This window comes from Massilia sp. ST3, from assembly GCF_018119405.1.
Classification (GTDB): domain Bacteria; phylum Pseudomonadota; class Gammaproteobacteria; order Burkholderiales; family Burkholderiaceae_D; genus Telluria.
In genome coordinates this window covers 1-57384 of sequence record NZ_JAGPWC010000021.1, presented here as the reverse complement: position 1 = coordinate 57384, position 57384 = coordinate 1, and the positions used below count along the sequence as shown (strand labels likewise).

At 67.4% G+C, this 57384-nt stretch carries 47 protein-coding genes (1 of these 47 only partly in view); 26 read left to right on the top strand and 21 right to left on the bottom strand.

Features of this window, described 5'->3' with window-relative positions:
• The 3 genes from KBW98_RS09630 to KBW98_RS09620 form a co-directional block, all read left to right on the top strand.
• A protein-coding gene (locus KBW98_RS09630) for an arginine/lysine/ornithine decarboxylase (RefSeq protein WP_211519909.1) crosses the window boundary here: on the top strand, positions 1-1729 show its 3' portion. The gene continues 530 nt to the left of window position 1, outside the view; only the last 1729 of its 2259 coding nucleotides appear in the window; the start codon falls outside the window, past its left edge; it ends in the stop codon at positions 1727-1729.
• 137 nt (positions 1730-1866) lie between these two features.
• On the top strand, positions 1867-3564 hold the full coding sequence (locus KBW98_RS09625) for a hypothetical protein (protein WP_211519908.1): 1698 nt from the start codon (positions 1867-1869) through the stop codon (positions 3562-3564).
• Between the two features lie 168 nt (positions 3565-3732).
• Entirely contained in the window at positions 3733-4602 is an 870-nt protein-coding gene (locus KBW98_RS09620; protein WP_211519907.1) for a sigma-70 family RNA polymerase sigma factor, read from the top strand.
• Here the strand turns inward: KBW98_RS09620 and KBW98_RS09615 are convergent.
• Together KBW98_RS09615 and dcd are read right to left on the bottom strand one after the other, a co-directional pair.
• Complete coding sequence (locus KBW98_RS09615; protein WP_211519906.1) at positions 4589-5233, bottom strand: cation transporter; 645 nt, start codon at positions 5231-5233, stop codon at positions 4589-4591. The genes KBW98_RS09620 and KBW98_RS09615 overlap by 14 nt on opposite strands.
• 54 nt (positions 5234-5287) lie before the next feature.
• The gene (dcd, locus tag KBW98_RS09610; RefSeq protein WP_211519905.1) at positions 5288-5854 is read right to left on the bottom strand and encodes a dCTP deaminase; all 567 of its coding nucleotides are present in this window, start codon (positions 5852-5854) and stop codon (positions 5288-5290) included.
• A gap of 136 nt (positions 5855-5990) precedes the next feature.
• Here dcd and KBW98_RS09605 point away from each other — a divergent pair, with 136 nt between their 5' ends.
• Complete coding sequence (locus tag KBW98_RS09605) at positions 5991-6245, top strand: hypothetical protein (protein WP_211519904.1); 255 nt, start codon at positions 5991-5993, stop codon at positions 6243-6245.
• A 14-nt stretch (positions 6246-6259) separates the two neighbouring features.
• Here KBW98_RS09605 and KBW98_RS09600 read toward each other — a convergent pair whose 3' ends face one another.
• The 3 genes from KBW98_RS09600 to KBW98_RS09590 all read right to left on the bottom strand — a co-directional run bounded on the left by KBW98_RS09600 (position 6260) and on the right by KBW98_RS09590 (position 8534).
• Positions 6260-7093: an alpha/beta fold hydrolase gene (locus tag KBW98_RS09600; protein WP_211519903.1), complete on the bottom strand. Its 834-nt coding sequence runs from the start codon at positions 7091-7093 to the stop codon at positions 6260-6262.
• A 77-nt stretch (positions 7094-7170) separates the two neighbouring features.
• Positions 7171-8034: an intradiol ring-cleavage dioxygenase gene (locus KBW98_RS09595; RefSeq protein ID WP_211519902.1), complete on the bottom strand. Its 864-nt coding sequence runs from the start codon at positions 8032-8034 to the stop codon at positions 7171-7173.
• Between the two features lie 23 nt (positions 8035-8057).
• Positions 8058-8534: a Spy/CpxP family protein refolding chaperone gene (locus KBW98_RS09590; protein ID WP_211519901.1), complete on the bottom strand. Its 477-nt coding sequence runs from the start codon at positions 8532-8534 to the stop codon at positions 8058-8060.
• Between the two features lie 133 nt (positions 8535-8667).
• Here KBW98_RS09590 and KBW98_RS09585 point away from each other — a divergent pair, with 133 nt between their 5' ends.
• Together KBW98_RS09585 and KBW98_RS09580 are read left to right on the top strand one after the other, a co-directional pair.
• Entirely contained in the window at positions 8668-9354 is a 687-nt protein-coding gene (locus KBW98_RS09585) for a response regulator transcription factor (protein ID WP_211519900.1), read from the top strand.
• Position 9355: 1 nt separating this feature from the next.
• A complete protein-coding gene (locus KBW98_RS09580; RefSeq protein ID WP_211519899.1) occupies positions 9356-10792 on the top strand; it encodes a cell wall metabolism sensor histidine kinase WalK in 1437 nt (478 codons plus the stop codon).
• A 21-nt stretch (positions 10793-10813) separates the two neighbouring features.
• Here the strand turns inward: KBW98_RS09580 and KBW98_RS09575 are convergent, their stop codons facing one another.
• The 8 genes from KBW98_RS09575 to KBW98_RS09540 form a co-directional block, all read right to left on the bottom strand.
• Complete coding sequence (locus KBW98_RS09575) at positions 10814-13165, bottom strand: DNA internalization-related competence protein ComEC/Rec2 (protein ID WP_211519898.1); 2352 nt, start codon at positions 13163-13165, stop codon at positions 10814-10816.
• Between the two features lie 115 nt (positions 13166-13280).
• Positions 13281-14981 (bottom strand): T6SS immunity protein Tli4 family protein, encoded by a 1701-nt coding sequence (locus KBW98_RS09570; RefSeq protein ID WP_211519897.1) that lies wholly within the window; start codon positions 14979-14981, stop codon positions 13281-13283.
• Positions 14982-15001: 20 nt separating this feature from the next.
• Positions 15002-16705, bottom strand: coding sequence for a triacylglycerol lipase (locus tag KBW98_RS09565; protein WP_211519896.1), 1704 nt, complete (start codon positions 16703-16705; stop codon positions 15002-15004).
• On the bottom strand, positions 16702-19581 hold the full coding sequence (locus KBW98_RS09560) for a type VI secretion system Vgr family protein (protein WP_211519895.1): 2880 nt from the start codon (positions 19579-19581) through the stop codon (positions 16702-16704). Before KBW98_RS09560 ends, KBW98_RS09565 begins: the two co-directional genes overlap by 4 nt.
• Before the next feature lie 133 nt (positions 19582-19714).
• Positions 19715-20530, bottom strand: a complete 816-nt coding sequence (locus KBW98_RS09555; RefSeq protein WP_211519894.1) for a TatD family hydrolase — start codon at positions 20528-20530, stop codon at positions 19715-19717.
• Position 20531: 1 nt separating this feature from the next.
• A complete protein-coding gene (gene lolD, locus KBW98_RS09550) occupies positions 20532-21227 on the bottom strand; it encodes a lipoprotein-releasing ABC transporter ATP-binding protein LolD (RefSeq protein WP_211519893.1) in 696 nt (231 codons plus the stop codon).
• Positions 21220-22485, bottom strand: coding sequence for a lipoprotein-releasing ABC transporter permease subunit (locus KBW98_RS09545; protein WP_211519892.1), 1266 nt, complete (start codon positions 22483-22485; stop codon positions 21220-21222). The genes lolD and KBW98_RS09545 overlap by 8 nt, the downstream gene beginning before the upstream one ends.
• A gap of 147 nt (positions 22486-22632) precedes the next feature.
• Positions 22633-23901, bottom strand: a complete 1269-nt coding sequence (locus KBW98_RS09540) for a lipoprotein-releasing ABC transporter permease subunit (RefSeq protein WP_211519891.1) — start codon at positions 23899-23901, stop codon at positions 22633-22635.
• A gap of 156 nt (positions 23902-24057) precedes the next feature.
• Between KBW98_RS09540 and KBW98_RS09535 the strand changes: the two genes are divergently transcribed.
• Genes KBW98_RS09535 through KBW98_RS09525 form a run of 3 tightly spaced genes read left to right on the top strand, consistent with a single transcriptional unit; the run spans position 24058 to position 27891 of the window.
• Positions 24058-25077 (top strand): hypothetical protein, encoded by a 1020-nt coding sequence (locus KBW98_RS09535; RefSeq protein ID WP_211519890.1) that lies wholly within the window; start codon positions 24058-24060, stop codon positions 25075-25077.
• A complete protein-coding gene (gene recJ / locus KBW98_RS09530; RefSeq protein ID WP_211519889.1) occupies positions 25074-26777 on the top strand; it encodes a single-stranded-DNA-specific exonuclease RecJ in 1704 nt (567 codons plus the stop codon). The genes KBW98_RS09535 and recJ overlap by 4 nt, the downstream gene beginning before the upstream one ends.
• Positions 26778-26781: 4 nt before the next feature.
• On the top strand, positions 26782-27891 hold the full coding sequence (locus tag KBW98_RS09525; RefSeq protein WP_211519888.1) for a metallophosphoesterase: 1110 nt from the start codon (positions 26782-26784) through the stop codon (positions 27889-27891).
• A gap of 241 nt (positions 27892-28132) precedes the next feature.
• Here KBW98_RS09525 and KBW98_RS09520 read toward each other — a convergent pair whose 3' ends face one another.
• A complete protein-coding gene (locus KBW98_RS09520; RefSeq protein ID WP_373888923.1) occupies positions 28133-29206 on the bottom strand; it encodes an MBL fold metallo-hydrolase in 1074 nt (357 codons plus the stop codon).
• Between the two features lie 297 nt (positions 29207-29503).
• Here KBW98_RS09520 and KBW98_RS09515 point away from each other — a divergent pair, with 297 nt between their 5' ends.
• The 4 genes from KBW98_RS09515 to KBW98_RS09500 are packed head-to-tail and all read left to right on the top strand — an operon-like array spanning position 29504 to position 34262.
• On the top strand, positions 29504-30667 hold the full coding sequence (locus KBW98_RS09515; RefSeq protein ID WP_211519886.1) for an exo-alpha-sialidase: 1164 nt from the start codon (positions 29504-29506) through the stop codon (positions 30665-30667).
• Entirely contained in the window at positions 30667-31410 is a 744-nt protein-coding gene (locus KBW98_RS09510) for a hypothetical protein (RefSeq protein ID WP_211519885.1), read from the top strand. Before KBW98_RS09515 ends, KBW98_RS09510 begins: the two co-directional genes overlap by 1 nt.
• 37 nt (positions 31411-31447) lie before the next feature.
• Positions 31448-32215 (top strand): hypothetical protein, encoded by a 768-nt coding sequence (locus tag KBW98_RS09505; protein ID WP_229429087.1) that lies wholly within the window; start codon positions 31448-31450, stop codon positions 32213-32215.
• Positions 32216-32243: 28 nt separating this feature from the next.
• A complete protein-coding gene (locus tag KBW98_RS09500; protein ID WP_229429086.1) occupies positions 32244-34262 on the top strand; it encodes an LTA synthase family protein in 2019 nt (672 codons plus the stop codon).
• A gap of 160 nt (positions 34263-34422) precedes the next feature.
• On the opposite strand, the gene KBW98_RS09495 is transcribed toward KBW98_RS09500, so the two are convergent.
• Positions 34423-34875, bottom strand: coding sequence for a DUF4440 domain-containing protein (locus tag KBW98_RS09495; protein ID WP_211519884.1), 453 nt, complete (start codon positions 34873-34875; stop codon positions 34423-34425).
• A 118-nt stretch (positions 34876-34993) separates the two neighbouring features.
• Between KBW98_RS09495 and KBW98_RS09490 the strand changes: the two genes are divergently transcribed.
• From KBW98_RS09490 to KBW98_RS09480, 3 genes are read left to right on the top strand one after another with little or no spacing between them, the layout of a single operon-like run.
• On the top strand, positions 34994-35431 hold the full coding sequence (locus KBW98_RS09490; RefSeq protein ID WP_211519883.1) for an MbcA/ParS/Xre antitoxin family protein: 438 nt from the start codon (positions 34994-34996) through the stop codon (positions 35429-35431).
• 1 nt (position 35432) lies between these two features.
• The gene (locus KBW98_RS09485) at positions 35433-36119 is read left to right on the top strand and encodes an RES family NAD+ phosphorylase (protein ID WP_211519882.1); all 687 of its coding nucleotides are present in this window, start codon (positions 35433-35435) and stop codon (positions 36117-36119) included.
• 5 nt (positions 36120-36124) lie between these two features.
• Positions 36125-36445, top strand: coding sequence for a DUF2288 domain-containing protein (locus KBW98_RS09480; protein WP_211519881.1), 321 nt, complete (start codon positions 36125-36127; stop codon positions 36443-36445).
• A gap of 134 nt (positions 36446-36579) precedes the next feature.
• On the opposite strand, the gene KBW98_RS09475 is transcribed toward KBW98_RS09480, so the two are convergent.
• Positions 36580-36969, bottom strand: a complete 390-nt coding sequence (locus tag KBW98_RS09475) for a tetratricopeptide repeat protein (protein ID WP_211519880.1) — start codon at positions 36967-36969, stop codon at positions 36580-36582.
• Positions 36966-38975 carry a bifunctional 2',3'-cyclic-nucleotide 2'-phosphodiesterase/3'-nucleotidase gene (locus KBW98_RS09470; protein ID WP_211519879.1) on the bottom strand — a complete coding sequence of 670 codons (2010 nt, stop codon included), beginning with the start codon at positions 38973-38975 and terminating at the stop codon, positions 36966-36968. The genes KBW98_RS09475 and KBW98_RS09470 overlap by 4 nt, the downstream gene beginning before the upstream one ends.
• 135 nt (positions 38976-39110) lie before the next feature.
• On the opposite strand from KBW98_RS09470, the gene prfB reads away from it, so the two are divergent.
• From prfB to lysS, 3 genes are all read left to right on the top strand, one after another.
• A protein-coding gene (gene prfB, locus KBW98_RS09465) for a peptide chain release factor 2 (RefSeq protein WP_211519878.1) occupies positions 39111-40215 on the top strand; the annotation gives its coding sequence in 2 pieces (ribosomal slippage) (positions 39111-39191 and positions 39193-40215; 1104 coding nt in all).
• Between the two features lies 1 nt (position 40216).
• Positions 40217-40879, top strand: a complete 663-nt coding sequence (locus tag KBW98_RS09460) for an HAD family phosphatase (protein WP_211519877.1) — start codon at positions 40217-40219, stop codon at positions 40877-40879.
• Between the two features lie 26 nt (positions 40880-40905).
• Complete coding sequence (gene lysS, locus KBW98_RS09455; protein WP_211519876.1) at positions 40906-42441, top strand: lysine--tRNA ligase; 1536 nt, start codon at positions 40906-40908, stop codon at positions 42439-42441.
• A 235-nt stretch (positions 42442-42676) separates the two neighbouring features.
• Here lysS and ppnN read toward each other — a convergent pair whose 3' ends face one another.
• The gene (gene ppnN / locus KBW98_RS09450) at positions 42677-44047 is read right to left on the bottom strand and encodes a nucleotide 5'-monophosphate nucleosidase PpnN (RefSeq protein ID WP_211519875.1); all 1371 of its coding nucleotides are present in this window, start codon (positions 44045-44047) and stop codon (positions 42677-42679) included.
• 256 nt (positions 44048-44303) lie between these two features.
• On the opposite strand from ppnN, the gene KBW98_RS09445 reads away from it, so the two are divergent.
• On the top strand, positions 44304-45809 hold the full coding sequence (locus tag KBW98_RS09445; RefSeq protein WP_211519874.1) for a peptide MFS transporter: 1506 nt from the start codon (positions 44304-44306) through the stop codon (positions 45807-45809).
• 124 nt (positions 45810-45933) lie between these two features.
• On the opposite strand, the gene KBW98_RS09440 is transcribed toward KBW98_RS09445, so the two are convergent.
• Positions 45934-46833: a LysR substrate-binding domain-containing protein gene (locus tag KBW98_RS09440; RefSeq protein WP_211519873.1), complete on the bottom strand. Its 900-nt coding sequence runs from the start codon at positions 46831-46833 to the stop codon at positions 45934-45936.
• Between the two features lie 106 nt (positions 46834-46939).
• On the opposite strand from KBW98_RS09440, the gene KBW98_RS09435 reads away from it, so the two are divergent.
• Positions 46940-47863, top strand: a complete 924-nt coding sequence (locus tag KBW98_RS09435) for an NAD-dependent epimerase/dehydratase family protein (RefSeq protein ID WP_211519872.1) — start codon at positions 46940-46942, stop codon at positions 47861-47863.
• Positions 47864-47967: 104 nt separating this feature from the next.
• On the opposite strand, the gene KBW98_RS09430 is transcribed toward KBW98_RS09435, so the two are convergent.
• The gene (locus KBW98_RS09430) at positions 47968-50226 is read right to left on the bottom strand and encodes an OPT family oligopeptide transporter (protein ID WP_211519871.1); all 2259 of its coding nucleotides are present in this window, start codon (positions 50224-50226) and stop codon (positions 47968-47970) included.
• A gap of 266 nt (positions 50227-50492) precedes the next feature.
• On the opposite strand from KBW98_RS09430, the gene KBW98_RS09425 reads away from it, so the two are divergent.
• Entirely contained in the window at positions 50493-52787 is a 2295-nt protein-coding gene (locus tag KBW98_RS09425; RefSeq protein WP_373888922.1) for a penicillin-binding protein 1A, read from the top strand.
• Positions 52788-52894: 107 nt separating this feature from the next.
• On the top strand, positions 52895-53254 hold the full coding sequence (locus KBW98_RS09420; RefSeq protein ID WP_211519870.1) for a DUF1428 domain-containing protein: 360 nt from the start codon (positions 52895-52897) through the stop codon (positions 53252-53254).
• 33 nt (positions 53255-53287) lie between these two features.
• Here the strand turns inward: KBW98_RS09420 and KBW98_RS09415 are convergent, their stop codons facing one another.
• Entirely contained in the window at positions 53288-54568 is a 1281-nt protein-coding gene (locus KBW98_RS09415; RefSeq protein WP_211519869.1) for an AMP-binding protein, read from the bottom strand.
• A gap of 199 nt (positions 54569-54767) precedes the next feature.
• Between KBW98_RS09415 and KBW98_RS09410 the strand changes: the two genes are divergently transcribed.
• The 3 genes from KBW98_RS09410 to KBW98_RS09400 all read left to right on the top strand — a co-directional run bounded on the left by KBW98_RS09410 (position 54768) and on the right by KBW98_RS09400 (position 57285).
• Positions 54768-55157: a phosphonate transporter gene (locus KBW98_RS09410; RefSeq protein WP_211519868.1), complete on the top strand. Its 390-nt coding sequence runs from the start codon at positions 54768-54770 to the stop codon at positions 55155-55157.
• Complete coding sequence (locus tag KBW98_RS09405; RefSeq protein ID WP_211519867.1) at positions 55154-56929, top strand: bifunctional diguanylate cyclase/phosphodiesterase; 1776 nt, start codon at positions 55154-55156, stop codon at positions 56927-56929. Before KBW98_RS09410 ends, KBW98_RS09405 begins: the two co-directional genes overlap by 4 nt.
• Before the next feature lie 107 nt (positions 56930-57036).
• A complete protein-coding gene (locus tag KBW98_RS09400; protein WP_211519866.1) occupies positions 57037-57285 on the top strand; it encodes a hypothetical protein in 249 nt (82 codons plus the stop codon).
• Positions 57286-57384: the final 99 nt, after the last annotated feature.

Sequence of the window (57384 nt, the reverse complement as noted above, 5' to 3'; positions counted from 1 at the left end):
CGCCTTTTTGAAGAGCCCGATCGGCCAGATGTTCCACCAGTTCTTCGGCGAGAACATGCTGCGCGCCGACGTCTGCAACGCGGTCGAGGAACTCGGCCAGCTGCTCGACCACACCGGCCCGGTGGCCAAGTCGGAGCGCAACGCGGCGCGCATCTACAATGCCGACCACTGCTACTTCGTGACCAACGGCACCTCGACCTCGAACAAGATGGTCTGGCACTCGACCGTCGCGCCGGGCGACATCGTCGTGGTCGACCGCAACTGCCACAAGTCGATCCTGCACTCGATCATCATGTGTGGCGCGATTCCCGTGTTCCTGATGCCGACGCGTAACAACCTCGGCATCATCGGCCCGATCCCGCTGGAAGAATTCACCCCCGAATCGATCGCCCGCAAGATCGAGGCGAATCCGTTCGCCCGCGAAGCCGTCAACAAGAAGCCGCGCATCCTGACCATCACGCAGTCGACCTACGACGGCGTGGTGTACAACGTCGAGACCCTGCGCGAAATGCTGGACGGCAAGATCGACACCCTGCACTTCGACGAAGCCTGGCTGCCGCACGCCGCCTTCCACGACTTCTACAAGAACATGCACGCGATCGGCAAGGACCGCCCGCGCGCCAAGGAGTCGATGATCTTCTCGACCCAGTCGACCCACAAGCTGCTGGCCGGCCTGTCGCAGGCCTCGCAGGTGCTGGTGCGCGAGTCGGAGTCGGTCAAGCTCGACCAGGACGCCTTCAACGAGGCCTACCTGATGCACACCTCGACCTCGCCGCAGTATTCCATCATCGCGTCCTGCGACGTGGCCGCGGCCATGATGGAAGCGCCGGGCGGCACCGCCCTGGTCGAGGAATCGATCCTGGAAGCCCTGGACTTCCGCCGCGCCATGAAGAAGGTGGACGAGGACTTCGGCCAGGACTGGTGGTTCAAGGTCTGGGGCCCGGACGTGATGTCGGAGGAAGGCATCGGCGAACAGAAGGACTGGATGATCCATGCCGACGACGACTGGCACGGCTTCGGCAAGCTGGCCGAGGGCTTCAACATGCTGGACCCGATCAAGTCCACCATCGTGACCCCGGGCCTGAGCCTGGACGGCAAGTTCGGCGAGACCGGCATCCCGGCCTCGATCGTGACCAAGTACCTGGCCGAGCACGGCGTGATCATCGAGAAGTGCGGCCTATACTCCTTCTTCATCATGTTCACCATCGGCATCACCAAGGGCCGCTGGAACACCCTGGTGACGGCGCTGCAGCAGTTCAAGGACGACTACGACAAGAACCAGCCGATGTGGCGCGTGATGCCGCAGTACGCGAGCGCCAACCCGCGCTACGAGAACCGCGGCCTGCGCGACCTGTGCACCGAGATCCACCAGTTCTATGCCCAGTACGACGTGGCGCGCCTGACCACCGAGATGTACCTGTCGGACATGGTCCCTGCCATGAAGCCTTCGGACGCCTTCGCCAAGATGGCGCACCGCCAGATCGAACGCGTGGCGATCGACGAACTGGAAGGCCGCATCACGGCCATCCTGCTGACGCCTTACCCGCCGGGCATTCCGCTCCTGATCCCGGGCGAGCGCTTCAACAAGACCATCGTCGACTACCTGCGCTTCGCGCGCGACTTCAACGAGCGCTTCCCGGGCTTCGAGACCGACGTGCACGGCCTGGTCAAGCGCGAGGTGGACGGCAAGCTGGGCTACTTCGTCGACTGCGTGATGCAGGAGGCCTGAGTTCTCTCGGCCGGCGCGCTGCCGTAGTCACAGCGCGCCGATACCGGATTCCGTATCTCGGCGGGGAAAAGTGTGATTGGACGGTCGGTGGGCAGCGCCCTACCATCGTCATTACATCCCTTTCCACGAGAACAAGAATGAAGAGACTCCTTTCCGCCGTGTGCCTGGCGGCCGCCGCGCCGCTCGGCCTCGCCGCTTCGCCCTCCGCCTCCCCTTCCTCCGCTTCCACCCCCGTCAGGCTGACCGTCGACGCCAGCCAGTCCAAGGGGCCGATGACCCCGATCTGGGCCTGGTTCGGCTACGACGAGCCCAACTACACCACCGCTCCCAACGGCAAGAAGCTGCTCGGCCAGATCGCGGCCATGAGTCCGGTCCCCGTGTACGTGCGCGCGCATAACCTGATGACCTCGGGCGACGGCAGCCATGCCCTCAAATGGGGCTCCACCGGCATGTACCGCGAAGACAAGGACGGCAAGCCCATCTACGACTGGACCATCGTGGACGCCATCTTCGACACCTATGTCGAGCGCGGCATGAAGCCACTGGCCCAGATCGGCTTCATGCCGGAAGCGCTGTCGCAGCGCCCCCAGCCCTACCAGCACAGCTGGAAGCCGGGCGTACCCTACGAGCAGATCATGACCGGCTGGGCCACGCCGCCCAAGGACTACGACAAGTGGGCCGAATTGATCTACCAGTGGGTCAAGCACAGCGTGGAACGCTACGGCCGGAAGGAAGTGGAAAGCTGGTACTGGGAAGTCTGGAACGAGCCGGACGGCCACTACCTGATCGCGCCCGACACCAAGCGCGAATACTTCAAGATGTACGACTACGCCGCCGACGCCGTCAAACGCGCACTGCCGACGGCGCGCATGGGCGGGCCGCATACCGCGGGCGCGGGCCGCTTCATGGACGACTTCCTCGAGCATGCGCTGCGCGGCAAGAACCACGCCACCGGCAAGACCGGCTCCCCGCTCGACTTCGTGGCCTTCCATGCCAAGGGCCAGCCGAAGGTCGTGGACGGCCGCGTGCAGATGGGCATGGGCATCCACTTCCAGCGCCTCGACCAGGGTTTCGCCCTGGTCGAGAAGTACCCGGAACTGAAGGGCATTCCGGTGATCATCGGCGAATCCGACCCGGAAGGCTGCGCCGCCTGCGGCATGCAGACCAATCCCGAGAACGCCTACCGCAACGGCACCCTGTACGCGAGCTATACCGCGGCCTCCATCGCGCGCGGGTACGACCTGGCCGCCCGCCGTGGCGTCAACCTGATCGGCGCCGTCAACTGGTCCTTCGAGTTCGAAGACCAGCCCTGGTTCGCGGGTTTCCGCGACCTGGCCACGAATGGCGTGGACAAGCCGGTCCTGAACGTGTTCCGCATGCTCGGCATGATGCGCGGCGAGCGCGTGGCCGTGGGCGGCGACCAGGCCTATGACGCGGCCGCCATCCAGGCCGGCGGCGTGCGCGGTGCGCGCACCGACATCAACGCACTGGCAAGCAAGGATGCGCGCAGCGTGGCCGTGATGGTCTGGAACTACCACGACGACGACATCGTCGATGCCGGCTCGCCGGTCGAACTGCATATCAGCGGGATTCCGGCCAAGCGCGTCCAGCTACGGCACTACCGGGTCGACCAGGACAACAGTAATTCCTACACGGCCTGGAAGCGCATGGGTTCGCCCGCCAATCCGACCCCGGCGCAGGTGGCCGCGCTGGAGAAGGCGGGCTCCCTGGCCCAGCTGGGCAAGCCGGCCAGCCTGAAGACGGCGGACGGGAAAGCCGTCGTCAGGATGCAGCTGCCGCGCCAGGCGGTGTCGCTGGTGACGCTGACCTACTGAGTCCGGCGGGATCGGACTGCGGCCGGTTTTTTCCCGGCCGCATGTCACACCGCGGCCCGCCTGCTCGTCCTTGCTGCATGATCAGCATCGACCAAGGACGACATGCCCGCCATCCCTCTTTCCTCATGCACTAGCGCCGCGACCGCACCGGGAGTAAGCTCCCAGCGCATGGACAGCATCGACCTCGATTTCGCCGCTTTCTTCGCCGCCCGCCGGCGCCGCCTGCAGCGCATCGCCTACCGCATGCTCGGCTCGGTGGCCGAGGCCGAGGACGTGGTGCAGGACGCCTACCTGCGCTGGCACAACGCCGACCGCGCCGCGGTGGTCGAGCCGGAAGCCTACCTGGTGCGCACCGTCACCCGCCTGTGCCTGGACGTCCTGAAATCGGCCCGCGTCCAGCGCGAGCAATACATTGGCGCCTGGCTGCCCGAACCCTGGATCGACGCCGATGACGAGGCGGACGACATCACCCTGCCCCTGATGCTGGCCATGGAGCGGCTGTCGCCGCTGGAGCGCGCGGCCTTCCTGCTGCACGACGTGTTCGAGATGGAGTTCGCCGAGGTGGCCGACGCCATCGGCCGCGACCCGGCCGCCGCGCGCCAGCTGGCCAGCCGCGCGCGCACCCATGTCCAGTCGGCGCGGCCGCGCTTCCCGGTCGCCGACGAACAGCGGCAGAAGATCGCCAGCGCCTTCTTCGCGGCCTCGCGCAGCGGCAACCTGGGCCAGCTCAAGCAGCTGCTGGCGGACGATGTGGTGTTCTACGCGGACGGCGGCGGCAAGCGCAATTCGTCGATCAACCCGATCCGTGGCATCGACAAGGTGGGCCGCTTCCTGGCGGCGCTGGCCGGCAAGGGATGGAGCGCGGGAGAAGTGCTGCGCGAGACCCTGATAGACGGCCTGCCGGGCCAGATCACGCGCGAAATCGATTCCCTGCCGCAAACCCTGGCCGTCGAGATCGACGGTGGCCGGATTACGGCGATCTACGTGACGCGCAATCCCGACAAGCTCGGGCGCCTGGGCCCGCTCAGCGGCGCCTGAGGCTGGCGCCGGCCGCGCCGATGCGCAGTTCCGCCAGCGCCTGGGTGATGACGCTGCGCGCCGCCGACAGGCCGAGCAGGCCCATCACGGCCGCCACCAGCAGGTCGGGCACGCCGCTGCCGGCCTGCCATACGCCCAGGGCGGCCGCCAGCACGGCCAGGTTGCCGATCGCGTCGTTGCGGGTGCAGAGCCAGACCGAACGCATGTTGGCGTCGCCCTTGCGGTAGGCGAACAGCAAGGCGCCGACCAGGCAGTTGGCCGCCAGCGCGGCCAGGCCGACGGCGCCCATGGTGTGGGCTTCGGGAAGCGTGCCGGAGCGCAGGTGCCAGAAGGTGGCCGCGAGCACGAACAGGCCGTAGCCGCCCATGGTCGCGCCCTTAACCAGGGCGGTGCGCGAGCGCCAGGCCGGCGCCAGCGCCAGGACAAACAGGGAAATGCCGTAGTTGGCGGCGTCGCCCAGGAAGTCGACGGCGTCGGCCAGCAGCGACACCGAGCCGGCCGTCCAGCCGCCCGCCAGTTCGACGCCGAACATCAGGGCGTTGACCCACAGCGCGACCCAGAGGACGCGCCGGTAGCGCGGATCGGCGGGCGGCTTGCCGGGGGCGCAGCCGCCGCTGCAACAGTCTGACATGCGCCTCCTCGTCAAATATGATTCACTTTTTCGAGAAAGCCATCGAAAAGTGAATCAGGTCTTCGGCAGGGTCACGCCGTGCTGGCCCTGGTACTTGCCGCCGCGGTCCTTGTACGAGGTTTCGCAGACTTCGTCGCTCTCGAAGAACAGCACCTGGGCGCAGCCTTCGCCGGCGTAGATCTTGGCGGGCAGCGGCGTGGTGTTCGAGAACTCCAGGGTCACATAGCCTTCCCACTCGGGCTCGAAGGGGGTGACGTTGACGATGATACCGCAGCGGGCGTAAGTCGACTTGCCGAGGCAGACGGTCAGCACGTTGCGCGGAATACGGAAGTATTCGATGGTGCGGGCCAGCGCGAAGGAGTTCGGCGGGATGATGCAGACATCGCTCTTGACGTCGACAAACGAGTTGGAATCGAAGTTCTTCGGGTCCACGATGGTGCTGTTGATGTTCGTGAACACCTTGAACTCGTCGGCGCAGCGGATGTCGTAGCCGTACGAAGACGTGCCCCACGAGATGATCTTGCGGCCTTCCGACTCGCGCACCTGGTTCGGCGAGAAGGGTTCGATCATGCCGTGCTGCTCCGCCATGCGGCGGATCCATTTGTCGCTCTTGATAGTCATCGTGGTGTTTCCAAAACAGGAAGAAAATCCTGCAATTTTAATCGAAATATCCGACACGGTCGCCTGTCATTACGGACGGGATTGCCGCAATGGCAATTTGTGCGTACGATGGGATTTTCTGACCATGGAGGTGGAGATGCAGATCGCAACGAAAGCCCTGCTGGCGGCAGGCGCACTGGCACTCGCGGGCTGCGCCCTGCCGCCGGCCAGCGAGGAACCGGTGGACGTGGCTGCAACTGCGGAAAGCAGCGGCACCAACCATAACCAGCTGACCGGCTCGCGCATTCCCAACCCCAAGACCACCGACCGCGTGGTCCGCTCGGTGGGCCAGCAAGCCTTCCGCAGCTCGATGGACAGCCAGGCCCGCCCGCTCAACGCGCCGGGCGAATAAGCGCCAAGGCCGGCTCAGCCGGCCTGCACCAGCCGCTCCGCCCTCGCCTGCGCCTGCTGCCCCAGCAGGCGGGCGATCATTTCCTGCGTCAGGCGCGCCGTCGCTTCCGGCTTTTCCATCGGATACAGGTGACTGCCCTGGATCATGACCAGGTTCTCGCCCACCAGCTTGCGCGTGGGCGCCAGGCTGGCCTGGCGCAGCTCCTCCGAATCGGTCCCCGCGATGAAGCCCACCGGCACCGGGAAAGGCTCGCGGATCATTTCGCCCATGTGGTGGGGCAGGCTGTTATAGATCGCCGACTCGACCTCGCGCTGGAAGCGCAGGGCCACGCCTTCCGGATGCGGCGCCAGGCCATGCTCGAGGTAGTCGTCCAGCGCCCCCGGCGCCCAGGCCTGGAACATCGGCTTCGAAGCGAAATGCTCGTAGGCCGCCTGCCGGTCCGGCCACAGGTGGCGGCGTTTTTCCGAGAACTGGGCCGGCGAGAAGCGCGAGCCGAGGCCGAGGCCCTTGACCATGCGCCACAGCAAGGCGCGCCAGCCCGCCACCACGGGCGAATCCAGCATCACCACGCAGCGCGCCAGCTCGGGCCGGCGCTTGGCCGCCATCGCGCACAGCATGCCGCCCAGCGAGTGGCCCACCAGCATCGCCGGCCGGCCATAGCTTTCCAGCTGGACGATCAGCTCGTCCACCAGGCGGGGCCAGCCGTCGCTGACCGGATAGCGCGGGTCGTGGCCGTGCATGTCGAGAGTGCGCACCTCGTAGTGCTGGCGCAGCGCTTCCAGCATGCGGTTATAGGAGCCGGCCGGGTAGCTGTTACCGTGGGCGAAATGTAGAAGCGGTTTGGACATGGTCGCGGGGGCGGTGGTGGAACAAGCCAGCCCATTCTAATAGCACACCCGTTCGACAGCGGCCCCGCGCAGCTTGTTTAGAGGGAAACGCCTACTGTCAGGCTCACCACATAGCCCTGCGTGGCGTTGCCGCTGACGCTCGCCATCTGCAGGCCGAAGCCGTCGCTGAACACCATGTCGCTCGCGTAGCTCACCCGCGCCAGGTTGGCGGCGCTGCTGGCGTAGCCGCTCGTGGCATAGGCCTCGGCCAGGGTCGCCATCGGGAAAGTGAACTGCGAGGTCCTGAGCTTGCCGGCCGCGCTCCCGGCGCTGGCCAGGCTCGGATAGACCTCGAAGTGCACGTGCGGCACGCGGCCGTCGTAGCAGCCCGGGAAGACCGTCGTGAACACCAGATTGCCCTGGCTGTCCGCCTCCTGCACGCCGCGCAGGTAGTTTTCGTTCACGATCCCGCTCGAGTACATCGAGTAGCCGCCCTCGCGGGTGCAATGCCACAGGTAGACCGCGGCGCCCGCGGCCGGCGCGCAGCCGGCGGCCACGTTGACGACCTGCAGGCGGATCGTCAGCGGAATGCCTTCGGCCACGCCGGTGGCGCCGGCCACGCTGGCGCGGATGTCGCTGCGCACGATGCCGGACAGGGCCAGCGCATTGGCCACGCCGTTGGCGTTGCGGTTGCTGCCGTCGCCGGGATACGGGCCGGCGGTTTCCTCGGGGATCACGGTGCAGGCCACTGGCGTGCCGCCCGCCGTGCTTCCGCTCCCCGTGCCGGTCGAGGTGGAGGTGGAGGTGGTGATGCCATAGTTGCCGTCGGCGCCGCCGCCGCAGCCGGCCAGCGGCAGGCCGGCTGCGCCGGCGAACAGCCAGCGCAGCGACTGGCGGCGGCTGGCGGGCTGGGACAGCATCTTCTCGAGGTCGGCGCTCAGGCCGTGGTCATGGTCGTGCATGGCGAATCCTTTCCGGGGCGAGTTTATTGGCGGTCCTGGCGCGGCGGGCGGCGCGTGTCCTGCCGGCGCGGAGCGCGCTGCATCTGGGCGCGCTGTTCCGGTGTCAGCACCGCCATCAGCTGGGCGTCGGTGCGCAGGCGCAGCAGCTCCTGGCCGGCGACCGCCTGGCCCAGGGCCTCGGCATGCCTGCCCGCCGTGGCGGCGTCGAACTGGGCCGCGCCGGCCATTTCGCGCAGCGCCCCGTGCGCCTTGCGCTCGGCCTTGTCCAGCTCGCGGCGCTGCGGCGCGGCATCGTGCAGGATGGCGAACACGCGGTCCTGCTGGGCCTCGCTCAAGTCCAGGCCCGCCAGGCGCTGATGCCCGCTGTGGCCGCCGTGGCGCGGCGGTTCCATGCGCCGCTCCATGGGCGGGCCGTCGCGGCCCGGCTGGGCCAGCGCGGCGGGTGCGGCGATCAGGCAGGCGGCCAGGGCTGCGGCCAACTGCAGGGACATCTTGTGCATGGTGGCTCCTCGTGTGGTTCGGTGCCGCCATTCTGTTGCGCCGCCACGTAAAGCGCGGACAAGCCGTGTAAAAGCGCGTAAATCTTCCCTTTGGACAACAGAACCAGGACGCCGTCTTTGCTATCCTTGCACCATGAATCACGTACTGCTCATCGACGACGACGTCGAACTGGTCGGCATGTTCGCGGAATACCTTGAACAGGAGGGTTTCGGCGTGTCCTGCGTCCACAACGGCGAAGACGGCGTGCGCGCAGCGCTGGCCGGCGCGCCCGCCATCGTCATCCTGGACGTCATGATGCCGGGCATGAGCGGCATCGAGGCCCTGCGCCGGATCCGCGCCGCCAGCCGCATCCCGGTCCTGATGCTGACCGCGCGCGGCGACGACGCCGACCGCATCCTCGGCCTGGAGCTGGGCGCGGACGACTACGTCGCCAAGCCCTGCACCCCGCGCGAGCTGACCGCGCGCGTGCGCGCCATCCTGCGCCGCACCCAAGCCCACGGCGACAACGGCCCCGGTGTCGTGATCAGCGTCGGCAAGCTCACCATGCTGCCCGAGCAGCGCCGCGCCACCTGGGACGGCGCGCCGCTCGACCTCACCAGCACCGAATTCAACCTGCTGGAAGTGTTGGCCCGCAACGCCGGGCGCCCGGTCAGCAAGAACGAACTGTCGGAACAGGGCCTGGGACGGCCGCTGGCGCGCTTCGACCGCAACATCGACGTCCACCTGAGCAGCCTGCGCCACAAGCTCGGGCCGCTGTCGGACGGCCGCTCCTGCCTGCAGACGATCTACCGGCAGGGTTACCAGCTGATCCGGGAGTAGCATGGGCAGGCTGTTCTGGAAGTTCTTCCTCTCGATCCTGCTGGCCCAGGTCGCGGCCACCATCGGCATCGGCGGCGCCTTCTGGCTGCGCGACCAGGCGCGCCAGCGCCAGGCGCCGGTGCTCGACACCGGCCCGCCGGCCGCCATCGCCCTCGACGCCGCTGCCGCCACCCTCAAGCATGGCGGCATGAGCGCCCTGCAGGGCATGCTGGCGGAGATGCGCAGGCCGCAGGTGTTCGTGCTGGACACCCGCCACAAGGACATCCTGGGACGGCCCGTGCCGGACGAGCTGGTCCGGGAAGCGGAACGCAGCCTGCGCGAGGACGGCGCGGTGCGCGGCGCGCGCCAGCTGGTGGCCAGCGACGGCAGCCGCTATTTGGCCCTGGTCTCGCGCCGCTTCGGCCCGCCGCAGCAAGGCGTCCGCGGGCGCGGCGGCCCCGTGCCCGGCATGGACCCGGGCTGGGGGCGGCGCGTGGGCCAGGCGGCCGGCATCATCGCCGCGGTGCTGGCCAGCCTGCTGTTCGCCGCCCTCCTCGCCTGGTATTTTTCGCGCCGCATCCGGGCGCTGCGCAGCGCCTTCGACGCGGCGGCGGCGGGCGACCTGGCGCCGCGCTTCACGGCCAGGCCGGCCGGCGGCGACGAACTGAGCGACCTGGGGCGCGACTTCGACCGCATGAGCGGCCAGCTGCGCATGCTGATGGACGGCCAGCGCCGCCTGCTGCACGACGTCTCGCACGAGCTGCGCTCGCCCCTGGCGCGCCTGCAGGCCGCGGTGGGGCTGGCACACCAGCAGCCCGAGAAGATCGCTTCCTCGCTGGACCGGATCGAACGCGAAAGCATCCGCATGGACAAGCTGGTCGGCGAGCTGCTGACCCTGTCGCGCCTGGAAGCCGCGAGCGGCATCGCCCGCCGCGAAGCGGTCGACCTGGCCGAGCTGGTGGACGCCATCGCCGCGGACGCGCGCTTCGAAGCCGGCGAGACCGATCCGGACGCGACGCCGCGCATCATCGTGGAGGCCGAAGGCTGCGTCAGCGTGAGCGGCGACCCGGACCTGCTGTGGAGCGCGCTGGAGAACGTCATCCGCAACGCGGTCAAGCATGGCGCGGGCGGCGGCGCGGTGCGCATCACGGTGGCCGCCGTCCGCGGCGGCGCACGCATCGACGTGCTCGACCGCGGCCCCGGCATCGCGCCGGCGGAGCTGCCCCATATCTTCGAGCCCTTTTATCGTGCCAATCATCGTGCCGATCCGGCCGGCGCCAGCGTCGACGGCCACGGCCTCGGCCTGGCGATCGCCCAGCGCGTGGTGCTCGCGCACGGTGGCGCCATCACGGCGGCGAACCGCGCCGATGGCGGGCTGCAGGTAAGGATCAGCCTGCCCGCGGCCGAACCGGGACCGGCGGGCGCGCCGCAGGCGCTCATGATTGCGCAGAAATGGTAGCGCGGGCAGCCTGGCCGGCGCCTAGCGGCCGTGCCAGTAGCGCGCAGCCGTCCGGCGCTGTTCGCTGACCTCCAGCCTCCGGCCGAAATGCAGGCTCACCGCGCCCGATTCGTCGGTGCGCAGGCGGCGGATGCCCAGTTCGCCATAGCGGGCATAGACCTCTTTCTTGGGATGCCGGTAGCGGTTGCGGTAGCCGACCTGGAACAGGCCCACGCTCGGCCCGACCGCTTCCAGGAAGGCGGTGGTCGACGAGGTGCCGCTGCCGTGGTGCGGCGCGAGCAGGACGTCGGCGTGCAGGCCCTGCGGAACGCGGCGCAGCAGCTCGCTTTCCTGGGCCGCTTCGATATCGGCCGCCAGCAGGATCGCCCTGTCCCCCGCACTGATGCGCAGCACGCAGCTGCACGCATTGGCCTTGAGCGCGGGATCGGCGTAGCTGGCGGGGTCGGGCCCCAGCATCTCGAACAGGACGCCATCCCAGCGCCACCCCTGGCCGGCGCCGCAGCGCGCATGGCGGGCTGCTGCGCGCAGCGCCGGATGCGAAGGCGGCAGCGAGGACAGGACCTCTGCTACCGGCAGCGTGGACAGCAGGTCGGCGGCGCCGCCCGAGTGATCGAGGTCGCCGTGCGAGACCACCAGCGCATCGAGCCGTGCGATCCCGCGCGCGCGCAGGTAGGGCAGGATCACCCGTGTGGCGCCGTTGGCGCCGGGCGCGTACTGGGGGCCGGTATCGTAGAGCAGCCGATGGCGCTGCGTCTCGACCAGCAGCGCCATGCCCTGGCCGACGTCGAAGGCGGTGACGCTGAACTCGTTCGGCGGCGGCGCCGAGGGCAGCTGGGCCAGCAGCGGGCTCCATGCGGCCAGGCCCGCCCAGCGATGCGGCCAGCCGCGCGGCGCCAGCAGCCACGCGGTGCCAAGGAGCGCCAGCGCCAGGATCCAGGGCGCGGGAGCGGGTGCGCTCCATACCGCCAGCTGCGGCGCGGCCAGCCAGCCCAGGATGGCGGCCAGCAGCTCGACGGCGGCGTGCGCGGCGCTCAGTACCGCGCCCGCCAGCGGCGCCGGCAGCACGCTGCCGAGCAGCGCGAGCGGGGTCACGAACAGGCTGATCACCGGGATCGCCAGGGCATTGGCGAGCGGGCTGACCAGCGACACCTGCCCGAACAGCAGCAGGGTGAGCGGCACCAGGCCCACCGTGACTGCCCATTGGGTGCGCGCGGCCGCCAGCAGGCTGCCGCGCCACCCCTGCTGGGGCCGCCCGACGCGGCCGACACTGGCGTACAGGATGGCCGCCACCGCGCCGTACGAGAGCCAGAAGCCGGGCCACAGCATCGCCCAGGGGTCGAACATCAGCACCACCCCGAGCGCCAGGCACAGGACATGGGAGGCCGAGGTGATCCGCCCCAGCCAGAGTGCGAGGGCGACGACGGCCAGCATGGTGAAGGTGCGCTGCGCGGGGACCCCGAAACCGGCCAGCAGCACATAGAGCAGCGCCACCGCGGCGCCGGCCAGGGCGGCGACTTTCTGGGCGGGCAAGACCAGCGGCAACTGGGCGGTGGTGAAGAAGGAGCGCCGCCACAGGAAGGACGCCGTCCATGCCGCCAGGCCGGCCAGCATCGTGATGTGCAGGCCGGAGATCGAGACCAGGTGGCTGATGCCGGTGCGGTTGAACACGTCCCAGTCGGACTGGGCGATGCCGCGCTGGTCGCCGATCACCAGGGCGACGATCACGCCGGCGTAGGGCTTGTCCGCCAGGGCGCCGGTAATCCGGTCGCGCAGCCGGGCCCGGGTACGCTCCACCAGGCTGCGCGCGCTCGGAACCCACGCGTCGACGCGGCGGTTGCCCCGTCCCGCCGGACGGACGTAGCCGGTGGCGCGTATGCCCTGCTCCAGCAGCCACGCTTCGTGGTCGAAGCCATGCGGGTTTGCGTTGCCGTGGGGGCGCTGGAGGCGTACGAGCAGGCGCCAGCGCTCGCCGGGTTGCACCAGGCGCGGGTCGGCTGCCTGCTGGCCGTACCAGGACAGGGCCACGCGCCAGGGCAGCGGCACCCCGTGCGTCTCGACCTGCTCGATCCGGAACTGGAAACGCACGCCGCCGTCGAAGCGGTGCGGGAGGCTGTCGATGGTGCCGACGATGGCCAGGTCGCGGCCCTCGTCGGATGTGTTCAGGCCCTCGGACAGCGCGAGCTGCGCCATCGATGCCGCCCACAGGAAACCCAGCAGGCTGCCGACAAGGACGTGCCGATATACGCCGCGCAGGGCGACGGTCGCGGCTGCGGCGACCAGCAGGCAGATCAGGAGGCCGACTGTGTCCGGCAAGGCCGGCCTGGTCTGCAGGAACCAGGCTCCCCCCAGGAATGCAAGAATGGCAGTGCGCATCAGCTGGTACTCGCACAACGTCCTCGTTACAGGTACCCCGGCCCGGGTACATCAGCAGCGATCGGGCCGACTCCTTGCTGCTTTCCCGGTGCTGCCCATGGAACCACATTCCTGCCTAGGATGATCCTGATGCACGCAAGCCCGGCGACCCGGATCCTGCGCTGGAGCCATGCGCTTCGCTACCTGATTCCGCAAGACGGACCAGTTGCCAGGCGCTACGGCGATGGATCAGCTCAGGATGACCCGCCCCGCGGCCATGCACCTGGGCGCGGAATGTCGCCGCCGGCAGCACGCTGCCCGCGGCGAACCAGCGGGTCCCATCGAGTGCATGACTGTCTTGGCAGCGCCACCAGCCGCTTGCCGGACACGCTGCGCCGGTCTTCGCGACGCTGCCGATGGGCGCCTCGATGCTGGCGCCAGGTGTCGCTGCGGCCGGCACGACGCCCCCATCCATGCCAGGCAATGCGTTCGCAAGCCCGGCTGGAGGCGGGATGCGAGCGCTGCTTCGCTTGTCTGCGAGTGTCCACAATGTGGGATTGCGGGTTTCGTAGCTGGGCTGCATGCCGCGCAGCCGCTGCCACAAGGTCGCCGGCGGAAGCAGCAGTGCCTGCGGCATGCGCTGTCCCTTTTTAAGGAACTGACGTTCACCGCCAAGTACGCCGACCCCATCGCCCCCGTCGCCACACTGCCACCACCCTGTCTCCGGACAAATCTCGCCTGCGAGCGTACTTGTGCCAAGCGCGACCGGCGAAGGCGCCGACTGGGCAAGCTTGGCGGACGCGCTAGGGCGTATCCGAATGCTGCTCGACATACGCTCCCACAGTTCCAGCAAGACCTCCTCGGACAGCGACGACTGGACAGGTTTGCCTCCGCTGACCGGGTTGGTTCCCGCTCCCAGTTCCAGTGTCAGCAAAGGCGCAAGGAAGTCGTCCTCCTTTCCCGCCATTTCCCATTGGAAGTCATACCCCGTCGTGAAGTTAGTCTCGCGTATCCGTAACAGCAATTCTTCACCCGGCAGGCCATTGATCGTACGCGGGCGCTCCCGAAGGTTCGTAAAGGCCAGGCGCATGAAAAGCGGTTCCCGCTCCGCCGCAGCCGCATTGCGCGCCAACAGGCCGGGCGCGGGCGCGGTACCGGCCATCGTGGAGAGGACGATATTGACGTCGGGATGGTCCGGGAAGCCAGCGAACATGACGACACTCTCGCCTTCAGGGTCCGGATAGGGATCGCGGACGATCGCGTGATCGAGGCAAAAGCCGGATTCCGCAGGAATTTCCTCCGTCGCCAGCGGCCGGATACGTCCGAGCAACCGGGCCAGTTCGGCGCCGCTAGCGAAGTCCATTCCCTCGGCGCTGGCTGTGATGCTCAAACCCGGGAAACGGAGCATGCCACGCACGCTCACATCCTCGATCGACACAATGCGATCGTCTTTCACCGTTCTTGCACGGCGCCGGTTAAATACGAAGACCTTACCGCGCCCTGCTTCAAGCGAAAGCACCTTGCTTGATTCGAGACTGGGTCGGCCATTCTCGTTACGGGCGGTGGACACTTCCGCCTCAAACTGGCGGAGACGCGCTGAAAATTCCTCGTCGGTTTCATGGACGGAGGTCGATATGTCGTAGCCGCTCACGAATCCGCGACCGATATTGAATGGAGCGTGCGCCGGGATATCGATTAGGAAGCGTCCTACGCAAACTGTCTTCATCTTACTCATCATGTTCGCCGCCTTCCGCTGGTCTTGCACGGTCTGTACTGAATTGGCCAGGAACGAGACCAGCGTGAGTCCCAACGCCACCAGTGCCCCTACGACTTTCATCCGTCGGCTCCCCAGCCGCATCATTTGACTTCCTGCACGATCTTCACGATGAGATGCCGCGTCAACAGCAGCATGTCGTCGTGCTGATAGCTTTCCTGATGCCGGAAACCTCCTGGAGCGAAGATCTGACGCACATGCGGCTGCGGTCCTGCCCCCGACTGGACAGGCACCGTTTCATCTCCATGTGCATCCTGTGGCCAGACCGAAAAGCTGAGACGGAGACCATTCGCGATTTCAACCTCGCGCGTTCCGTCTGGATCGGACTTGACATGCTGCGCCAATCGGATGTTCGCCGGTGTGAGTGCAGTGCTAACGCTGACGGGTTCGCGCGCTACCCACCTGATGTGTCCATAGGTACGTAGCGTACTGTCGGCGCCATAGAATGCATACGTGTGAGGATGGTAGTACGGCTGACTCTTTTCCTCAGTGGCGGCGTCGACCAGAAGTTCCGTGTGAAAGCGCTCCGCGGCATCAATCGCAGCGGTGATGTTCTTTTCGAGACCGCCTTTTTGTTGCCGGTAGCGCCGAGCAGGATCAGCCAACGCCGGATCAATCATCCGGTACCACGACTTCATATCGCGATAGAAGTCATAGGGGTTGCCGTCCGGGAGCGCGAGCAAATCGCGTACTTCGTCCTTCCGGTTGACGGTACGAACGGTCTTGATCTGTAACCAGGGTCTAGGGTAGAGCTGATTTGGCAACAACTGCAGTATGCCGGGTGAAAATGCCATGACCGGCGTTGTTTCCGCCGCTGATTTCCCCGCGATGATTGCGAAAGCATCCGCCTTGATGTTGTCCCCCAAGGTGTTCGTGAAGTGACCGCCCTCGGTGCCGCAAGCTATCCGCCGATACGCAACCGGCGCCCCCAGCGCTGGCATGACGCCGTGGATAATGCCAGCAATATCGGAAGCGGATCCTTGCTTTGTCTGGCTCAGTCGGGCGCAGGCGCGCGCTACCAGTCCACCCATCGAATGGGTCACGATAATCACGTGGCGGCATTCGTGCTTCCGCTCTGTCCAGAACTTCTTGATCTGGTCAATCCTGTCACGCAAACGCCGGCCCGACACCTCGCAGGATTCGAGCCAGTTATAGCCGAAGGCATATACGGGATACTGATAGGCCGAATACTTCTCCAGCTCCGCCTCCGTCACTCTTTGAATATTGCGGACGCCCCAGCGTTGCGGTTCAACTTGCATGACGCGTTTCCAGTACGGACGGACCTCCCGTTCACCGCTCGGTCCTCGCCGGTAGGTCTTGTCCAGGCGCCGTTGCAGATCGATCAGGACGCCGCCGTAGGAGGCGGCGTGCACCTCGCCCCAGCCACGCTCGCGCATCTCGGACTCGTCCAGCATCGAGGCCGAATAAGCGAGTTCACCATCAGGGTCGACCTCGAGGATGGAGGGATCGAGGATCCGCTGCCGCTGGGCTGGCGGTCGCTTGGACCATTTGCGAACCTCGCTCGCGGAATCGACCAGCCCGCTCGGCGGCCGCCATGCGGATTCCCCCGGCTTGAGTACGGCGCCAGGCTCAGGTTTCAAATCCTTCCGCGCCCGCAGGTTCGACCCCATGATCCCCGGCACGAAAATCACGGGCATCACCTTGCGCGACCCCACTGTCACGCGCGCCCTTACCTTGAAGGCGGTGGGCGTGGCAACGGTATGCGCCACCAGGCTGCCGTCGGCTTCGACTCTCGGCTGGTGGATGGGGCGGGTCGGTTCGTTCATGCCCGGTCCGCTGCTGGAGGGTTGGGGTCGGCATCCGGGTCGTCATCGGGCAGCAGGCGTAGTTCGATGTCGCCCATGGCATAGGTGTGCAGGATGCTGGTGCGCCCCTCGTCGTCGGTGACGCCTTCGATGGTGGTGCCGTCCTCGTGGCGGGCGATGTAGCGCCGGCCCTTGGCGGGCATGCTGGTCTGGCGGTCGATCACGACCACCCGCTCGTCGGTCTCGAGCGCCGTCTCCGGCAGCTTCAGCCCGACCGGGGCGCCGCCGCCTCCGGTCAGGTAGTCGACGCCGCCGGACTTGACCACGTGCTTGCCGCTGCTCTGGTGGGTGATGGCGCCGCCGTCCCAGTCGGTCTGGGCGCCCTGCGACACCACCTTGACCGCCGGCGCCTCGAGCTCGATGCCCTTGGCGGCGATCAGGCGCAGGTGGCCTGAGGACTTGATCTCGATGTCGCCCTTGTCGGTCTGGACCACGATATTGCCCCGCCCCGCGATCAGCCGCAGGCCGAGTTCGTAGGCGAAAAGGTTAAGCGCGCGCGCGGCGCGCAGGAACAGGCTGCGCCCGGCCGCGACTTCGGTGTCGCCGGCCGACACCAGGTCGATCTTGTTCTGGGCCCCGAGGGCGATGTTGTCCTCGCTGGCCAGCATGACGCCGGCCGGCGCGGTCACGGCGGCCACCGGCTGCCCCCCCTTGGCGGTCGCCGGCGCGACGTTGGAGCCCTCGTGCCAGCGGCGCAGCTTGTCGACCAGCTCGGCCAGGCGCGGCTTGGCCTGTTCGTATTCGCCGTGTTCCGCCGCCAGCTTGCCGAGCTCCTCCAGCACACCCTGCATCACCTCGCCGATCCCGACCAGGCCGCCGCGCTCGAGCTGGCCGCCGCCATCGTCGTGCTTGCCGCCGGCGCTGATGAGGACGCCTTCGCCGCCGCGCACCGCCACCGCCTTGTCGCTGCGCAGCTCGGCGCCCTCGCCGCGCGGCGCGCCCCGGCCGTTGGCGCGCGGCGCGCCCAGCCAGCCGAGATTGAGTTCGGATGCGCCATGCTCGCTGGCCAGCTGCACCGCGATCTCGCCCGGCGTGTCGTCGAACAGCAGCTGGCCGCCGCGCGTCCCGCCCACTTCGTGGCTGCGCATGCCGGACAGGTAGCGGTTGCCCGGCAGTTCGCCCAGGCGGCTCAATGCCGGCGGCCGGGACCGTCCGTTGAACAGCTGGGACAGGATGACCGGGCGGTCCGGGTCGCCGCCGAGGAAGGCAACCAGCACCTCGCTGCCCACCCGTGGCAGGCCGAGCGTACCCGCCTGCTGCTTGCTGCCCGGGCCGCCGCCCGCCCAGTTCGAAGCGACCCGTACCCAGGCCGAATCGGCCGGGGTGTCCGAGGCGCCGGCGCCGTGCGCATGGCGGTGGTCTTGCGGGCGCATGCCGGGGAAGCGGATCTTGACCCGCCCCAGGGCGTCGCAATGCACTTCCTCGCCCGGCGGACCGGTCACGATCGCGCTTTGCAGTTGCGGATGCGGCAGGTCGGCGCGCGGGTCGAAGGCCGGCACCAGCGGAATGCCGCGCCGCACCGCATCGAAGCTGACGCGCACCCGCGCGCCCGCCATCAGGCTGGCCAGGGTGTTGCCGCGCTGGCCGGCGAAGGTGGCGCCGCCATCGTCGAGGTAGGGGCCCATCAGGCGGCGCACCCGCGCCGCCACGTCGGCCGGAAGGTTGCTCTCGGCCTCGATGCGCAGCGACGTCACGACGAAGTCGCGTTCGGCGGCCGGGTGGGTGTCGATCTCGGGGTGATCGAGCAAGGTGAAGTATTCGCCGGCGCGCAGGTCGCGCACCGAGCCCTCGCCGTGGAAGCACTTGGTCTCGAATTCGTGGCGGTTCATGCGCACCTGGCCCAGGCGCCAGTGGTCCTCGACGTCGTTGCCGGCGTGCGGGATCTCGACCACGTAGTCGTCCAGGCTGGCCGCCAGCTCGTTGCCGCTGCGTCCCTGGTCGGCCATGCTGCGCGCCGAGGTGGTCATCAATTGCGTGCCGATCGGGTTGCGGTAGTCCCAGCTGTGGCGCGTCGTGCTGCCCGGCTGCAGGCGGCGTGCGGCGCACCAGGAATCGATGCTGTCGCGCTCCTCGGTGGCGTCGTTGCGGTGGTAGCGCACGCTGCCCGCGCTGCTGCGCGGCAGCGAGTTGGGATTGGCGAACAGCACCAGGGTGTGGGACGGCACGGCGTCGCGCTCGGCGTCCAGGCCATCTTCCTGATCCCGGCCCTGGCGCATCCTGCCCGAGCGGCCCGGCCGGAAGGTCCACGCGACCCCGCGCCGTTTCAGCAGGCGCCGCACGAAGGCGGCGTCGGATTCGTTGTGCTGCATGGTCTGCTCGCGCGGCGGAAACTGGCGCAGGTCGAACAGCGGATCGAGCTCGTAGTCGAAGGCGCTGGCCATCACCCCATTCGACTGGCTCCATTCCTCGAACAGCAGCTGGACGATGTCGAGTTCGCTCTGGTAGCGGAACACGCGGCTGTTGATGCGCTTTTCCATGATGGCCAGCGCGTCGCGGATGACCAGCTGGTAGACCGCGAGGCCGCCGTCGTAGTCGCCGGCGCGCGCTTCCGCCACGATGCCGCACACGCCGCGCAGCTGGCCGCGGTCCGTGACCAGCTGCACCTCGGCGGGCAGCGCGATGAGTTCCTTGAGTGGCAGTCGCGGCGTGCTCGCCACGCAGGTCACCACATACTCCAGACCGCCGCACACGGATTCGCTGCCGCTGACGCGCTGCGGCAGCAGGACTTCGTCGGCAAGGTGGTCGGCATGTCCGAGCCGCAGGCGGATAGGCCGGTGGGCAGTCGTCAGCGACTTCTCGTGCTGCAGCATGCGCAGGAATTCGCTCGCGCTGTCCAAGTGTGTCTCCTGTCGGGGATGGCCGCTGTCGCAGCGAAGACATCATCTTGACAGAGGGGCACCTGGCGGAGCTTGCTCGCGATCATGCGTAACAGGCTGAACTTCCCTGTATTGACCTGGTCGGCGGATGGTATCAGAGAGCAGCAATAAGCGACTGCAGCGACTCCAGGCGGGGGATCGCCGCCAGGGCGTTGCGGTGGGTTGCCAGCCGGATTTCCTCCTCTTCCAGGCCGCGCAATGCGGCCAGGGTAGCGCCGATGCGCGGCAGCTCTCCGGGGCTGTTGCGGCCCGGGTGGATCCAGGCCGGCGCGATGTCGGGCGCGTCGGTTTCGAGCACGATCGCGTCGAGCGGCAGCTCGGCCGCGAGGCGCCGGATCTGGAGCGCGCGGGTGAAGGTCATGGCGCCGCCAAAGCCCAGGTGGAAACCCAGGTCGATGAAGTTCTGCGCCTGCTGGAAGCTGCCGTTGAAGGCGTGCGCGATGCCGCCCGGCGGGATAATCTGGCGCAGGTGCTTGAGCACCTGGTCCTGCGAGCGGCGCACGTGCATCAGGGCCGGCAGGCCGAAGTCGCGCGCGATGCGCAGCTGCTCGCGGAAGAAACGCTCCTGCTTGGCGCGCATGTCCGGTTCGCACAGCATCGGAATGAAGAAATCCAGGCCGATCTCGCCCACCCCCACGAAGCGCGGATCCCCCAGCGACGCTTCCACCGCCGCGCGCAGCGCGGCCAGGTCCTCGTCCGCCGCCTGGGGCACGAAGATCGGATGGATGCCCAGCGCATAGCAGGCATTCGGGATACTTGCCGCGAGCCCGGCGACAGTGGCGAAATTGCCGCGGTCGACGGCCACCAGCACGATCATCGACACCCCTGCCTCCCCCGCCTGGCGCGCGATGTCCACGGCGGCGCCGCCGAATTCATGTGCATCCAGGTGGCAGTGGGTGTCGATCCACATATCAAGCTTCCAGCGGCTGCAGGCCGTGCTCGGTCAGGCGCAGCATGCGGTCGCAGCGGCGCGCCAGTTCCATGTCGTGGGTGACGATCACGAAGGCGGTGCCAAGGGTGCGCGAGAGTTCCAGCATCAGGTCGAAGATGTTCTGGGCCGTGCTGTGGTCCAGGTTGCCGGTCGGTTCGTCGGCCAGCACGCAGGCCGGCTGGGTGACGAGGGCGCGCGCCAGGGCCACCCGCTGGCGTTCGCCGCCGGACAGCTCGCCCGGACGGTGGATCACGCGCTTGCCCAGGCCCACGCGTTCGAGGATCGCCTGGGCCTTGGCCATGGCGCCGTCGCGCTTCTCGCGCCGGATCAGGAGCGGCATCATGACGTTGTCGAGCGCCGAGAATTCCGGCAGCAGGTGGTGGAACTGGTAGACGAAGCCGAGCGAGGTGTTGCGCAGTTCGCCGCGGCGCGCTTCCGACAGCGTGGCGAAGTCCTCGCCCAGCAGGGTCACGGCGCCGGTGCTGGGCGTATCGAGCCCGCCCAGCAGGTGCAGCAGGGTCGACTTGCCCGAGCCCGAGGCGCCAACGATGGCCACGCGCTCGCCGCGATGGACGGCGAAGTCGATGGCGTCGAGCACCTGCACGGTGTAGTCGCCCTGCTTGAAGGTCTTGCCCAAGGCCCGGCAAGCCAGGACCGGTGCTCCGTGATTATTCATAGCGTAGCGCCTCCGCAGGTTTCACGCGCGCGGCGGAGCGGCTCGGGTAGAGGGTGGCGGCGAAGGCCAGCAGCACCGAGACCACGCCGATGCGGGCCACGTCCGGCCAGCGCATATCGGACGGCACGGTACTGATCAGGTAGATATCTTTCGGCAAGAACTGCACTCCCAGCAGGTTTTCAATAAAGGGGACGATGACGTCGATGTTCAGGGCCACCAGCACGCCCAGCAGCACGCCGGCGGCGGTGCCGAGCAGGCCGATCACGGCGCCCTGGATCATGAAGATCTTCTGGATCGAGGCCGGCGAGGCGCCCAAGGTGCGCAGGATCGCGATGTCGGCCTGCTTGTCGGTTACCGTCATTACCAGGCTCGAGACCAGGTTGAAGGCGGCCACCGCGATGATCAGGGTCAGCACGATGAACATCATCTTCTTTTCGGTCTGGACCGCCGCAAACCAGTTGGCATTGAGCTTGGACCAGTCGCGCATCACGACGCCGGCCGGCAAATACGCCTTGAGCTCCTCGGCCACCTGGGGCGCATCGCGCACCTGGGCTATGCGAAGGCGCAGGCCGGCGGGCGCGCCGAGGCGCTCCATGCGCTGGGCGTCCTCGATGTGCACGAAGGAGAACGAGGCGTCGAAATCCGGGTGGCCCGACTTGAAAATGCCGACGACGGTGAACGAACGGGTGCGCGGCAACATGCCGGCCGGGGTGGTCTGGGCCTGGGCCAGCAGCATGGTCAGCTTGTCGCCCACGCCCACGTTCAGCGAGCGGGCCAGCAGGTCGCCCAGCACGATGTTGAACCGGCCCGGCTGGAGGTCTTCGAAGCGGCCCTGCACGATCTGGCGGGCCACGTCCGACACCTTTTCCTCTTCGCCCGGCAGCACCCCGCGGATGGCCGAGGGGCGCATGGCGCCGTCGCGCAGCAGCATGGCCTGGGTCTCGACGAAGGGCGCGGCGCCGCGCACCGCCGGGTGCTTGCCGGCCTGCAGGGCGGCTTCGCGCCAGTTGGGCATGCCGCCGTCCTGGCCGAACACCTCGACGTGGGCCAGCACCGACAGCATGCGGTCGGTGACGTCCTTCTGGAAGCCGTTCATCACCGACAGCACGATGATCAGGGCCGCCACGCCGAGCGCGATGCCGGTCACGGAGATCAGCGAGATGAAGGAGATGAAGCTGTCGCGGCCGCTGCGCTTGCCGGCGCGGGTGTAGCGCAGGCCGACCAGCCATTCGTAGGGCAGTGTCTGGATGATGCTCATGTGTTCCTGATGCTTCCTCGGATCGTAGGGTGGACGGCTCCGCCGTCCACGCGGTGATAGGCGGACGTCGAGCTGCCGCGAGCATGCCGGATGCCGTTGAACGCGTGGACGGGAGACCCGTCCACCCTACGGCAGACTTCCCTGGTCTCACTCATAGCGCAGCGCCTCGGCCGGCTTCACCCGCGATGCCGACCAGCTCGGGTAAATGGTGGCCAGGAAGGACAGCAGCACCGCCACGCCCGCGATCCAGCTCACGTCCTCCCAGCGCAGGTCGGACGGGATCTCGTCGATCAGATAAACCTCCTGCGACAGGAAGCGCACCTTGAACAGGTGCTCGATCCCGGACACGATCACGTCCACGTTGGCCGCCACCAGCACGCCGGCGGCCACGCCCAGCGCGGCGCCCAGCAGGCCCACCAGGGTGCCCTGCACCATGAAGATCTTCATGACCGAGCCGGGCGAGGCGCCCAGGGTGCGCAGGATGGCGATGTCGGCCTGCTTGTCGCGCACCGTCATCACCAGGGTCGACACCAGGTTGAAGGCGGCCACCGCGACGATCATGGTCAGGATGATGAACATCATGCGCTTTTGCGACTCGACGGCGGCGAACCAGATCGCGTTGACCTTGGTCCAGTCGCGCATGATCAGCTGGCCCGACATCGACTGGCGCAGTTCCTCGGCCACGCGCGGGGCCTGGTGCAGGTCGGCCAGGCGCAGGCGGATGCCGCTCGGCGCCGGCGCGTTCAGCGCGCCGGCCGCGTCTTCCAGGCGCATGAAGCCGAGCGCCGAATCGAACTCGAAATGACCGGCCTCGAAGATCCCGCCCACCACCAGGGCGCGGGTCTGCGGCAAAGCCTCTTGCGAGGCGCCCGGCACGCCGGACCCCAGCAGCAAGGTGACGCGGTCGCCCACCTTCACGTCGAGCGCACGGGCCAGGGCGCTGCCCAGCACGATGTTATAGGCGCCCGGCTGGAGCGCATCGAAACTGCCCTGCTTGACCTGGCGCGTCACGTCCGAGACCTTGGCTTCCTCCCGGGGCAGCACGCCGCGCAGCAGCACCGGCTTCATCACGTCGCCGCTCAGCAGCATGGCCTGGGCGTCGAGGAAGGGCGCGACGGCGCGCACCTCGAGATTCTCCAGCGCTTCCCGGCTGGCCCTGCGCCAGTCCGTCATGGCGCCGTGGGCGTCGTAGACCTCGACGTGGGACAGCACGGACAGCATGCGGTTGGTGACTTCCTTGGTGAACCCGTTCATCACCGACAGCACCACGATCAGGGCCGCGACGCCGAGCGCGATGCCGGCCACCGAGGCCATCGAGATGAACGAAATGAAGCGGTTGCGCCCGCTGCGCTTGCCGGCGCGGGTATAGCGCAGGCCGATCTGCCATTCGTAGGGAAGCTTCTGGGTGGTGCTCATGAAATCCGGTTCAGGGTCGTCAACCCCGCAGTTTGCCAGACAAACCGCTTCCCTTGCATGAATTGTTAAAAAATACAGATTGCCGGGGTAACAAGGGCCGGCCGAAAAAGCCTGCCGCAGTATTCGTCCAGGCCCGGTTTGGCCTAAAATAGAGGGATGTCTTCCATCACGCTTGTCCTGCCTTACGCACTCCCGCTTCCCGAATTCGCCCCCGACCTGGTGCGCAACCTGGACACCCCGGCCCTCGCCGCCCTGCTCACGCGCAGCGCCCGCCATGGGCGGGTGCCGGTGAGCGAGGAGGTGCGCGCCCTGCCGCACGAGCAGTGGCTGGCGCGCGCCCTCGGCGCGGGTCCGGACGGCCAGCCCGCGTTCGCCGGCGCCGCCATGCGCGGCTTCGGCCTGGCGCCAGGCGACGGCACCTGGTTCATCGTCAACCCGGCCCACATCCAGATCGCGCGCAGCCACCTGATGATGGCCGACCTGCGCCACCTGGCGCTGAGCGAGGACGACAGCCGCGCGCTGTTCGAGGCCGCGCGCGCCCTGTGCGAGGACGCCGGCCACCCGCTGGTCTACGGCGACGCCCAGACCTGGTTCCTGCGCGCCGACGACTGGGCCGGGCTGGACACCGCCACGCCGGACACGGCCGTCGGCATGGACCTGATCGACTTCATGCCCAAGGGCGAGCAGGCCAGGGCCTACCGCCGCCTGCAGAACGAAGTTCAGATGCAGTGGCACAGCCATCCGGTCAACGCCGCGCGCGAGGGGCGCCGCCTGCCCGCCGTGAACGCCTTCTGGCTGTGGGGCGCCGCCGGCCGTCCTTCCGCTGCTTCCGCGCCCAGGCTGGCGACCTACGCCGCGCCGGGCTGGCTGGCCGCGCTCGGCGCGCACAAGCTGGCTTCGCTCGGCGAGCTCGATGGCGCGCTGGAGGACAATACCCTGCTCGTGGCCGGCAGCCTGGCGGAATCGGCCATCGCCGCCGACTGGGGCAGCTGGATCATGGGCATGCGGCAGCTGGAAGAACAGCTGTTCGCGCCCCTGCTGGCCGCCTTGCGCCAGGGCCGCGTGCGCGAGCTGCGCCTGGTCCTGAGCAGCCGCGAAGGCCTCCTTGAATCGACGACTACCGGCATGGCCCAGCGCAAGTTCTGGCGCCGCCCGACTTTGGAACGACTGACTTGAGCATCAAGACCCGCATCGCCACCCGTCCCTGCCCCTTCCGCACCTCGGAACTGCTGCGCCAGGGCGGCGTCCACCCCGTGCTGGCCCGTATCTACGCGGCGCGCGGACTGGAAGACCCGCGCGAGCTGTCGAGCGAGCTGGCGGCGCTGTCGCCGCCCGCCGGCCTGAAGCACATCGACGCCGCCGCCGTTTTCCTGGCCGACGCTATTCAAAGCGGCAAGAAGATGACCATCGTCGCCGACTACGACTGCGACGGCGCCACCGCCTGCGCCACCGCCCTGCGCGGCCTGCGCGCGATGGGCGCGCAAGTGGACTACATCGTGCCGAACCGCTTCGAGTACGGCTACGGCCTGACCCCGGAAATCGTGGCGCTCACCGCACGCGAGAAGTCGCCCGACATCATCATCACGGTCGACAACGGCATCGCCAGCATCGACGGCGTGCTGGAGGCGAACGGACGCGGCATCGACGTGGTCGTCACCGACCACCACCTGCCGGGCGACGCCCTGCCGCCGGCGCGCGTGATCGTCAACCCGAACCAGCCGGAGTGCGGCTTCCCCAGCAAGCACCTGGCCGGCGTGGGCGTGGTGTTCTATGTGCTGCTGGCCCTGCGCGCGGAGCTGCGCCGGCGCGGCGTGTTCGACGCCCAGACCCAGCCCAAGCTCGACAGCCTGCTCGACCTGGTGGCGCTGGGCACGGTGGCCGACGTGGTGCGGCTGGACGCCAACAACCGCATCCTGGTGGCCCAGGGCATCCGCCGCATGCGCGCGGGCCGCATGCATGCCGGCGTGGCCGCCCTGTTCCGCGTCGCGGGACGCGAAGCGCGCTGCGCCTCGCCCTTCGACCTCGGCTTCGCCCTCGGCCCGCGCCTGAACGCCGCCGGCCGGCTCGAGGACATGTCGCTCGGGATCGAATGCCTGGTCACCGACGACGAGGGCCGCGCCTGGGCCATCGCCCAGCAGCTCAACGAGATCAACCTGAAGCGGCGCGAGATCGAGGCCGAGATGCAGGACACCGCGCTGCTCCACCTCGACAGCTTCGAGCCCTCGGGCGCCAGCACCATCGCCGTGTTCGACGAAGGCTGGCACCAGGGCGTAATCGGCATCGTCGCCTCGCGCCTGAAGGAGAAATTCTACCGCCCGACCATCACTTTCGCGCCCGCCGGCGACGGCTGGATCAAGGGCTCGGGGCGCTCGATCCCGGGCTTCCACCTGCGCGACGCCCTCGACCTGGTGTCCAAGCGCGTGCCCGGCCTGATCGACAAGTTCGGCGGGCACGCGATGGCGGCCGGCCTGTCGATCCGGGCCGACGCCTTCCCGCATTTCTGCGACGCCTTCGAGGCCGTCGGCCGCGCCTGGCTCACCGAAGCCCAGCTGGAACGCATCATCGAGACCGACGGCCCGCTGGAGGACGAATACTATTCGACCCAGTTCATCGAGCTGTGCGACGGCCAGGTCTGGGGCCAGGGCTTCGCGCCGCCGGTGTTCTGCGACGAATTCCGCGTGGTCAGCCAGCGCGTGCTGAAGGAGCGCCACCTCAAGCTGCTGCTGGAAAAGAACGGCCGCCGCTACGACGCCATCTGGTTCGGCCACAACGAAGGCCTGCCGGAGCGGGCGCGCGTGGCCTTCCGCCTGGACGCCAACGAATACAACGGCGTGACCAAGGTCCAGCTGCTGGTCGAGCACGCGGAACCCGCCTGAGGCGATGTTCAACATCGTCCTCAACATCGCCGGCTCGCTGATGCACCTGTACGTGGCCGCGCGCCTGTACCGCATCGACGCGATCCGTTCCCGCATCCGGCCGCGTGGCTGGGCGCTCGGCGCCCTGCTGCTCTGGCTGGTCTACCTGGGCGGCGTGCACCTGGGCGACGAAGCCCTGGACTGGCGCTGGTGGCCCGGTCAGTTCGCCATGACCTGGCTCGGCATCCTGTTCCTCATGTCGTCCTGCCTGCTGCTGGCGGACCTCGCCACCGGCTTCGGTTTCTGGTGGCGGCCGCACAAGCGGAAGCTCACCGCCGGCGCCGCCTTGGCCGGCATCCTGGTCAGCGCCTTCGCGATCTACCAGGGCGTGCGTACGCCGCTGGTGGTCGAGCATGAAGTCGTGCTGCGCGGCCTTCCGCCCGCCCTCGACGGCACCGTGCTGGTGGCGCTGAGCGACATCCACCTGGGCGCGCAGCGCCGCGCCGACTGGATGGAAAAGGTGGTCGCGCGGATCAACGAGGTGAATCCGGCCGCCGTGCTGCTGCTGGGCGACCAGGTGGAAAGCGATCCGCCCAGCGATCCGCACCTGGCGGGCGTGCTGCGCGCCATCCGCGCCCCGCGCGGCGTCTGGGCCGTGACCGGCAACCACGAATACTACGGTAACGCCGCCGCGACCATCGCCGAGTTCTCGGACGGCGGCGTGCACTGGCTGCGCGACCAGCGGGTCGAACTGCTGCCGGGCTTGACTCTGGCGGGCATCGACGACATCGGCAGCCGCCTGCGCAGCGGAGGCACGGTTCTTTCGGGCCTGGAGCGCCTGTATCCGGCGCCGGCACAGGGCGCGACCATCCTGATGGCCCACATCCCCGCCGCCCCGGTCATCGAGCGCGCCGCTGCGCGCGGCATTGGCCTGATGCTGTCCGGGCACACGCACGGCGGCCAGATCTGGCCCTTCAATTACCTGGTGGCGCAGCGTTTTCCCTACGTGGACGGCGCCCACAGCGCCGGCGATCTGCAGGTCATCGTCACCCGCGGGGCCGGCGGCTGGGGACCGCGCATGCGTTTGTGGAAGCCGGGCGAGATGCTCAAGCTGACCTTGCGCGCTCCACGCTGAGCACTAGGGTCTATCTGACTGAGTCTGCGCCGCAGTTAGTTTTTCGTAGGGTGGACGGCTTTGCCGTCCACGCGGCGATAGTTTGCATCGAGATCATCCCGCACGAGAGCGGAGCCTCTGCCTATCACCGCGTCCACCCCACCCAATCGCGCCAATAAGGATCTTGTCGGCTCCGCGCTCAGTCAGGCAGACCCTAGATCCCTCCCCATGCGCACATTCCGGTGCACAAGCCGCCGGAATCCTAGGGGCGCGGCTTGTAGGTCTCGCCGATCGCCATCACGAAGAAGTCCTCGTCAGCCACGCCCTGCGCCTTGCGCGCCACGGCCAGGTCGCGCGGCGCCTGGTCGAGCCGTTCCTGGCCCATCGGGAAGGTCCCCCAGTGCATGCCGACGCTGCGCTTCACCTTCAGCTCGCGGTGGATCCGCACCGCCTCGTCCGGACTGACGTGGGAATTGCGGTACCACACCGGCTGGTAGGCGCCGATGCCGATCGCCGCCAGGTCGAAGCCCGCATACTGCGCCGCGATGTCCGCGATGTCGCGCGAGTAGCCCAGGTCGCCCGAGAAGAAGAAGGAGAAGCCCGGCCGCGTCACCGCATAGGCGCCCCAGAGGGTGGCGTTGCGGTCCCAGGGCGTGCGCGCGGACCAGTGCATCACCGGCAGCAGGCGGATCTCGTGGCCCCGTAGCGCGACCTTGTCCCACCAGTCGAGGCGCACGATGCGCGAGCGGTCGCCGTCCGTCACGTTCTCTTCCAGCCAGACATCCACGCCCAGCGGCGCCACCAGCAACGGCGGCCCGCCCGCTTGCCGGTACAGGCTGCGCAGCGACTCCTGCGACAGGTGGTCGTAGTGCGAGTGGCTGATCAGGATCGCATCGACATGCGGCAGCTCGGCCACGGCCAGGCCGGGGGGCTGGTGGCGCTTGGGGCCGGCGAAGGACAACGGGGAGGCGCGCTCCTCGAACACCGGGTCGGTCAGGATGTTCAGCCCGCCCCCGGTCTGGAGCAGGAAGCTGGCGTGGCCGATCCAGGTCAGGGCCGGCTGCGCCTTGTTCGCGTGGATGAAGGCTAGGTCCGGCTTGCGCACCGGGATCGGCGCCAGCGGCAGGCGTTCGGACCCGTCCGAGGCCCAGTTCTTCACCCGCGCCACCCAGCCCTCGATGAAGCCGGTCTGCGGGCGCCGGTAGGCCGGATTCGAGGGATAGTTGTTCACGAATCCCTCGCGCCGGTGATGCGGCTTGGCGTCGTCGTAGTACGGATTGATGCCGGCGCACCCGGCGAGGAACAGGCCGGCCGCAAGGCTTGCCAAGGAAATCACGTAGCGCATGGGCGACAAAAAGCATCTGGAAGTTGGGAAATTCGCACGAGTATACGCGCTCACGCCGCTTATCCTTGCCAGCCTGTCATTTTCCGCGTTCCTGTTACAAACTCCGCGTTGTTCAGCGCTCTCAGTTTCCTGTAGGATATCGCTTTTTTCGCGGGTAACTCTACTGGCGGCAACCCCGCCCCGGAGCGCTCCGAAATAGCTCAGCCGAGGCTGCCGTCTAGCGGCGCCGGTAACGTGAACGTCCGGACATCGTCCCTTACCTGGGAAGGTTTCCGCTACTGGAAGAGTATGGAGCGTCACCAGAACCCGCAGTCGCGCCGCATCAACTGGACAGTGCTCGGCTGCGCCCTGGTCGTCCTGCTCATTGCCGGCGCCGAAAGCCTGCGCTGGGCCTCCCGGACCCGCTCCGCCAGCACACCCAGCATTCCCCAGGCCGTGTCGCCCGGCCGGGTCGCGCTGACCGAACTCTCGCGCTCCCATATCCCGATGCCGGCCGGCGTCCCTTCCGCCCATGCCAGCGCCCTGGCCACCCTGCCGGGCGACCGCATGCTGGCCTTCTGGTGGGCCGGCAGCCGCGAAAGCGGCCCGGACGTCAAGGTCTATGCCTCGCGCTGGCGCAACGGCGGCTGGAGCGCCCCCTGGGAAGTCGCCAGCCGCGCCTCGCTCGGCAAGGCCCTGGGCTTTGGCGTGCGCCGTATCGGCAACCCGGTGGCCTGGACCGACCGCGACAGCCGCATCCATTTGTATGTCGTGGCCACCGGCCTGGGCGGCTGGGCCGCCTCGCGCGTGGCCCACATGGTCTCGACCGACCACGGCGCCAGCTTCCAGGTACGGCGCATGCTGCCGATGTCGCCCTTGTTCAACACCAGTGTCCTGGTGCGCACCAATCCGGTCGGCATGGCCGACGGCGGCTGGTGGCTGCCGCTGTATTTCGAAATCGGCATCAAGTACCCGATGCTGATGGCCTTCGACGCCGCCGGCGACCCCACCTGGCTGGGCCGCATTGGCGAGCGCACCACGACCCTGCAGCCGGCCATCGTGCCGGTCTCGGCCACCGAAGTGCGCGCCTGGATGCGCGACGCCAGCGACGAGCAGCGCGTCCAGCAGGCCACCAGCCGCGACGGCGGCAGCAGCTGGGAGGACCAGCCGGCCCTGGACCTGCCGAACCACGGCACTTCGCTGGCGGTGATCCGCCTCACCAGTGGCCAGTACCTGATGCTGCACAACCATGTCGAGGCGGGCGGCTCCTCGCGCAGCACCTTGCGCCTGTCGATCTCGAACGACAGCCACGCCTGGCGCACCGTCGCCGACGTCGCGCGCGGCCCGGCCGGCGACGAGTTCTCCTACCCGACCATGCAGCAGGTCGGCGACGAGCTGCACGTCACCTATACCCACCAGCGCCAGTCCATCGCCCACCATCGCTACCGCATCGCGCCTGGAGAATCTATCTGATGAGTTTGCCCGACCTGACCTGGCAGATGGTGTACGGACGGCTGGCCTGGGCCATCGTCCTGGCCACCCTCCTGATCGCCCTCGTTCCCGGCGCCTGGCGCCACAGCCGCCGGCTGCCGCTGGCCGCGCTCGGCCTGATGGCGCTCGCCTGCCTGCTGCCGGGCCAGGCCTCGCCGGCCTGGACCCTGGGCCTGGCCTTCCAGTACCCGAGCGCCCTGCTCACCAGCTGCTGCCTGCTCAAGCTGCTGGACCGCCGGCGCGGGCTACGCGCCATCTGCGCCCTGCCCCCCGGCCTGGCCGCCCCGCTGGCGATCGCCGGCGCCGCCCTCTACCTGGACGCCTTCGGCCTGATCTCGCAGGGCTATTATTATGCGGGCTTCTCCGCTACCGGCGTGCCGATCCTGGCCGTGTTGGCCAGCGCCGCCTGCGCCGCCGCCGTCATCCGCGACCGCAGCCGGCGCCAGGCGCTGCCGCTGCTGGGCGCCTTCCTGCTGTTCTCGCTGCTGCGCTTGCCCACCGGGAACGTCTGGGACGCGGTGCTCGACCCGATCCTGTGGGCCTGGGCCCTGGTCGCCCTCGCCACCGCCGCGCTGCGCCGCCTGCGCCGCCTGCCGGCCGCCCACGACACCCAGCCGGAGCCCACGCCGGGCCTGGCGGCCGACCTGCCGGTCCTGAGCGTGGCCGGCATCGACCCGTATTCAACCATCAAGGAGCAAGTCAGTGGTAAAGTCAGCAGCAAATAACCGCACGAGGAATTGGCTCGCGCATCCGGCCATCGCCATGGGGATCGCCGTCAACGTGTTCGTGCTCGGCCTGGCCGTGGCCTGGTCCGGACCGGATCCCAAGCAACTGTGGCGCCTGCTGGGCGAGGACGGCATCGTCGAATGGATGCAGTTCCTCTGCTTTACCGTCATCGCCGGCCTGCTGGCCTTCGTCACGATCGAACGCGTGCGCCAACCCGATTCGGGGCGCCTCGAGATCCTGGCCCTGGCCGGCCTGAGCCTGCTGGTGGCCCTGGCCGCCGTCGAAGAGATCAGCTGGTTCCAGCGCGTGCTGCAGGTGCAGTCGCCCGACTTCTTCCTGCAGAATAACCGCCAGGCCGAGACCAACCTGCACAACCTGGCGGTCGGCAGCGGCAGCCTGCACAAGAACGTCATCCTCAAGCTGATCGTAATTACCGGCTTGATCCACAACCTGATCCTGCCGCTGCTGGCGCGTTCGCGTCCCGGCGTCAAGACCTTCGTCGAGCGCTTCGGCCTCTACCTGCCGCCGCTGGCCGCCTCGGTTCCCTACCTGGTGCTGGTGATCCTGTCGCACCTGCTGATCGACCACCCGCGCAAGGGCGAACTGGGCGAGATGTTCGGCGCCGTGCACTACCTGGCGACCGTGTTCGGCGCCTACTTCGTCGGCGTGGCCTACCAGCGCACGCCGCTGTTCGCGGGCGCCGTCGAGGGCCGCCGCGTGACCACGCTGTTCGCGATGCTGCTGGCCTTCCTGCTGCTCGTGTCCTGGCTCCTGAGCGCCGGCGTCGGCGCAACCGGCGCATAACCACTACCTTGACCGTTCGGGGGCGCCGATGCGCATCGATCCTGAAGCCATCTTCAACCGGCCGACTTTCGGCCGGCAACCCCTGAAGGCCAGCGCCGCCTGGCTGGCCCGCCTGACCCGCTGGTCCGGCCCCTACGTCAGCCTGGTCCAGATGCTGGCGATCGGGCTGGTGCTGCTCTCGCTCTCGCGCATGGGCCTGATGGCCTGGCAGTGGGAGCGGGTCGCGGCCGGCGGCGTGGCCGGGCAGATGCTGGTCCAGGGCGTGCGCGCCGACCTGATCCTGCTCGGCTACCTGTTCGTCCCGCCGCTCCTGCTGGCGCCCCTGCTGGCCCACCGCGCCAGCGCGCGCGCCTGGCGCATCCTCACCGTTGCCTGGGCGGCCCTTGGACTGGTGTTCGTGGTGTTCATGGAAGTATCGACGCCGCAGTTCATCATGCAGTACGACGTGCGCCCGAACCGCCTGTTCATCGAATACCTGGCGCACCCGCGCGAGGTCTTCGCCACCTTGTGGCATGGCTTCCGCATCGCCCTGCTGCTGGGCGTGGGCGCCACCATCGTGCTGGGCGTGACCCTGTTCCGCCTGCTCAAGGCGGCGTCGCGCAACGCCAGCCCCTGGTCCGCGAAGAAGCTATTCCTCACCTGGCCGCTGATCGTGCTGCTCGTGTTCTTCCAGATCCGCTCCACCACCGCGCACCGTCCGGCCAATCCGGCGATGTTCGCCCTGACCAAGGATGCGATGGTCAATTCGCTGATCGTCAATTCGCCCTGGTCGGTGCTGGACGCGATCAATGCGATGGGCAAGGAAGCCAAGTCGTCCGAGATCTACGGCAAGCTGCCGCGCGAGCGCATCCTGGCCCAGGTAAAGGCCGCTCCCTGGCTGAAGGACTACCGCTTCCCGAACGCCGAGCTGCCGACCCTGCACCGCCAGGTGGCCGCGGTCCCGCGCGCCAAACCCCTGAACCTGGTGATCGTGCTGGAAGAAAGCCTGGGCGCGACCTTCGTGCAGTCGCTGGGCGGCCTGCCGGTCACGCCGGAGCTCGAACGGCTCAAGGGCGAAGGATGGTGGTTCGAGCAGCTGTACGCCACCGGCACCCGCTCGGTGCGCGGCATCGAGGCCGTGGTCGCCGGCTTCGCGCCGACCCCGGCGCGCAGCGTGGTCAAGCTGTCGCTGGCCCAGCAGAATTTCTACACCCTGGCCGCGGGCCTGGGCAAGCAGGGCTACCACACCGAATTCGTCTACGGCGGCGAAGCGCACTTCGACAACATGCGCAGCTTCTTCACCGGCAACGGCTTCCAGAACGTGGTCGACCAGGCCCAGATGCAGCCAAAGTTCGTCGGCAGCTGGGGCGCCTCCGACGAAGACTTGTTCGACAAGTCGCTCGAGCGCCTGAAGCAGCTGCATGACCAGGGCAGGCCTTTCTTCAGCCTGATTTTCAGCTCGTCGAATCACGAGCCCTTCGAATTCCCGGATGGGAAGATCGCCCTGCACGATCCGCGCAAGCAGACCGTCAACAACGCCGTCAAGTACGCCGATTTCGCGCTTGGCAAATTCATCCGCGCTGCCAGGCAGCAGGATTATTGGAAGGACACGGTGTTCCTGATCGTGGCCGACCACGACAACCGGGTCTACGGCAACAGCCTGGTGCCGATCAAGAAGTTCCACATCCCGGGGCTGATCCTGGGCGCGGACATCCAGCCCAAGCGCATCGCCACCATCGCCAGCCAGGTGGACCTGGGGCCGACCCTGCTGTCCTTGCTGGGGGTGTCGAGCGAGCACCCGATGATCGGCCGCGACTTCGCCCGCGACGATACGACGCCAGGGCGGGCGCTGATCCAGTTCAACGATTATTTTGCGTGGCTGGAGGATGCGTCGGCTACCATCCTGCGGCCTGGGCAGGCGCCGCTGCTGGCGAAGTACGAGGCGGCGACCGGGAAGGTGGACTTCAATGCGGGGACGCCGACGCCGGCGCAGGTGGAACAGGCGATGGCGCATGTGATGCTGCCGTCGCTGTTGTACCGGGAGCAGCGGTATCGGTTGGAGAAGTAGTTAGCTCATGCACGTCGTTCCGGCGAAGGCCGGAACCCAAGTCCGTCGCGTCCCACCGGCGCGAGGCGACATCGATACGCTAGCAAACTTGGATCCCGGCCTTCGCCGGGATGACGACACGAAGGGTGGAGGCTAGAAAATCAGCGCAGGCTTGCAGACCTTACTTCTTGCACTCACAAAAATCCGACCCCCGGTCGAACACGACCTTCCACTTCCCCGGCGCTTCCAGCCGCCAGATCGAATTGAAGCGCCCGATCTTCTTGCCGCTGCGGTCGTAGACCGGCCCGCCGCTGTAGGCCAGCGTCCCCGATTCCACCACCTCGACCTCGTCCGGTTCCCAGGAGAACGGCGCCTCGGGCTTGTCGTAGTACTTGCGCCAGCCCTGGGCCACCGCCTGCTTGCCGCGCAGCGCGCCCTCACCGGACATGAAAATGGCCTCATCCGCCACGAAGCGGGTAAAACCGTCGAAGTCGCGTGCCTTCATGGTCGCGGCGAAAGCGCGTTCGCTGTCCGCCACCTGTTTCTTGAGGTCCTCTTGGGACACCCTTGCGCTGCTGGCCGTGGCCGCCAGCATGAGGCAGCCGGCCAGCAGGGAAATCGTACGTAGACGCATGGACAAATCCTTTTCGATTTGGCAAGTTTAGAATTCTGTCATGGTACCTCGCACTTGACAACCACCGGTTGCAAATACTCCAAAAACGGAGTATAACGAATCCATAACCGGAGGAACCATGAGCCTAGCGTATTCATACCCCAAGAGCCGATTCGAGCCGGCCGTGCTGGTCGACCTGAATTCGAAGGCCGAGCGCGAGCGCTTGTCGTGCTCGGCGCTGAAGGGCTTTTTCAAGCTGGCCGGGGCCTGGCAGCTGCGTGAGGACGATGCCCGCGAACTGCTCGGCGGCCTGTCCTCGTCCTCGTACTACGACTGGAAAAAGAACCCGGACCGGGTGCTCGAAGTCGACCGCATCACCCGCATTTCCTACTTGCTGGGCATCTACAAGGCCCTGCATATCCTCTACGGCGACAAGCTCGCCGACGAATGGATCCACCTCCCCAACACCAATCCGGTCTTCGCCGGACGCACGCCGCTCGCCTACATGCTCGGCGGCGGGTTGATCGCCATGCAAACGGTACGCAGGCTGCTGGACGCGCGCCGTGGAGGCCTGTGATTTGAGGCTGATTCCCAAACTCACCCCGCTGCGCCAGTTCGATACCTGCCGCCTGATTCCATCCCGCTTCGCCGACCTGGAAGATTCCGTCCTGGCCCCGCTGGCCGAGGACGACGACGTGCTGCGCGACCTGTTCGACCTCGACAACGCCACCAACGAGCGCCTGCGCGGCGAATCCGGCCTGCTGCCTGGCATCGGCATGGACGAGCTGGTGTTCGGCGTGCCGAACTTCCGCATCATCAACGCGGCCTATACCTATGCGCGTCCGGAAGGCAGCCGCTTCAACGACGGCGAGCGCGGTGCCTGGTACTGCGCCTTCGCGCTCGAAACCTCGCTGGCCGAAGTCATCTTCCACAAGACGGTCGAGTACCACGAGATCAACCGCTTCGACGACAGCGTCAGCTACCAGTGCCTGCTGGCCGATTTCAGCGCGCCCTTCCACGACCTGCGCGGCATCGACGCCTACCGCGATTGCCTCGATCCGCAGAGCTACGTGGCTTCGCAGGCCCTGGCGGCCGAGCTGCTGGAGGCCGGCTCGATGGGCGTCCTCTACCCCAGCGTGCGGCACCAGGGCGGCACCTGCCTGGCCTGCTTCCGTCCCGCGCTGGTGGGGAATGTGCGCAAGGCCCAGTCGTATCGGTTAACATGGCGGGGTTCGCCGCAGCCCGCGGTGGAGATTTTGAGCTGAGCACGATGAAGACCAATCCCGACAAAGACACCGAACTGCACGACAAGATCAACCGCGAAACCGGCCGCATCAAGTGGAGCGAGCTGGAGCGCCATTTCGCCAGCGGTTCGGTGGTGTATGTGAGCCAGGAGCTGGACCTGATCGAGGTGGCCCTGCGCATCGCGCACGACGACAAGGAAAGCATCGCGCGCTGGATGCAATCGGGGCAGGTGGCCAAGGTAAACGACCAGCAGGCCGCTAGCTGGCTGGCGGCGGATGCGACCTTGTGGGCGTCGGTGGTGAGTCCGTTTGTGCTGGTGCAGCTGGAGAAGAAGCAGCTCCACTGATCGAACAGAACTTGGATCCCGCCCTTCGCCGGGAGTTATTGCCTCCAGTGGAGGGAATGACGTGTCAACGCTTGCCACTTACAGTTGAGTCGTCATCCCGGCGCAGGCCGGGATCCAAGTTTGCTGGCAAACCTCTAACGCTTCCCCTCCCCGCGATGCGTCAGCGCATGCGCCGCCCGCCGCATCAACTGCGCCGCCTTCACTGGATCCTTTTCCATCAGCGCCAGCTGCTGCCACGCCTCCGCATAATCCATCTGCGCCGCTTCCTCCAGCAGGCGCCGCGCCTCACCCTCGTCGCGCGCCACGCCCTCGCCCTCGAGCCGCATGTTCGCCAGGATGAACATCGCCTCCGGCACGCCGCGCGTGGCCGCCACACTCAGCCAGTGCGCCGCCAGCGCGGCGTCGCCATTGCTGCGATAGGCCAACCCGCGCCGGAGCGCGCTATCGCCCTCGTCGCCATGCTGGGCCATGGCAGGCTGCGCCAGCAGCAGCGCCGCCAGCATCGTCACCAGCACACGCTTCATTGGGACAGGTCGATCACGTACAGCGCCGTGCCCTTGCCGCGTCCATCGTCCGGCAGCACCTGGCTGACGTTGCGCAGCCCCGCCTCGTGCGCCAGCTCGATCATGCCGGGCGCCGAATGGAAGACCACCGGGCCGGCCGTCTGCACCGGCGCGAAACGCCAGCTGCGCGCGGCGCCATGTGCCGCGCGGGTCAGCTGTTTCGTCTCCTTGACGTAGGCGATCAGGACGTCGCGGTTGTTGTCGGGCGAGGCGATCACGGTCTTGCTACCGTCCAGGCCCGGGAAGTTGCCGCCGCCGCTGGCGCGGTAGTTGTTGGTCGCCACCAGGAATTCCTGCCCGGCGTCGATCGGCTGGCCGCGCCAGCGCAGGTTGCGGATCCGCTCGCCGGGTGCGCGCGTCACGTCGATCTCGTAGGCCACGTCCGGGTTGGTCATGGTGTCGAAGTTATAGCTCGGCACCGCCAGGTTCACCAGTTCCTGCGCCTCGGTCTTGCCCGGATCAATGGTATTGAAGCGCTGCGCCGCCTTTTCCAGCCAGGCCTTGAGCTGGGCGCCGTTCACCTTCACGGCGTACAGGGCGTTCGGGTAGAGGTAGAGGTCGGCCGCATTGTTCAGGGCCAGCGGGCCGGCCTTCACGTCCGTGTAATCCGACGGCCCCGCTACGCCGCTCTTGAAGGGCGCCGACACCGACAGCACCGGGAGCCTGGCGTACTGCGGCAGGTTGGCCGCCACGTACTTGGCCACATAGGCGCTCTGCGCCTGGTTCACGACCTGGATCGCCGAACTGTCGCCGACGTCGGCGAAATAGGTCGACATGCGGAAGCCCGTGCTGCCGACGGGGGTCTTGACGTACTCGATGGTCGCCTCGTGCTCTTCCTTCACCAGCGCCATCACCTCCGGATCGGCGTCGACGAAGGACTTGGCCCCGGTCTGGGCGGCGCGCGCCTGGACGAAGGTCTTGTCCTTCTCGACCGTCCAGCGCTTGCCGTCGTGCTTCAGGTGCAGGCCGATCAGGCCCAGGTGCTTGCCCCACAGGTTGGCCATCACGGTCGGCACGCCGTGCACGAAGCCGCGCGCCTTGTCGACGCCCGGGAGGTTGAACTGGGCCACGCTGCTGTCGGCGTTGGGGAACAGCTGGTGCGAGTGCCCCAGCAGCATGGCGTCCACGCCCGGCACCTGGGCCAGGTAGTAGTTGGCGTTCTCCATGCTCGGCGAATAGCGGGCGGCATCCAGGCCGCCGTGCGAGATCGCCACGATCAGCTCCGCACCCTTGGCCTGCATCTCGGGGATGTACTTCTCCGCGGCCTCGCGCACGCCCTCGGTGTAGACCCGGCCCTCGAGCCAGCGCTTGTCCCAGGACATGATGGTCGGCGGCGCGAAACCGATGATGCCGACCTTGATGCTCGCGTTCACCGGCTTGCCGGCGACGTCGAGGCCGCTGATCTTCTTGTCGATGATGTGATACGGCGCGAACAGCGGCTTCTTCGTCCTGGCGCTGTAGACATTGGCCAGCACCATCGGGAAGCCCGGTCCGGCGCACTTCTTCGCCGCCTTGACGCCCTTCACGTCGAAGCGGCTGCCCGTCACCTGGCCGAGGTAGGCCAGGCCGTAGTTGAATTCGTGGTTGCCGATGCCGGCGCCCTCGTAGCCGAGCTTGTTCATCACCTTGTAGATGCCGAGGGTCTGGTCGCAGCGCAGCGGCTTGACCTGGGCCTGGTAGTCGGCCAGCGCATTGCCCTGGATCGTGTCGCCGTTGTCGAGCAGGAGCGTGTTCGGGAATTCCTTGCGCGCCTGGGCGATCAGGCTTGCCGTGCGGTCCAGGCCGAACGAGGGCTCGGCCATCAGCTTGTAGTAGTCGTAGCCCACCACATTCGAATGCAGGTCCGTGGTTTCCAATACCGCCAGCACGGCGGTGGCGCCGGCGGGCGGCTTGGCGGCCCAGACAGGAAGACCGAGGAGCGCTGGAGCGAGCGCGATGCAAATCTGATAACGCAAAGAGAGGGCCATGGGCATTCCAGCAAAATGAACCGAACGATCATACGGCAGCGCATATGCCCCTGCAAGCGCCCCGTACATGGCATCCCCCTGCGATGGGGTATAATCTAGGGTTCGATTCAACCCACTAACGAGACTGCCGAGATCATGGAAGCTGAACGCATCAACGCCATTTCCGCCCTGCTGAACGACCTGACGGGTCGCGAGGCCGAACTTCGGAGGTATCTTTGACTTCGATAAGAAGTCCGAGAAACTAGAACAGGTCAACCAGGAGCTGGAAGACCCGGCCATCTGGAACGACCAGAAACGCGCCCAGGAAATGGGCAAGGAAAAGAAGGCGCTCGAAGGCGTCGTCCTGACGCTCGAAAAAGCCAAGGCCGACCTGCTCGATGCCGCCGACCTGTTCGAGATGGCGCGCGAAGAAGGCGACGACGACACGCTGGAAGCGGTCGCCGGCGACGTCGAAGCCATCCAGAAGATCATCGAAGGCATGGAATTCCGCCGGATGTTCAGCAACCCGATGGACCACGCCAACTGCTTCATCGACATCCAGGCCGGCGCCGGCGGCACCGAAGCCCAGGACTGGGCCTCGATGCTGCTGCGCCAGTACCTGCGCTATGCCGAACGCAAGGGCTTCAAGGCCGAGATCCTCGAACAATCCGAGGGCGAGGTCGCGGGCATCAAGACCGCCACCATCAAGGTCGACGGCGAATACGCCTACGGGCACCTGCGCACCGAGACCGGCGTGCACCGCCTGGTGCGCAAGTCGCCGTTCGACTCGGCCAACGGCCGCCACACCTCGTTCACCTCGCTGTTCGTGTATCCGGAAGTCGACGAGTCGATCGAGATCGAGATCAACCCGGCCGATGTGCGCATCGATACCTACCGCGCATCCGGCGCGGGCGGCCAGCACATCAACAAGACCGACTCCGCGGTGCGCCTGACCCACGGCCCGTCGGGCATCGTGGTCCAGTGCCAGAACGACCGCTCGCAGCACCGCAACAAGGCCGAAGCCTGGGACATGCTGCGCGCCAAGCTGTACGAGCTGGAACTGCGCAAGCGCATGAGCGAGCAGCAGAAGCTGGAAGACTCCAAGACCGACGTCGGCTGGGGCCACCAGATCCGGTCCTACGTGCTCGACCAGTCGCGCATCAAGGACTTGCGCACCGGCTTCGAGACCGGCAACACCAAGAACGTGCTGGACGGCGACCTGGACGACTTCATCTCGGCCTCGCTCAAGCAGGGCATCTGAGATGACGCCTGCAGCACGCGCCTTCGTGTTCGACATGGACGGCACCATCGTCGACAACATGGCCTTCCATACGCGCTCGTGGATCACCTTCTTCGAGCGCCGCGGCAAGGCCGTCGACGCGGACGAGTTCTTCCGCACCACGGCCGGCCGCCAGGGCCAGGAGATCATCCGCGCGCACCTCGAGGCGGAACTGGCCGACGACGAAGTCGCCACCCTGATCCACGAGAAGGAAGGCGTCTACCGCGAGCTGTACGCGCCGCACCTGCGCGCGGTGGGCGGTTTCGAGGACCTGGTCGCCAGCGCCAAGGCCGGCGGCACGCGGCTGGCGGTGGCCACCGCGGCGCCGCCGGCCAACATCGAGTTCACGCTCGACGGCCTGGACCTGCGCCGCCATTTCGACGCGATCGTCGGCGCCGCCGATGTCGCACGCGGCAAGCCGCATCCGGACGTGTTCCTGGAAGCGGCCCGGCGCTGCGGCGTCGCGCCCGAGCACTGCATCGTGTTCGAGGACGCGCCGCTGGGCGTGGAAGCCGCGCGCCGCGCCGGCATGCGCGCGGTGGTCCTGACGACCACCCTGCCCGCCACGGCCTTCGCGGAATTCGACAATATCGTGGCCATCGTCAACGACTTCTCCGAGCTGGACGTTGACAGCCTGTTCGCCTGAACAACTTAACAAGAATCGCATCCATCATGACTACGGAAAACCAAGAACAGGCGCCAGTCCCGGCCCTTGACGAGAACAAGATCATGGCCGAGCGCCGCGCCAAGCTGGCCGCGCTGCGCCAGCAGGGCAACCCCTTCCCGAACGACTTCGTCCCCCAGCACAAGGCTGCCGACCTGGTCGAAAGCCATACCGGCAAGACCCGCGAGGAACTCGAAGCCGAGCCGGTCGCCGTGGTGCTGGCCGGCCGCATGATGCTGCGCCGCGAAGCCGGCAAGAAGGCGGCATTTGCGACCCTGCAGGACAGCTCGGGCCCGGCCGCCAGCGGCCGCATCCAGATCTACGTCACGCTCGACAGCGCCGGCGAGGAAGCCATGGAAGCCCTGCGCAGCTACGACCTGGGCGACATCCTGGGCGTCGAAGGCACGCTGTTCAAGACCAAGACCGACGAACTGACCGTCAAGGTCACCCGCCTGCGCCTGATCGCCAAGGCCCTGCGCCCGCTGCCGGACAAGTTCCACGGCCTGGCCGACCAGGAGACCAAGTACCGCCAGCGCTACGTCGACCTGATCATGAACGAAGAGACGCGCCGCACCTTCAAGGCGCGTACCGCCGCCATGTCGTCGATGCGCCGCTTCATGGAAAAGCACGGCTTCATGGAAGTCGAGACCCCGATGCTGCACCCGATCCCGGGCGGCGCCGCGGCCAAGCCCTTCATCACCCACCACAATGCGCTTGACATGGAAATGTACCTGCGTATCGCGCCCGAGCTCTATCTGAAGCGCCTGGTGGTGGGCGGCTTCGACCGCGTGTTCGAGATCAACCGCAACTTCCGCAACGAAGGGGTGTCGGTCCGTCATAACCCGGAATTCACGATGATGGAATTCTATGCGGCCTACACCGACTACAAGTGGATCATGGACTTCACCGAATCGGTGATCCGCCAGGCTGCCGTCGACGCCCACGGCAGCGCCGTCCTGACCTACGGCGGCCGCGAACTCGACCTGTCCAAGCCCTTCCAGCGCCTGACCATCGTCGAGGCGATCGACAAGTACGCGCCGGGCTACACCCCCGAGCAGCTGAACTCGATGGACTTCCTCAAGCAGGAACTGCTGAAGTTCGGCGTCAAGCCTTTCGCCACCTCGGGCCTGGGCGCGCTGCAGCTGGCGCTGTTCGAAGAGACCGCCGAAGCCCTGCTGTGGGAACCGACCTTCATCATCGACTATCCGGTCGAAGTCTCGCCGCTGGCGCGCGCTTCGGACACCCGCGAAGGCATCACCGAGCGCTTCGAGCTGTTCATGGTGGGCCGCGAGATCGCCAACGGCTTCTCGGAGCTGAACGACCCCGAAGACCAGGCGGCGCGCTTCCTGTCGCAGGTGGCGGCCAAGGACGCGGGCGACGACGAAGCGATGTTCTACGACGCCGACTACATCCGCGCGCTGGAATACGGCATGCCGCCGGCGGGTGGCTGCGGGATCGGTATTGATCGCCTGATGATGCTGATTACGGATTCGCCGAATATCCGGGATGTGCTGTTGTTCCCGCATTTGCGCAAGGAAGACTGAGCGTCCAGGCGATTGAGTGAAAAAGGCGGCCGTGCATTGCACGGCCGCCTTTTTTGTGTGGGTGAAAAGCGATACGGCAAACCACCACCTCCAGCCTCAAAACCGTCATTCCGGCGAAGGCCGGAATCCAAGTTCGCGAGCGTACCGTCTGCGTGTCACGCCAGTGGCAGCGGCACGGCCTCGGGTTCCGGCCTTCGCCGGAACGACGGTGTAGAAGCTAACGGTGCACGCGGACCTACTGCACGATCGTATAGCAAGGCGTATACGCCTTCCCCGGCAATTTCATCCTGCTCTGCTCGACGAACGACGCCAGCAGCGCATCCATCGGCCCCATGATGGCACTCTCGCCCTGGATCTCGTACTTCCCGTACTTCTCGATCGCGCGGATCCCCTCTTCCTTCACGTTCCCCGCCACGACGCCCGAGAAGGCGCGGCGCAGGTTCGCCGCCAGCATGTGCGATTCCTGCGCGCGGTGCAGCTTCAGGTTGCGCATGTTCTCGTGGGTCGGGCGGAACGGACGCTGGAATTCATGGTCGATCTTGAGGCGCCAGTTGAAGTAATAGGCGTCGCTGTGCGCCTTGCGGTATTCGCGCACCTGCTTGATCCCGGCGTGCATCTCACGCGCCAGGGCCTCGGGGTCGTCGATGATGATCTTGTAGCGGCGCTGGGCCGCCTCGCCCAGGGTCAGGCCGATGAAGTGGTCGATCTGCGCGAAGTACTCGCGCGCCGAGGCCGGGCCGGTGAAGAACAGCGGGAAAGGAATCTCGGCATTGTCCGGGTGGAGCAGGATGCCGAGGATGTACAGGATTTCTTCCGCCGTGCCGGCGCCGCCCGGGAACACCACGATGCCGTGGCCGGTACGGACGAACGCCTCCAGGCGCTTCTCGATGTCCGGCATGATGACCAGGTCGTTCACGATCGGGTTCGGCGACTCGGCCGCGATGATGCCCGGCTCGGAGATGCCGAGGTAGCGGCCGCCCGTCAGGCGCTGCTTGGCGTGGCCGATGGTGGCGCCCTTCATCGGGCCCTTCATGGCGCCCGGTCCGCAGCCGGTGCAGATGTCGAGCTCGCGCAAGCCCAGCGCGTAGCCGACTTCCTTGGTGTAGTTGTATTCCACGCGGCTGATCGAGTGGCCGCCCCAGCACACCACCAGGTTGGGATTGCGCTGCGGCTGCAGCACGTTGGCGTTGCGCAGGATGTGGAAGACCGCGTCGGTGATGCCCTCGGTGCGGGCCATGTCGAACTTGGGGTTGTCGGTGACGTCGAAGTGGACGTACACGATATCGCGCAGCACCGCGAACAGGTGCTCGTGGATACCCTTGATCATCTTGCCGTCGACGAAGGCGTGCGCAGGAGCGCCGCGGATGTCGAGCTTGATGCCGCGCTCGCGCTGCAGGATGCTGATGTCGAAGCTGGCGTAGCGCTCCATCAGCTCCTTGCCGTCATCGATGTCGCTGCCGCTGTTCAGGACAGCCAGCGCGCACTTGCGAAAAATGTCATACAGGCCGGCCTTGCTGGTGTCGAGCAGCTTGGCCACCTCCGCCTTGGACAGAACCTCCAGGCGGCCTTCCGGGGAAATCAGCGTATCGACTACATCATGGGTCATGGTGTTGTTTTCCTTTTCTCTACTGTGATACGAGCCAATGATCGACAGGCCTGATAGGCAATATACGCCAAAGTGCAACATTTTGTCTGCCTGGCGCGCCGGGCCGTGCGCCTGCGTGCGCGCGTATTAACACAGCTGGAAAAAATTCGCTTGCGCTAACAAATATGCACTAGAATGCGTGCCTATTGGAATTCTCGGCACGCCGATCGTCCATATACCAATCCATCGAGACAAATACTATTTCGGGAGGAACCGCATGAGCGGTGCTGCTACTTCACCTGCCAAGGGACCGATCCCAGAATTCAAACAGATCATGGGCCACCCAGCTCCGCTGTGGATGCTGTTCATGACCGAATTCTGGGAGCGCTTCGCTTTCTACGGCATCCGCTGGGCCCTGGTGCTCTACATCGTCGCCCAGTTCTACGGCGGCGACGCGGTCGGCCAGGCCGACGCCAACCTGACCTACGGTTCCTACCTTGCGCTGGTCTACGCCGGCGCCGTCTTCGGCGGCTACGTGGCCGACCGCGTCATCGGCTACCAGCGCTCGATCATCGTCGGCGCGATCTTCATGGCGGCCGGCCTGTTCATGATCACCATCCCGAGCCAGGACATCTTCAAGCTCGGCCTGGCGACCATCATCGTCGGCAACGGCATGTTCAAGCCGAACATCTCGGCCATGGTCGGCCAGCTGTACTCGATCAGCGACACCCGCCGCGACTCGGGCTTCACCATCTTCTACATGGGCATCAACGCCGGCGCCTTCATCTCGCCGATCCTGACCCAGCAGCTGGCGCAGAACGTGTTCAACACCGGCGACACCCCAGCCTACAAGATCGTGTTCTTCGCCTCGGGCGTGGGCATGCTGCTGTCGCTGGTGTGGTTCTACTTCGGCCGCAAGCAGCTCAAGGGCATTGGCGCACCGGTCGGCGAACTGGCCAATCCGAAGCGCCTGATCGGCGTGATCATCGGCTCGCTGGTCGTGATCCCGGTCGTCTACCTGCTGCTGCAGGCCGGCGCCGCCAACCTGCAGGTCGTGCTGACCGTGCTGTTCATTATCCTGGCCCTGATGCTGATCGTGGAAGGCGTGCGCGAAGGCGCGGTCTCGCGCGACAAGACCATCGCCATGATGATCATCTTCTTCTTCAACATCCTGTTCTGGTGCTTCTTCGAGCAGGCCGGCAGCTCGTTCACCTTCCTGGCCGACCAGATCGTGAACCGCGACTTCGGCGACTGGACCTTCCCTGTTGCCTGGTTCCAGTCGGTGAACTCGATCGCCATCATCGTCTGCGCACCGATCATCGCCGCCATCTGGGTCGCGATGGGCAAGCGCAACGTGAACCCGTCGATCCCGCGCAAGTTCGGCCTGGGCATCATCTTCAACGGCCTGGCCTTCGGCCTGCTGATGTATGCGCTGACCCAGCTGATCAACGACCAGGGCAAGATCCCGTTCTGGACCCTGTTCATGGTCTACGTCGTGCAGTCGATCGGTGAGCTGTGCCTGTCGCCGATCGGCCTGTCGATGGTGACCAAGCTGGCCCCGACCCGCCTGGTGGGCCTGGGCATGGGCGGCTGGTTCCTGTCGACCGGTATCGGCAACAACCTGTCGGGCATCTTCGCCTCGCACGTGTCGGGCGAAACCGGCATGTCGGTGGCCTCGGCGCTGGACGGCTACACCTTCGGCTTCTGGATCCTGCTGGGCGGCGGCGTGCTGCTGTTCCTGATCGCACCGCTGATCCAGAAACTGATGCATGGCGTGAAGTAAGGGTTTTTTGCTTCCAATGAAAACGGCAGCCTGCGTGGCTGCCGTTTTTGTTTTAGGGGCGACTCACCGAACTTGGGTCCCCGCCTTCGCGGGGAGCCGATTTTTTGCGTGCCCAACCCGGAACTCACACCTTGTCCAGCGTCGCCCGCATCTCCGCCATCTCCCCCACCATCCACTCCCTGAACCGCCGCACCTTGAGCATGTGCTCCTTGTGCGGATTCACCAGGAACTTGTACCCGTTCCCGAACGGCGCGCTGCGGCAGGGAATCTGCCTGAGCGCGCCCGACACGATGTCCTGGAAAGCGATCCCGTAGGGCACCAGCGCTACCCCCTGCCCCGCCACCGCGGCCTGCACCAGCACGCCCCAGTGGCTGTAGCCGCGCGAGAAGTCGTACTTGCCCTTGAGCGCCTTGTTCTCGTTGAGCAGCTGCAGCCAGGCCTCGGGCGAGGTTTCCACCAGCAGGCGGCAGTGCGGCAGGTCGGCCAGGGTGAGGTCGGCCTGTCCCGGCGCCAGCAGTTCCGGGCTGTACACCGGCACCAGGCGTTCGCGGAACAGGGTCGCCGGATCGCCGTCGCGCACCGGGCCGTAGCGCACCGCGACGTCGGTGCTGTCGGCCTGCAGGTCGACCGGCGCGTCGTTCGAATCGATGCGGATGTCCAGCTCCGGATACAGCTTGGTGAAGCGGTGCATGCGCGGCACCAGCCACTTGATCGCGAACGAGTGCGTGGTCGAGATGCGCAGCACCGATTCCTCGTCGCCGCGCTGCAGGGCCGCCACCTTGGCGCGCAGGTCGCCCAGCATGCGGCCGGTGGCCACCGCCAGCTCCTGGCCCTTCTCGGTCAGCGCGATGTGGCGAGGGTGGCGCACGAAGAGCGGAAAGCCGATGTTTTCCTCGAGCTGCTTGACCTGCAGGCTGACCGCCGCCGGGGTCTTGTGCAGCTCGCGCGCGGCCAGCTTGAAGCTGCCCCAGCGGGCCGCGCACTCGAAGTCGATCAGGCCGGAAAGGCTGCGCAAGGGCTTCATCGCCACCCCATGCATAAATATTTCTTATTCAATACCTGTACTTTTTCTAGGTTGAAGGAAGGAACGTCCAGAAAATACAATATAGCTGAACACACAAGGAAAAGTCATGCCCAAGAATATTTTGGTGATCGGTGGCACCCGCTTTTTCGGCAAACTGCTGGTGCAGCGCCTGTTATTGGCCGGCCACCGTGTGACAATCGCAACACGGGGCTATGCGCCCGATCCTTTCGGCGAGCGCATCACCCGGGTGCGCGTCGACCGCCGCAACGAATCCGCCATGCGCGCCGCCTTCGGCAATGCGCGCTTCGACATCGTCTACGACCAGATGTGCTATTCGCCGCTCGACGCGGCGATCTCGGTGCGGGTCTTCGGCGGACGCGTTGGACGCTACGTCATGGCATCGACCATCGACGTCTACCGCGAACTCGCACCGCTGGGACGTCCCTTCGCCGAGCGCGACCTGAACGTGCACGCCCAGCCGATCGACGCCGGCTACCCCTGGCACGACCCGGCGCGCGCGGTCGAGAGTTATGTTTGCGGCAAGATCCAGGCCGAGGCCTATCTCTACCGCGACGGAAGCCTGCCGACCGTCACGGTGCGCCTGGCCCACGTGCTCGGCGGACCGGACGACTTCACCGGCCGCCTGGCCCACTACGTCGACCTGGTGCGCCTGCGCGCCGCGCTGCCCTACTCGAACGCCCAGGCCGACGTCTCCTTCATGCAGGCCAAGGAAGCGGCCAATTTCCTGGTGTGGGCGGGCGGGCAGTCCTTCACCGGCCCGGTCAACGCGGCCGCGGATGGTCCGCTGTCGGCATTCGCCCTGCATGCGCGCGTGGCCGAGGCCCTCGACGAGGACGCCTTCCCGCGCCAGGCGGCCCAGGTGGCCGCGCCCGGGGTGCTGTCGCCCTTCGATTTTCCGTCGGCGCTGGTGCTCGATACTTCCCGGGCCAAATCGCTCGGCTACCGGTTCGGGCATACGAATGACTGGATCGATGTGGTGATCCGGCAGCACGATTTGGCGTACGTGTAGTCGGTACGCCGGCAAACTTGGGTCCCCGCCTGCGCGGGGACCCAAGTTCCTTAGCACGCCACCAACGCATAAAAAAAGCCGGCTCACGCCGGCTTCTCTACAACTCACTTCCTCTCAGGCCTCTCCCGCGCCACCCACCACAGCAGCAGGATGATCGCCGCATACGGAATCAGGGTCAGCACGTGCGCATCCGGCCCCGCGAAGAAGGGATTCGACGCCTCCGCCCATTTCGTCATGTCGCTGTCGAAGCTGGTCAGCACGCCGGCAGTGATCGCGATGATGATGCCCGCCAGCGCGCCGCCGGCGATGTAGCCCGATGCCAGCAGGGTCCCGGCGCTGCGGTCGCCCGCGGCCTGGCATTGTTCCGGCGTCAGCTTCTCGTACTGCGGCAGGGTGTTGTTGCGGCGGTCGACGATCCAGCGCAGCAGGCCGCCGACGGCGATCGGCAGGGTCGACACCAGCGGCAGGTAGACGCCGACGGTAAAGGCCAGCGAGGCGATGCCTGCCATTTCCAGCACCACCGAGATCATCACCCCGAACAGCACCAGGGTCCAGGGCAGTTCCTGGTCCAGGATGCCCTTGATGATGTAGGACATCAGCACCGCCTTGGGCGCGTCGTATTTCTTGACCTCGGTGCCGTCCGGCCGGGTCTTGTGGGTGCCGTTGATGCCCGGGTCGACCAGGTAGACCGGCTTGCCGTCGTCCGCCACCAGGTACTTGCCCGCCGGGCCGCCCACGGCATCAAGCTTTTGCCAGACCTTGTAGGTGTTCTTGTCGCTCTCGGCCTGCGGACCTTGCAGCTGGGCGGTCTGGGTGAGTTTCGAGGCGTCGACCGTCAAGCCCGGCGCCACCTGGGCCGCCGGCACATAGACGGTGCCGGCGTCGTTCAGCTTGAGCAGGATCGGTCCCAGGATCAGGGCCGAGGCGAAGGCGCCGCACAGGATCGCGTACTGCTGCAGGCGCGGCGTCGAACCGACCAGGAAGCCGGTCTTCAGGTCTTGCGAGGTGGTGCCGGCGTTGCTGGCGGCGATGCAGACGATGGCGCCGACCGAGAGTGCGGTCACGTAGTACTGGCCGCCGGTCCAGCCCATCACCAGGAAGATCAGGCAGGTGAACAGCAAGGTGGCCACGGCCATGCCCGAGATCGGGTTCGAGGACGAACCGACTTCGCCCGTCAGGCGCGAAGAGACGGTGGCGAACAGGAAGCCGAACACCAGGATCAGCAGCGCGCCCAGCAGGTTCATGTGCAGCGGCGTGGCGACGGTGATGATGGCGATGATGGCCAGGCAGCCGATCACCACCCATTTCATCGGGATGTCGCGGTCGGTGCGGCTCGAGGTATCGCCAGTGCTGGATTTACCCATGCCGGCCAGGCCCGAGGACAGGCTCTTCCAGATCATCGGCATCGAGCGCACCAGCGAGATCAGGCCGGCCGCGGCCACCGCGCCCGCGCCGATGTACAGCACGTAGGCGTTGCGGATGTCGTCCGGCGACATGTCGCGGATCAGGGTGGTGCCCGGCGCCAGCGGCACCGTGAGCAGGTCGCCAAAAAACTTGATCATCGGGATCAGGAGCAGGTAGGACAGCACCCCGCCCGCCGCCATCGTGAAGGCGATGCGCGGGCCGATGATGTAGCCCACGCCCAGCAGCTCGGGCGAGACCTCGGCGCCGGCGGAGCCGCCCTTGAGCGGCGCGCCGAACTCGAAGTTGACGGTATCCTTCCAGCCCTTGAGCGACACGCTCAGGGTCTTGTACAGCAGGCCGATGCCGAAGCCGCCGAAGATGATCGCGGCGCGGCGCTTGGCGTCGCGTACGGCGTCGGAATCCGATTCCAGCGCTTCGCCCGCGGCTTCGCGCGAGACGTTGGTGGCGGCCGCCTTCAGTACCTCGGCGCAGGCGGTGCCTTCCGGGTATTTCAGCTCGCCGTGCTTGTCGACGATCATGGTGCGGCGCATCGGGATCATCATCAGGATGCCCAGCAGGCCGCCCAGCACGCCCACCAGCATCACGCGCGAGATCTCCAGGTCGAAGCCCAGGATCAGGATCGCCGGCATGGTCACGCCCAGGCCGAAGGCCAGCGATTCGCCGGCCGAACCGGCGGTCTGGGTGATGCTGTTCTCGAGGATGGTCGATTCGCGCGCGCCGAACTTGCGCGCCACGCCGAACAGGGTGATCGCGATGACCGCGACCGGAATCGAGGCCGACACCGTGAGGCCGACCTTCAGCACCAGGTACAGGGAGGAGGCGCCGAACACCATGCCCAGCACCACGCCCATGATGAGGGCGCGGACGGTGAATTCGGGCAGGCGGGCGTTGGCCGGAATGTAGGGCTTGAACCCGGCCGGGTTCGGATCGTAAGGCATCTGCGTTTTTCCTTCGTTGCGCACGAGGTTCACCTTGCTTGGGAGAACCTGAAAGCGTGAATATCGCACATGCCGTTGTGGAATGAAAGCGGATTATAATCCGCCAACGACGGGCCACCCCGACCCGGATCCGGCCCAACAAGGAAAGTTCAGCAGTGACCAAGACCAAGAAGACGGCCGTGCGGTCCACCAGCCGCGTGCGCATTTTCCTCCTCGCCGCCCTCGGCGCCGTGCTGCTTGCCGGCGGCGGGGCCGCCGCCTACCTGATGACGGCGATCATGCCGAACGTGCCCGCCATCGACGCCGTCACCGACTACCGGCCCAAGATCCCGCTGCGTATTTATACCGCCGACAATGTGCTGATCGGGCAGTTCGGGGTCGAGCACCGCGATTTCGTGCCGATCGCGAAGATCCCGCCGCTGATGAAGAAGGCCCTGCTGGCGATCGAGGATACGCGCTTCTACGAGCATGGCGGCATCGACTGGATCCGCGCGGCGGGCGCCGCGAAATCCAACCTGGGCGGCGGATTCCGCCAGGGCGCCTCGACCATCACCATGCAGGTGGCGCGCAACTTCTTCCTGTCGCGCGAGAAGGTCATCTCGCGCAAGCTCACCGAGATCGCTCTCGCCTACAAGATCGAGGACGCGCTCACCAAGGACCAGATCCTCGAGCTGTACATGAACCAGATCTACCTGGGCCAGCGCGCCTACGGCTTCTCGAGCGCGGCGCGCAGCTACTTCGGCAAGACCCTCGACCAGCTCTCGCTGGCCGAGATCGCGATGCTGGCCGGCCTGCCGCAGAACCCGGCGCGCCACAACCCGGTCGCCAACTTCAAGCGCGCCGAGCAGCGCCAGCACGCGGTGCTCAAGCGCCTGCTGGAGCTGGGCGAGATCACCGGCGATCAGTACCGCCAGGCCCTATCCGAACCGCTGCGCATCAAGCGCGACGCCGGCCAGCGCTACGATACCCACGCCGACTACGTGGCCGAGCTGGCGCGCCAGGTGGTCTACGAGCAGTTCAAGGAAGAAGCCTACACGCGCGGCATCACGGTCACTACGACCATCCTGGCCGCCGAGCAGGAAGCGGCCTACGACTCGGTGCGCCGCAACGTGATCGCCTACGACCAGCGCCACGGCTACCGCGGCCCCGAGGCGCGCATCGAGCTGCCGGAAGACCCCGAGGAACGCGAGGACGCCATCGTCGAGGCCCTCCAGAAGCGCCCCTCCAGCGACGGCCTGGTGCCGGCGGTGGTGCTCGCCGCGACGCCGAAGGAAGTCAGGGTCGAGACGCTCGACGGCGACGAGGTTCTCATCAAGGACGCCGGCCTGAAGTTCGCCGCGCGCGGGCTGTCCGAGAAAGCGCCGCCCGCGCACCGGATCACGCCGGGCGCGATCATCCGCATCAACAGGCACGACAAGGGCGAGTGGTCGATCACCCAGGTGCCCCAGGTGGCCGCGGCCTTCGTCGCCATCGACGCCGACACCGGCGCCTACCACGCGCTGGTGGGCGGCTTCGACTACAACCTGCAGAAGTTCAACCACGTGACCCAGGCCTGGCGCCAGCCGGGTTCCGCCATCAAGCCCTTCGTGTATTCGGCGGCGCTGGAAAAAGGCTATTCGCCGGCCACCCGCATCCTCGACGAGCCGCTGGAACTGCCGGGCGGCGAGGACGGCGAACTGTGGACGCCGCAGAACGACGACGGCGTGTTCGACGGCATCGTCACCATGCGCTCCTCGCTGGCGAAGTCGAAGAACGTGCCCACCGTGCGCCTGCTGCGCGCACTGGGCACCGACTACAGCCACGAATGGCTGGGCCACTTCGGCTTCGACCCGGCGCGCCACCCGAAGAACCTGACCCTGGCCCTGGGCACCGGCGCCGTCACCCCGCTGCAGATGGCCGGCGCCTACGCCGTCTTCGCCAATGGCGGCTACCGCGTCAAGCCCTACCTGATCGCCAAGATCCAGGACGGCAACGGCACCGTCATCATGGAGGCCAAGCCGCCCAAGGCGAAGCAGGAGGAAGCGCGCGTGATCACGGCGCGCAACGCCTTCGTCTCGGACAGCATGCTGCGCGACGTGACCCGCTACGGCACCGGCGCCGCCGCCACCCAGCGCCTGGGACGCGGCGACATCGCCGGCAAGACCGGCACCACCAGCGACGCCTTCGACGGCTGGTTCGCGGGCTACGGCGGCAACGTGGTGGCCGTGGCCTGGATGGGCTACGACGAGCCGCGTTCACTGGGCGGCAAGGAATTCGGCGCCACCCTGGCGCTGCCGATCTGGATCGACTACATGAAGGTCGCGCTGGCCAAGCGCCCAGAGGAAGAACGGGTGGCGCCGGAAGACGTGATGCGCGACGGCGAAGACTGGGTCTACCCGGAATTCGTCGACGCGCCCGAACTGCGCGGCATCGACCTCGACCAGGCCGCGCCGCCGGAACCGGAACTCGAACCGGAGGGGGAGCCCGACCCGGACGCGCCGCCCCCGGCGCCTGTACCGCCCCCCGCCCCGCCGGTCGCGCCGCCGCCGCAAGCGGCGCCGGTCAACAACCGTCTTTTTTGAGGTAAGCTAAGCGTTTCCGGCCTCGGTCCGAGCGCCGGAAACTTTGCGGGCCGCCTGCTGGTCTGTACAGGGACGGTCCACCTTCAGCCGACCAAGAGGAGACGAACATGGCTTATGTCGACGGCTTCATCCTTCCCCTGCCCAAATCCAACATCGACGCCTACCGCGCCATGGCCACCAAGGCCGGCCAGGTCTGGCGCGAGCACGGCGCCCTGCAGTTCCGCGAGTGCATCGGCGACGACGTCAAGCCGGGCAAGCTGACTTCCTTCCCCCAAAGCGTCAACCTCGAGGAAGGCGAAACGGTCGTGTTCTCCTGGATCGTCTACGAATCGCGCGCCCATCGCGACGAGGTCAACGACAAGGTCATGAAGGATCCGCGCATGGCCGAGATGATGCAGCCCGGCGCCATGCCCTTCGACGGCAAGCGCATGGTCTACGGCGGCTTCGAGGTCCTGGTCGACCTGTAGCGGCCACCGCGCCCGGGTGGCCGGGCGCGCCTTTCACGCCCAGGCGTCGATGATCCAGTCGGTCAGCTTGCCGCTGGCCTGCCGCGGCAGCGCCGGGCCAAACGAATACGCGGCCGGACATTCGGGCGCCGTCAGTCGCTCGCCCATCCAGGCGTGCAATTCCGCGCGCAACCGGCCGGTGTCCGCCGATGCGCCGTCGCGCGGCACGACGAAGGCTTTCAGTCGATGGCCTTCGTCCTGCCGCATCAGGCGCACGCTTGCTTCCAGCACCTGGGGATGCAGGCGCAGCACGTCCGCGACGTAGGCGGGAAAGACGTTCATCCCACCCACCTGCACCGCGTGGTCGATACGGCCGGCAGGCCGGAACAAGCCTTGCCCCAAGGCGCCTGCGGGCGCAAGGTCCGCTGCCTCGCTCGCCACGCTGTCCGCCCAGGCGAGCCGGTCCTGAAGCGGGAAGCACAGACGCCGGCCATCCGGCGCCCGGCGCTCCAGGACCGCATCGTCCGCGGTGCGCGCCCAGTATGGGAAAAGAAAATACTCGCCCTCGGGCGTCTCGCGCCAGCCGACGCCGGCGGTTTCCGAGCTGCCATAGACCTGCACCAGCCGCTCCAGGCCGCAGGCCAGCGCCGCGTGCGCGGTCTCGGGCGGACAGGGCGCGGTTGAACTCACGCCGCTGACCCCGGGCGGCAGGCGCATCCCGGCTGCCCCGAACGCACGCCAGGCGTCGGGAAAGCCGAGCACCAGGTCGCCCGGCGCCAGGCCTTGCGCCAGCGCCGCCGGCGACAGGGCGCGCAGGTCGGCCACTTGCCCCGGCCCGATGCCTAGCGCATGCGGCAACAGCACCGAGAACAGGAAACCGTAGATGTGGTGCGAAGGCACCAGGGTGACGATGCGCGCAGTGGCCGGAAACAGGGTCGCCAGGTGCCGCGCCTCTTGCCACAGGAGGACGGCCTCGTGCCGGATTGCCTTGGGCGTGCCCGAACTGCCCGAGCTGCGGAAAGTGACGGCCCCGGCATCGCGCTCGAGCCCGGCGGCCGCCAGCGCCAGCCAATCGGCCAGGCGGGTGTGCGCCAGCAGCGCTTCGTCGGCGCCGGGCCGCAGCTGGAGCATGGTCTCCATGGCCGCCGCCAGGCCGCTCAGCTCGAGCGAATCCGCGCCGAGGTCCGCCACCAGGTCGGCGTCGTCCGGCCATGGCGGCGCAAGGCGCGCCCGGCCCGGCCGCATGGCGGCGAGTTCGCCGGCCAGCAAGTCCTGGACCACGCGCCGAAGGGTCGGCCCATCGCGCCACCAGCGCGGAAAAGTGTCAGCAAGCATTCCGAATCGGTCCTGGGGAGAAGGCGCCGAGTGTGACAGGCGCGTGGGAAGCCTGTCAAACCGTGCGGCGCTGGCCTTATCGTGGAAAAGCGATGAAAATGTCACACCTGCGGGTGCGCACAATTGACACCCATGCTGTCCGCATGCCAACATCTCTTTCCTTTAATCAACCGCTGGCGAAGCTGGCTGTGAGTCTTTCATGAACGGCAAGCTTACTTTCGACATGCCCGGCCTGGCTACCCGCCTCGACCAGTGCAGCGCTGAACAGCTCGACGAGCTCGACTTTGGCGTCATCGGTTTCGACGCCGACACCAATGTCAAGCGCTACAACCGCTTCGAATCGGAAGCCGCCGGCCTCTCGCCCGAGCGCGTACTGGGCGAGCCCCTGTTTACCAGTGTCGCGCCGTGCCTGAACAACTTCATGGTGGCGCAGCGCTTCGAGGACGCCTTCGCCGAAGGCGTCGAGCTCGACGACACCATCGCCTACGTCCTCACCCTGCGCATGCGCCCGGTCAAGGTCGCGCTGCGCCTGCTGGCCGCACCGGGCAGCCCTTGCCGTTACGTCCTGGTCCAGCGCCACGCCAGATGAGCCGGGACCTGCCCTCCGAACCGCTCCAGCCCGGCGCCGAGTACGAAGCGCTGATCCACTTCCTGTACCGCGCGCCGGTCGGGCTGGTCCAGACCGGCCTCGACGGCACGGTGGAGATGCTCAACCCGATGGCCGCCAACCTGCTCATGCCGGTGGCGCCCGCCGCCGCGCTGGACGACCTATTCGCCGTGCTGGATGCACTGGTCCCGGACCTGCGCACCCGGGTCGCGGCCTGCGCCGAGCCGTCCGGCATGATCGTCGACGGCCTGCGGCTGGCGCTGCCCGCCGCGAAGGCGCCGAACGCGCCCCAGGTGCTCTCGCTGAGCCTGATGAAGCTCGATCCCGAGCGCCTGATGTTCATGGTGGCCGACGCCACCCTGGAAGTGCAGCGCGAGAAGGACACGCTGTCGCGGCGGCTGCGCAGCGCCGCCCGCACCGACGCGCTCACGCAGATGCCGAACCGCGACGAGGTGCGCGACGAAGTCGAGCGCCTGATGGCCCTGCAGGCGTCCGGAGACGCGGGCTTCGCCGTACTGCTACTGAACGCGGACCGCTTCCGCCAGGTTAACGACAACCTGGGGCGGGCCGTGGGCGACCAGCTGCTGGTCCAGATGGGCGAGCGCATCCGCGGCGCCCTGCGCCCGCCGAGCGACCACCTCGATCCGCTGGGGCGCGGCGGCCAGCTGGCGGCGCGCATCGGCGGCGACGAGTTCGTGGTGGTCCTGGACGGCATGCGTTCGCGCGAGGACGCCGAACGGGTCGCCGCGCGCCTGCTGGACGCCCTGGCGCGCCCCTACCTGATCGACGGCCACGACGTGGTGAGCGGCGCCAGCCTGGGCCTGGTCTGGGGCGCCGGCGCCGCGGCCACGTCCGACGACGTGCTGCGCGACGCCAGCATCGCGATGGTCGAGGCCAAGCGCGCCGGCGGCGGACGCCAGCGCCTGTTCGAGCAAGGCATGCGCGAGCGAGCGGCGCGCCGCGCCGATATCGAGGGCGAGCTGCGCCAGGCCATCCTGGAGGAACAGCTGTTCGTAGTCTACCAGCCGGTGGTCGGCATGCTGCCCGACGGCGGCATCGATTACGCGGCCGGCGTCGAAGCCCTGGTGCGCTGGCGCCATCCACGGCGCGGCGTGGTGCCGCCCGTCGAGTTCATCGGGGTCGCCGAGGAATGCGGCCTGATCGGCGCGCTGGGCGACTTCGTGCTGGAGCACGCCTGCCGCGATTTCCTCGACTGGCGCGCGCGCCTGGGCGAGCGGGCCCCGCGCCTGGTCGCGGTCAACCTGTCGCGCGCCCAGCTCGGCCAGCCGGGCTGGATCGGACACGTGGCGCGCCTCCTGCAAGACACCGGCATGCCGCCCGCCGCCCTGCAGCTCGAGGTCACCGAAAGCCTGGCGGCCCAGGACCAGGACGTGCAGCAGCGCCTGCACGAACTCAAGGCCCTCGGCATCAAGCTGGCCCTGGACGATTTCGGCACCGGCTATTCCTCGCTCTCGAGCCTGCACCTGCTGCCCGTGGACACGGTCAAGATCGACCGCTCCTTCGTGAGCCAGGCCGACACCAGCCACCACCACCAGGTCCTGATCGAGGCGACGGTCAAGGTGGCGCAGAGCCTGGGCATGCAGACCGTGGCCGAGGGCATCGAGACGCCCTCGCAGGCCGGCGTGGTGCGGGCCCACTCCTGCACCAAGGCCCAAGGCTATTTCTACAGCCGGCCGCTCGCCGCTGGCGACCTGCTGGCCTGGGTGGCCGAACGCCAGGATGCGGCACGCTGAACAAAGTGTGAGGCTGCTCCTACACGCGTTGCCGGATTACTCCTATTTCGTGTGCGTGGCCGCGCTCCCATCATGGCGCCACCCATCCATAACGTAAGGAGAAATCGATGAAACACAGCATCCAGGGCGCAGTCGCCGTCGGCCTGAGCGCCATCCTGCTCGCCGCTTGCACCACCACCGGCAATTCCGGCACCACCAGCGGCTCGAGCAGCACCTCGGCAACCGGCTCGTCGGCCGTGGAGTCGAGCACCAATGCCACCGGCGCAACCGGCCCTGCGGGCACGGTCAACAATACCGATTCGACCGGCAGCAGCGCGACCAGCACCAACAGCACCACGACCGGCACCGGCCGCTAAGGCTCCCCGCACGGTATCGAAGACGGCCCCCCCCGGGGGCGGCGGCGCGTGGGGGGTGGGGGTGGGGGGTAAAAAAATAGTGTTTGGTAAAATTTTTGG

Excerpts from the sequence above, each read along its gene's own strand:
- ppnN (WP_211519875.1), bottom strand. The coding sequence starts at position 44,047 with ATGACCCATGATGTAGTCGATACGCTGATTTCCCCGGAAGGCCGCCTG.
- KBW98_RS09625 (WP_211519908.1), top strand. The coding sequence starts at position 1,867 with ATGAAGAGACTCCTTTCCGCCGTGTGCCTGGCGGCCGCCGCGCCGCTC.
- KBW98_RS09410 (WP_211519868.1), top strand. The coding sequence starts at position 54,768 with ATGAACGGCAAGCTTACTTTCGACATGCCCGGCCTGGCTACCCGCCTC.
- KBW98_RS09575 (WP_211519898.1), bottom strand. The coding sequence starts at position 13,165 with ATGCGCACTGCCATTCTTGCATTCCTGGGGGGAGCCTGGTTCCTGCAG.
- KBW98_RS09425 (WP_373888922.1), top strand. The coding sequence starts at position 50,493 with ATGACGGCGATCATGCCGAACGTGCCCGCCATCGACGCCGTCACCGAC.
- KBW98_RS09615 (WP_211519906.1), bottom strand. The coding sequence starts at position 5,233 with ATGTCAGACTGTTGCAGCGGCGGCTGCGCCCCCGGCAAGCCGCCCGCC.
- KBW98_RS09490 (WP_211519883.1), top strand. The coding sequence starts at position 34,994 with ATGAGCCTAGCGTATTCATACCCCAAGAGCCGATTCGAGCCGGCCGTG.
- KBW98_RS09510 (WP_211519885.1), top strand. The coding sequence starts at position 30,667 with ATGAGTTTGCCCGACCTGACCTGGCAGATGGTGTACGGACGGCTGGCC.
- KBW98_RS09540 (WP_211519891.1), bottom strand. The coding sequence starts at position 23,901 with ATGAGCACCACCCAGAAGCTTCCCTACGAATGGCAGATCGGCCTGCGC.
- KBW98_RS09470 (WP_211519879.1), bottom strand. The coding sequence starts at position 38,975 with ATGGCCCTCTCTTTGCGTTATCAGATTTGCATCGCGCTCGCTCCAGCG.
- KBW98_RS09545 (WP_211519892.1), bottom strand. The coding sequence starts at position 22,485 with ATGAGCATCATCCAGACACTGCCCTACGAATGGCTGGTCGGCCTGCGC.
- KBW98_RS09500 (WP_229429086.1), top strand. The coding sequence starts at position 32,244 with ATGCGCATCGATCCTGAAGCCATCTTCAACCGGCCGACTTTCGGCCGG.
- KBW98_RS09480 (WP_211519881.1), top strand. The coding sequence starts at position 36,125 with ATGAAGACCAATCCCGACAAAGACACCGAACTGCACGACAAGATCAAC.
- KBW98_RS09445 (WP_211519874.1), top strand. The coding sequence starts at position 44,304 with ATGAGCGGTGCTGCTACTTCACCTGCCAAGGGACCGATCCCAGAATTC.
- KBW98_RS09475 (WP_211519880.1), bottom strand. The coding sequence starts at position 36,969 with ATGAAGCGTGTGCTGGTGACGATGCTGGCGGCGCTGCTGCTGGCGCAG.
- KBW98_RS09580 (WP_211519899.1), top strand. The coding sequence starts at position 9,356 with ATGGGCAGGCTGTTCTGGAAGTTCTTCCTCTCGATCCTGCTGGCCCAG.
- KBW98_RS09525 (WP_211519888.1), top strand. The coding sequence starts at position 26,782 with ATGTTCAACATCGTCCTCAACATCGCCGGCTCGCTGATGCACCTGTAC.
- KBW98_RS09405 (WP_211519867.1), top strand. The coding sequence starts at position 55,154 with ATGAGCCGGGACCTGCCCTCCGAACCGCTCCAGCCCGGCGCCGAGTAC.
- lysS (WP_211519876.1), top strand. The coding sequence starts at position 40,906 with ATGACTACGGAAAACCAAGAACAGGCGCCAGTCCCGGCCCTTGACGAG.
- KBW98_RS09460 (WP_211519877.1), top strand. The coding sequence starts at position 40,217 with ATGACGCCTGCAGCACGCGCCTTCGTGTTCGACATGGACGGCACCATC.
- KBW98_RS09605 (WP_211519904.1), top strand. The coding sequence starts at position 5,991 with ATGCAGATCGCAACGAAAGCCCTGCTGGCGGCAGGCGCACTGGCACTC.
- KBW98_RS09495 (WP_211519884.1), bottom strand. The coding sequence starts at position 34,875 with ATGCGTCTACGTACGATTTCCCTGCTGGCCGGCTGCCTCATGCTGGCG.
- KBW98_RS09430 (WP_211519871.1), bottom strand. The coding sequence starts at position 50,226 with ATGCCTTACGATCCGAACCCGGCCGGGTTCAAGCCCTACATTCCGGCC.
- KBW98_RS09565 (WP_211519896.1), bottom strand. The coding sequence starts at position 16,705 with ATGAACGAACCGACCCGCCCCATCCACCAGCCGAGAGTCGAAGCCGAC.
- KBW98_RS09435 (WP_211519872.1), top strand. The coding sequence starts at position 46,940 with ATGCCCAAGAATATTTTGGTGATCGGTGGCACCCGCTTTTTCGGCAAA.
- KBW98_RS09535 (WP_211519890.1), top strand. The coding sequence starts at position 24,058 with ATGTCTTCCATCACGCTTGTCCTGCCTTACGCACTCCCGCTTCCCGAA.
- KBW98_RS09515 (WP_211519886.1), top strand. The coding sequence starts at position 29,504 with ATGGAGCGTCACCAGAACCCGCAGTCGCGCCGCATCAACTGGACAGTG.
- KBW98_RS09420 (WP_211519870.1), top strand. The coding sequence starts at position 52,895 with ATGGCTTATGTCGACGGCTTCATCCTTCCCCTGCCCAAATCCAACATC.
- dcd (WP_211519905.1), bottom strand. The coding sequence starts at position 5,854 with ATGACTATCAAGAGCGACAAATGGATCCGCCGCATGGCGGAGCAGCAC.
- KBW98_RS09505 (WP_229429087.1), top strand. The coding sequence starts at position 31,448 with ATGGGGATCGCCGTCAACGTGTTCGTGCTCGGCCTGGCCGTGGCCTGG.
- KBW98_RS09400 (WP_211519866.1), top strand. The coding sequence starts at position 57,037 with ATGAAACACAGCATCCAGGGCGCAGTCGCCGTCGGCCTGAGCGCCATC.
- KBW98_RS09595 (WP_211519902.1), bottom strand. The coding sequence starts at position 8,034 with ATGCACGACCATGACCACGGCCTGAGCGCCGACCTCGAGAAGATGCTG.
- KBW98_RS09555 (WP_211519894.1), bottom strand. The coding sequence starts at position 20,530 with ATGTGGATCGACACCCACTGCCACCTGGATGCACATGAATTCGGCGGC.
- KBW98_RS09440 (WP_211519873.1), bottom strand. The coding sequence starts at position 46,833 with ATGAAGCCCTTGCGCAGCCTTTCCGGCCTGATCGACTTCGAGTGCGCG.
- KBW98_RS09590 (WP_211519901.1), bottom strand. The coding sequence starts at position 8,534 with ATGCACAAGATGTCCCTGCAGTTGGCCGCAGCCCTGGCCGCCTGCCTG.
- KBW98_RS09600 (WP_211519903.1), bottom strand. The coding sequence starts at position 7,093 with ATGTCCAAACCGCTTCTACATTTCGCCCACGGTAACAGCTACCCGGCC.
- lolD (WP_211519893.1), bottom strand. The coding sequence starts at position 21,227 with ATGAATAATCACGGAGCACCGGTCCTGGCTTGCCGGGCCTTGGGCAAG.
- KBW98_RS09415 (WP_211519869.1), bottom strand. The coding sequence starts at position 54,568 with ATGCTTGCTGACACTTTTCCGCGCTGGTGGCGCGATGGGCCGACCCTT.
- KBW98_RS09570 (WP_211519897.1), bottom strand. The coding sequence starts at position 14,981 with ATGAAAGTCGTAGGGGCACTGGTGGCGTTGGGACTCACGCTGGTCTCG.
- KBW98_RS09620 (WP_211519907.1), top strand. The coding sequence starts at position 3,733 with ATGGACAGCATCGACCTCGATTTCGCCGCTTTCTTCGCCGCCCGCCGG.
- KBW98_RS09585 (WP_211519900.1), top strand. The coding sequence starts at position 8,668 with ATGAATCACGTACTGCTCATCGACGACGACGTCGAACTGGTCGGCATG.